The organism is Bacillus sp. Marseille-Q3570 (assembly GCF_946151055.1).
In the GTDB taxonomy this organism is placed as follows: Bacteria; Bacillota; Bacilli; order Bacillales; family Fictibacillaceae; genus Pseudalkalibacillus.
Window position 1 is genome coordinate 57672 of sequence record NZ_CAMGYZ010000003.1, and the last position, 57671, is coordinate 115342.

Sequence of the window (57671 nt, forward strand, 5' to 3'; positions counted from 1 at the left end):
AATCAAAGTTGAGAACCTGCCCTCGATTTTTGATGATGGTACTCATTTGCCGGAAAGGATCGAGTGGAAGACATGGGAAGAAACGGATGCGATTTTTCCGAAAAATAGTATATTTGAAATTGTTGACATGGAAACAGGATTGTTTTTTACAGTGCAAAGAAGAGCGGGGAAACACCATGCCGATGTCCAACCGCTTACTACAACAGATACCGCAATCATGAAGCAGATTTATGATGGAAAATGGAGCTGGAAAAGAAGAGCGATATTCATTCGAAATGGTTCCGATATGATTCCAGCATCCATGCATGGGATGCCTCATGGTGCAGGCGCATTGGCAAATAATTTTCCAGGTCACTTCTGCATTCATCTCCCGAACAGTACGACCCATAAATCGAGGAAAGAAGATCCATCACACCAACTGATGATTTTGAAAGCTTCAGGAAAACTGGACAGTTACATTGAAAAAGCGACAAGTGATGAATTGGCAACCATTTTCATCCATGCTATCAATCAAGAGGATTTTAAGATCATCAACAAAACAGTTAGCCATCCTGTTAAAAAGAAAAAATTGAAAAAGTTATTCTTTGTACATCCAAATAAACCATTATCAGAAAAAGAACCCTCCACTTTACTTGTAACTGAATACTCCGTTGAAGTATTGACAAGCGGTAGAAGAGGACTGGATAAACATTATGCTGTCATGAGGTTGGAAAGAGATAGTTTGACCAGTCGCTGGACCGTGGATATTGATACGCTGCTTAAAGATCATGAGTAGTCCGTGGTCTACCAGGTTAAGACGAAACTTAATGCGATGAAACCGAATGTGAAAAGGAAAACCGCCAAAATAGAACAGATCAATGTAAAATACCACCAAGGAATTGAGCTGATCAGCTTTTCTTCCACGGTGAAAAATACGGAAGCTAAATGATCACTAAACCTCGTTTCTTCTGCTTCTTCTCGTAAAATTTCTTTTTCCTTCTCCACTAATCGAAAAAGAACACCAGGGCTTGCTGCAACAAGCGTACCGATCACCCAAAAACCAATTGGAAAAATCCATCCCATAGCCAAACATCCTCCAATACAATCATCTTTCGATTAGTATGTACGGAATGGATTTTTTCATAATAACTGGTTTTTACTCTCTATTATCTACTTGCTCGAGTGTCCCGAAACAGCTCTTTTCTGGACACGCCAACACCGGACACAATCGCCTTAATAAATCAACCCATAAAAAAGGCCGACTCTAAAGTCAGCCTGATATTTAAAGAACCGGAGAGAACAATCTGGAGAAAGATTCTTTCGTCCTGAGGAACAGTCCTCGGTTTTTATGTGTTTCCATATTCACTTCCAAACTGTCATTCAGATCCTCTTCATACTGTGAAACGAGTGTTGCAATTGTCGGGGTTCGGAACATGAACACATTGACTTCAAAATTAAGATGGAAGCTACGCAAATCTACATTCGCTGTTCCGAGAGTAGCATAATTCCCATCGACAATGATTGTTTTTTGGTGATGGAACCCCTTCTGATACAAATAAACCTTAACCCCGTATCGCAAAAGCTCACTGAAATAGGAACGCGTTGCATATTGTGTCAAAAAGCTATCGTTCGTCTCAGGAACCATCAATCTGACATCGATCCCTTTAATAGCAGCGATGAGGAGGGCGGTACGAATCTCCTTACTCGGTATGAAGTATGGTGTAGTGATCCATACTGATTTTTGCGCAAAAGTGATCATGCTGTAGTATAAATAGCTCATTACGCCCTGGGAAGTATCAGGTCCACTCGGAACGACCTGGACTCCGCCACTTTCTTCACTTGAGTCCATCGCCAAATATCGTTCTACAAATAACGATTCATCATTGACATAGCTCCAATCCAGAAGGAAGACACGTTGCAAATCCCGTAACGCTTCCCCTTTTACAATGAGATGTGTATCACGCCAGTATCCGAATTTCTCGTCTTTCCCCAGATATTCATTCCCTACATTCAACCCTCCCACAAAACCAATATGATTATCGATGACGACGATTTTCCGGTGGTTCCTGAAATTGAATTTTTGATTGAAAAACCCCTTCCTGATCGGAAGAAAGCTATGAACCTGTACCCCAGCCTCTTTCAATCGGGAGACATCACGATCTGAAATCTTGAGGCTTCCGATCCCGTCATAAATGAAGCGGACCTCAACCCCATCAGCAGCTTTCTCACACAAAACATCTATGATCTGTCTTCCGATATCATCCGATCGAAAAATATAATATTCCATATGGATGTAGTCTTTCGCATTCCTCAGTTCAGCTAACAATCGGGGGAATTTTTCATCACCATTACGAAGTACTTCCGTATTGGAATGAAAACTGATGGTCTGATCACTTAGAGTAGTGATCAGTTTGGAGAATTCCCTTTCTGATTCATGCAGGTGTGTCCATCTCTCAGAGGTTTTGTTTTCAATCTGCATTTTTTGAGCTTGTTTGTAGTTATCCAACCGTTTTTCTTTGAATAAATGTCCTTTTACTTCAAGCTGACCTGAATAAATGAAAAAAATGTACCCAATGATCGGGATGAACAGAATCGCATACATCCACAAAAGGGTTTTATAGGGAGAACGGTTTTCAAGCATCAACACATAACAGACCGATAATGCGATACTCAGATAAACGATTCCTGCCATTAGTTTAATGTCTGCCGGTTGCTTTACCGATATGAAGATTCCGACACAAATGATCATGATTAGGCATAAAAAAAATTGTCTGATCCGTTTCATCAAAACTTTCCTCTCAAAGTGAATATTCTTTATAGTACCCTTAAAAATACGTGTAGAAACGATGAGGTTAAAAGAAGATAGAAGATGACCGATATTAATTGTATAATAAAAACATAATTTACATTTAAAAGAAACACTTTTTCCTAAATGATAGTTGCTTTTGAGCTATTTTTAAAAAATCACCTTGTGCAAGTTGATTGGAGAGCAAGGTGCGAGACTCCTCGAAAATGAAAATCGCATTTTCTTCGTGCGATGTAACGCTGACGAACCTTTCCTTGTCCTGCGGGATCAGCGTGCCTACTACCTGAATGATCTCCTCGCAAGGCATGCGACGAGGAAGCTCGCTTTGACAGGACTTTCTTGTAGACGCAGGAGCACAAATGCTTCCTTGAAAAGGGTCGCAAGGCGACGAGTTGGCTCACCGCACGCCCCGCGGAAAGCGAGCATCCTGGAGCGGAAATCAACGACTTTTATAGAAAACTTGGCGAGACCAAGCCTTTTGTAGGTCGAGCCTTAGTTGCCCTTATACTGAAGAAAGTATTTTTACTTTCTTTAAGTGCAAGAGCAACAAAGTTTTCGATAACAGCTAAAAGAAATTATTGATATGTATTTGGGTCAGAATAGATTTTAGACATGGGGGATGTCTAATGAATCAAAAAAGCCTTGAAGTAGGTACACGATTAAAAGCGGACATCTATTCACAAAAAGGGGTTCTTCTTTTGAAAGAAGGGACTCTTTTGAAGCATGGCCAAATCGATATGTTGAAAAAATATGATTGGTGCTTTGATGGAGATCGGGTATCTGCCTTAAATGTTCCGGTGCCGCCTGAACATTTAATCAGCTCTAACAACACGTATATTCATGAATTGTATAATCAAACGGTAAAGAGAATACGGGACTTCTTCTCTGATGTGCTCGTAGGGAAGAACACGAATGCGAAGAAGATGTTCGATCAGTTTTCCGTTATATTGGAAGAAGTTTTGAAAGATGAAGAACATGCTGTGTCCCTTATTTATGAAGTCAAGAATTATGATGAAGTTACATATCGTCATAGTGTGAATGTCGGACTGGTTGCAGGCTTGATTGGTAAGATACTGAATTTGACTCATGAAGAAATTTTGCTTCTAGGTAAAATGGGTGTCCTCCATGATATCGGAAAGATGAAAGTGCACCAATCAATCGTGCAAAAACCAGAACGTCTCAATAATGAAGAATATGAAGCAATCAAATTACATACAACATACGGATATGAACTATTGTGCGGCATTCCTCAATTAGAAAAGATGGTCCCAATCGGCGCATTGGTCCATCATGAACGTTTGAATGGGACGGGCTATCCTGATGGCCGTATGGCAGATGAAATACCGTTCTTGGTCCAGGTACTATCGATTGCGGATATCTATGATGCGATTTGTACAGAACGGAGTTACCATAAAGGAAGATCCACTTTCATCGCGATCGAACAATTGAGTAAAGAAGCTGAGGCAGGAAAAATAAACCGAACAGTCGTTAAAGAATTTATACGGTTTTTGATGAAGCTTTATGTAGGGAAGAGGGTCGTCCTTAACACAGGTGAAGAAGGGATCGTCGCTTTCATTCCCTTTGGAGAACCACAACGGCCGCTTCTCAAAGCAAGTTCTGGATATCTTGATCTTCAGAAAGTGACGACCTTATCGATCGTAGACTTTGCTGCTGAAAGGATATAAAAATGGCTGACACATTTGTGTCAGCCTGTTTTGTACTTGAAGAAAGCATAAAATATGGGTCCGTTGAAGTAATGTCCAGCTCCATCGCCCAAACACTTGGATCACTTCAATCCTGCTGCGGCGGAGAGAGCCTCCTCGCCTGGACTTCAAGTGACTTTCGGTGCTGAACGTGCGATTACGCTTTGCTTTATGCTTCGTTTTTCTCCCATATTACACTTGCACAATACTTGATGATATCCCTGCGCCGGATGATCCCGATGAAATGCCCATCGTCATCCGTAATTGGAATGAAGTTCTGATCAGTAGCCAGCGTAATCAGATCTTCCATATTCGCATTGATGGAAATCGGAATGTTTTTGACTCGCATAGGTACATCTTTCAATTTGATCTTTTGTAATTCATCATAATCTTCTTCTGCATCAAGATCTTCTTTCAACTTCCATAGAAGATCTCCTTCTGTCAAAGTGCCTGTATATTTACCTTCATCATCTACAAGCGGGACAGAAGTATATTTGTGATAAGACATCTTTTCTAAGGCTTGCCGAATGGTCGACTCAGGGTTCAAATATTTCACTTCACTTTTCGGCAGTAAGTAAAAGCCAATATTCATATGACTCTTCCTTTCAAACAGAACTCCATATACAGTATAGTATAAATTCGTCTGAATTGATAATGTGAAGCTATGAATAATTAAAATAATGCGTACACGATTATCTGAGAGTTTAAATTTGTGACTTTATTTGATATACTTAATAAGGTTAACTAAACGTATAGATTGTTAGGTGTAGTTTAATGGATAAGCGACAGCAATTGATAGGGGAACTGGAGAAAAGTTTCCGCACGACATTCCGGATGTTCCGGAAAGAAATTAACGATCTCTTCGGTGATGAATGCACATCCACTGAATTTACTTACTTGAAATTCATCATGGGAAAAAATGAGGTCATGAGCTCAATGCTTTCTCAAGAATTCAATGTGGCTACAAGTCATATAACGGCGGTCACGGATCGTCTTGTAAAACGGGATTTGGTCAGAAGGAAACGAGCCGAAAATGATCGTAGAGTGATCTACCTCAGTCTTACTGAAAAAGGAGAAGAACTGGTCAATTCCCTTGAAAAGAAAAAGCATACGTATATGGAAGAAAAGTTCAAAAACCTATCAGATGATGAAATGAAAACCCTGGTAGAGCTCTTCTCGAAATTAACAGCGTCTTCTTGAAAAATTGTTGTGACGAAAAATTTATTATGTGTTCGCATACAATTGTATCAGCCTATATGGATAGTGTATTCAAAAATGATGAAAACATGGGTGAACACCAGGTTTTCTTTTTCGGACAATAATTCATGAAGTGAACTATTCATATAATGAAAGTTAGGGGAAACGAAATATGGAACATTTACCAATCAAACAAAAAATAACGATCATGGTAGCGGTCTTAGCCTCGATGTTATTTGCTGCGCTGAACCAGACGATCGTAGGAACTGCATTGCCGATCATTGTTTCTGACCTGGGTGGTATGAACTATTTCAGTTGGATTTTTACGATTTACATGCTTGCCTCAAGTGTAACAGCGATCCTGGTGGGAAGATTATCGGATATGTATGGTCGGAAACCGTTCATACTGATCGGTCTTGGTTTGTTCATTGTGGCTAGTTTCTTTTGTGGAACAGCCGATACGATGGTGGAACTCATCCTTTATAGAGGCTTCCAGGGTTTAGCCGGCGGAATGATCTTTTCCACAGCCTTCGCTTCGATCGGTGACTTGTTTTCACCACGAGAGCGTGGTCGCTGGCAGGGATTGATGGCTGCAGTTTTCGGACTCTCAAGCGTATTCGGCCCAACACTTGGTGGCTACATCGTCGATCATTTTGCGTGGAAGTGGATTTTCTGGATCTTCCTCCCTGTTGGGTTTGTCGCGTTCGTCTTGATTATGCGATTATTTCCGAGTGTGCCGCGTAAAGACCATGGAAGAATCGATTATTTCGGATCAGTCTTTCTTGCGGCAACGATTATTCCGATGTTGCTGGCATTCTCATGGGCCGGCAATCAGTATGCCTGGGGTTCCTTCCAGGTGAACGGGTTATTTGCGCTTTCCATCGTGGCTTTACTGGCATTTTTGTATACAGAACGGAAGGTATCGAATCCAGTCTTGCCATTGAGTCTCTTCGGCAATAGCGTCTTTACGATATCCAATATCATTGGTCTTTTGATTGGAATGGCGATGTTCGGGGCGATCATGTATATGCCATTTTTCATTCAAGGCGTGATCGGTACATCAGCGACGAAAACCGGATTCATCATGATGTCGATGATGCTCAGTATGGTCCTGTCCAGTACAATCGTAGGTCAATTGATCACCAAAACTGGTAAGTATAAAAAAATGGCTATATTCGGGCTTACAATGATGGGAATTGGAATCTTCTCGCTGACAACGTTGAACACCAATAGTACGAATATCGATGTGATTTATCGCCTGGTGATCATCGGTCTTGGACTGGGCTGCAGTTTTCCGATTTTCAACATTACAATCCAGAATGCAGTCGCTTATAAATATCTTGGTGTCGCAACCTCTTCTGTACAATTGTTCCGACAGCTTGGAGGTACCATTGGTGTATCTGTAATGGGCGCCATCATGAATATGATCATGAGTGCCAAGATGGATACAACCACAAGTAAAGCTGGACTTCAAGGTGGCATGGAAAAAGCAGCCGACCCCAAAGTACTTATGGATCCTGAACAACTTGAGGCATTCAAAGCACAGGTGCCGGCTGAACAGGCAGACATGTTGAACCAGGTTATAAGTGCAATGCGCAACACTTTAAGTGATGCTTTGGGCGGTGCATTCCTATTCGGCGTTTTCACAATGGTTCTGGCAGTAATCCTCGTTTTGTTTTTGAAAGAAGTGAGATTGAAGACATCCAACCAGGAAGATGACGAAGAAGAAAATATCATTCAAGTAGAAGAGAATAAACGTTCAACGGTATAAATCGTGAGGGCTGCTCCAAAACATCGATGAGAATTGATGTTAAGGGGGAGCCCAAATTTAATTTAAGGATTCTTTTTACCTACCAGAGCCGTTGATTGTGAACATCATACAGCTGTGTCCGTTAAAGATTAGATGCAACTTAGTTTCTGCGAGGAACAGGAAACCTGACTTGCGGATAAACATTCAGATGCCAGAGAGAGTGTCCAGAAATTAAACGATCATTTTATAATTCGAATCTCCCTGTTTTTTCTCCAAAAACAAAGGAAAGTTGACGATAGTAACAGTAGAGCGGGTATCGTATAGAAATAACTGACGCTAAGTAATCCCCAAATCGAGCAAATGGCTATACAGATTGCGAATTTCCGGGTTTGATAATCAACAAGGTTCAAGCAAAAATAAGCGGCTGATGACGCGAGGACACCAGAGAAACTCCCGATGATCGCACTATCCATCTCTTGGACGGATTCGAAGATATACTCGAACAATACGAAATAGAGGCAAGAGGAGAAGAATCCAATCAAGCTGCCAATGAACACAAGTTTATACTCGACATCTCTAGTTGGTTTGCTCAAAATACGTTTGCGCGGCTTTTCCAAAAACCTCTTCAAATAACCACCCCAAATGTTAGGAACAAGAATTTGTTTTTCTGTGATATTGTTATTTCTTGATGCCAATTTGAAATTCCTTCTTGAAAACCAGAAATGGAAATCTTTTCTGTATTTGGCTTTTCTCTTAAAGAATGTTGCTTTTGGGTTATTTTTGTAATAAACACCATGTGCAAGTTGATTGGAGAGCAAGGTGTGAGACTCCTCGAAAATGAAAATCGCATTTTCTTCGTGCGATGTAACGCTGCTGAAGCTTTCCTTATCCTGCGGGCTCACCGCACCCCCGCGGAAAGCGAGTATCCTGGAGCGGAAATCAACGACTTGCAAGAGCAACAAAGTTTGCGAAAACAGCCTAACTTGAAAACACTTTTCGTTTTTATTTCCATAATTGATTTTCATGATAAAATACTAATATTTAGGAATGTGGTGTCTTATGCAAAATTACAATTAAATAAGTAATTGGGTGGAGGAAAGGGATGATGGGATGATTGATCTGAATACAACAAAAACGAAAAAAGCATTAGAGAAAATAAGTCTAGAATTGATTATCGGCATTATTACTGCTTTGGCATTATTAGGGGTTTTTGCGAAACTGACCGATGAACTTCTGGAAAATGAGTTGCAGGGATTCGACACGTTCATTTCGAATATTGTCTATAGCCTTCAAACACCATGGCTGACCAATATCATGATTTTCATGACCCATGCAGGGGATACGTATACATATGTGTTTGTAGTGATAATCGTCCTTGTTATTCTTTTGAAAAAAAGTCTTAAATGGGAGGCTTTTGTTCTCCTCATCACCATTCTTGGTTCGTGGGGAATGAATACGTTTCTAAAAGGTTCCTTTGAACGGGAAAGGCCGGATTTAGAACACCTGGTAGAAGTAGGCGGCTACAGCTTTCCTAGTGGTCATGCGATGGTTTCGATCGCTGCTTATGGGATTATGGCGTATTTATTGATTCAGTATTTTCGCAAGAGTGGGAAGCCATATTGGCCTATCGTTCTGTTAGCAGGATTATGGATTTTTCTGATTGGTTTTTCTCGAATCTATTTACATGTCCACTATCCTAGTGATGTAATTGCTGGTTTTTCAGCAGGTGGTGTCTGGCTTTTGACTTGCATTTATGCCCTATCAATATTGAATCGATCGGGTGGACACAGAAAGGTGAATTGATGACAATGGAAGCATTTCCGGAATTGAGTACAGATCGATTGCATTTGAAAGAAATTAAAGACGAACACGCAGGAATTTTATTTGAGCTTTTTACAAATAAAGATGTCTTGAAATATTATGGTTCGGATCCGATGGGGGATATTTCTGAAGCACAGGAATTGATTCAAAAATTCCGTGTCGGCTTGAAGCATAATACAGTCATTCGCTGGGGGATATTCTTGAAATCGGAGAATAAACTCATTGGGACATGTGGTTTTCATAATTGGAACCATCGCTATTACAGAGCCGAAGTCGGTTATGAGCTATCTCCGGAATATTGGGGACAAGCCTATATGAGAGAGGCGCTTGAAGCCATTACCGAGTATGGCTTCAACGAACTTGACCTCCATCGGGTAGGTGCACTCATCTCTCCCCATAATAATGCTTCCTTAAGTTTGATCGAGAAATTAGGCTTCGAAAGGGAAGGAATTTTGAAGGATTATGCATATAGTGGCAAAGGCTTCATCGATCTGACGATGTATGCGAAAATCAAATCTTAATTAGGACAAATAGGACTGGTCTGACCTGCTACTGATGGGAGGCCAGTTTTTTATGTCATTTTTTCTTGAGGAAAGCGAGTATACTTTCAAACTCAAAAACAGCAATCTATGCTTACCACAGCATTTTATTATACGTTCAATAGATTGGTTGAAATTTCATGGAATGATCTAAAATCAAAGGTTTTGGATCATCAAAAAAGGGAAATTTCTTCCTAGTAGGAAATTTGAATCAGGGGAGTGATGAGTTGAGTACATGGAAAACACAATTAATTCAAACTGACCGTGGAACATTTGAAATTTTTACTAAGGGTGATGGGATCCCGGTATGTATTACACATCTTTATTCAGAATTCAATGAAACCGGGGACCATTTTGCAAATATATACTCAAGACGAAATCAGGCTATTTTAGTAAACCTGCGCGGTACTGGCCGTTCGACCGGATATAATAACATTGATGAACTTTCGATGTTCGAGACGGTCAAGGACCTCGAGGCTGTGAAGGAGGCACTTGGATTTGAAAAGTGGTCTTTTGCAGGCCACTCGACTGGCGGTATGCTCGGTCTCCTGTACGCATTGGAATTTCCAGATTCAATAGACCGGTTGATTGTTGTCGGAAGTGCAGCGAGCGGTGATTATGCCTTGATAAAGAGAAGTATCTACAACTCAGAACATCCAAAGTTTAATAAAATGCAAGACTTGATAAGTCGATTGAAATCCAATTGCTTACACCCTGATGAACGCAAGTTGCTTTCACGTGAACGGACGAAGCTTTCATTGAATGAACCAGAAAAGTATGAAAGTTATTTTTCAGCAGATGTATTTAAAAAGATGGCCGCAAACCGGCTAGACTACTTCGGGGAGTATGATTTCCCGAATTTTGATTTGAGAGATAAGTTGAAGGATATCAAGGTTCCTACCTTGATTATTTGTGGGGAACACGATGTGCAATGCCCGATCGAATGCTCAGAAGAAATAGACGAAGGACTGAACAATTCTACATTTTTACGATTTCAGTATAGTAACCATTATCCTTTCTTAGAAGAACAAGAGAGGTTCCAGCTTGCTATCCGGGCGTTTTTAGCATGACACGATAGAAATAGAAGGCTGTTTTCGCAAACTTTGTTGCTCTTGCACTGCACTTAAAGAAAGTATAAAATCCTTTCTTCAGTATAAGGGCAACTAAGGCTCGACCTACAAAAGGCTTGGTCTCGCCAAGTTTTCTTTAAAAGTCGTTGATTTCCGCTGCTCCAGGATGCTCGCTTTCCACAGGGCGTGCGGTGAGCCCCCTCGTCGCTTTGCGACCCTTTTCAAGGAAGCATTTGCTCCTGCGTCTACAAGAAAGTCCTGTCGAAGAGAGCTTCCTCGTCGCATGCCTTGCGAGGAGATTATTCAGGTAGTAGGCACGCTGATCCCGCAGGACAAGGAAAGCTTCAGCAGCGTTACATCGCACCAAGAAAATGCGATTTTCATTTTCTCGCAACTTGTTCTCCAATCAACTTGGAAAAGTGATTCTTTACAAAAATGACTCAAAAGCGACAATCTTTAAGAAAAGAGCCAAATAGAAAAAGGTAACGAAGTGTGAACAGAGTAGAAACAGAAGTGCACAGGTGGTAAGATGGATTCGATAGTTGAAAAGAAAGGATCGAACCTCTTATGCGTAAATATATGATTATCTGTTTCGTGATCTTGTTCACATTATTGAACAACCCATCATTTTCTTATGCCCATTCTTCTCTTCAAGGGACTTCTCCTGAAGAGGGAGAAACTGTGACGCATCCGCTGGACATCATTACATTCAAGTTTAGTTCTGAAATAAAAGAAGGTAGTAAATTCACACTTACTGACCAGGATGGAAAATCCATTGAAATACAATCCATCGATCTAAAGGATAATGTCATGCTCGGTCAGCTTTCCAAGACTCTTCCAACTGGAACGTATACCGTTTCTTATAAGATCATTTCGCAAGATTCACACGTTGTGGAGGACGATTTCACTTTTTCAGTAGAATCAGAAGAATCGACTGAAAACACGGATGAAAATCCATCAACAGGTGAAGACAAGGAGCCGTCTGACAAGGGTCAGCCAGATGAAAAGGCAGCTGATAGTAGCGAAACGCCTAAAGGTAAAGTGGAAAATGGTCTGTCACCAGTCGTCATTGGAATTGCTGCTATCACGATCGTCTGTGGTGTTGGGGTCATTTGGTGGATCTTAAGGAAGAAGGCAGTAAAATGATCGAATTTTTCAAAGGTATCTTGTATGTAGCATTTTCACTGCTCATAGGCGGTATGCTGCTAGAGTCGATACCAAAAAACCACAAACCGAAAGTGGTTGTCTCAAAAGAGCTGTTACTATGGGTGATTGGATCCATTCCAGTCCTTATGTTCGTACAGCTCTTACAAATTATCCAGTACCTTTCTGAAAGTATTGGGTATCTGGAGACATTCACTTCTGTTTTATTTACCTTCAGTATCGGAAAAGCGTGGCTAGCAAGCCTTTTGATAGCAGGAGTGCTATTCTTACTAGTCTATAAGAACAACCTCAAAGATACGACGTTTTATGCGAGACTTGGTTTGTTCTTAAGTATTGTGCTGGCTAGTTCATATTCATTTGCAAGTCATGCGGCCTCCCTTTACCCTGTTATCGGATTCATTGCGCACTTTTTACATGTGGCAGCAATTGCTGGGTGGATCGGCGTGCTTCTTTATGTTGCTTGGAGCTCTGAGCGCGATTCTGAGTGGCTCCCATTTTTGAACTGGTTCACACCGTTTTCTATTGGCGCTGTGCTGATTTTGACCGGAGGCGGGCTTTTGATGAATGAAATCGTAGCCCCGCAATATGTAGATTCATGGATTTTACCATATGGGCAAGCCTTACTGATCAAACATTTGTTGTTGATCCCTGTACTCATATATGCATGTGTGCACGGGTTTTATCTGAAAAAAATGATTCAACGGAAAGGCAGTCATCACGTAAAACGATCGCTCCAGGGTGAAACGATTCTTGTGATTTTCGTATTTTCTGTGACTGCATATTTGTCCCAGCAGGTTCCTCCCCATGAGGTCTGGAGAACGATGCTTCAAGAGCAGCCTTCTCCGTTATTCTTGTATTTTTTCGATGGTACGATCGATCCGCAGTCAGTGATTTCTTTCTCCATGACGAATGGAGTGTTGCTATGGGCTTTAGGTGGAATTGTCTTGCTGCTGGTAACTTTGTTCAGCATCATCAGGCAATTTCCAGTGATCATAAGTGTTCTACTTGGTCTAGGCACTTCTGGCTTATTTTACCTTGCCCTCATGTCTGGGGTTGTTTAAAGTACAACTATAGTCGTAGAAGTTGTAAAAAATTCATACAACCAATTGATGAGATGGAATTCATTCCTTAATCGGACGTTGTAACATGGCGCTTCGGTTATACTTGAGATGAATACTACTATAAAGGCGTGGTTTTTAATGAATATCTTAGTAATCAATGGCAGTCCAATGGAAAAATCGAGGACACGTGGAATCGCAAATATTGTAAAAGAATTGCTAGAGGAAAAGGGAGTCACAGTAAGCTACTATGACCTAGGAAGGGATAAGCTCCCACTGTTTCCAGGTGATCAAGACAATGATGAAAATGAACCTTTACAAAAGCTTTACCGATCAGCTCATGAGGCGGACGGCTTCTTTATCACATCTCCTGAATATCATAATGGAATGAGCGGGGTATTGAAAAACGCATTGGATTTCCTCGGCGGAAGCCATTTTAAACATAAACCTGCAGCTATTGCTACGGCTTCTGGTGGAAGCAAGGGCGGCATCAACGCATTGAACAATATGAGGACTGTCTTAAGAGGACTGTACGCAATCGTGCTCCCGGACCAATTCGTTTCAGATCCTTATTGTTATGATGCAGATTATTCACTGGTTGATCGAGAAGCAGTAGAGCGCCTGCAACTAATTACCGACCTCCTTGTCGAGTTGACAGAAAAACTTGATGTTAAGCAGGAACAAAACATCCAATAGCAAAATATATAAGTGTGGTTCAAATTGCAAACAAATCCGTCTTTTTATGGTAGGCATAAATCGGCGGATTTTCATATGTCTGATGGAAGAATGGAGAGGGGACCATGTCGAGAGTCCATACACTGAAAGTAATCGCAGAAACGTTGAATCAATCCAATGACTTGAAGGAAATGCTTCAATCCGTTTTGGAAAAACTCCTTGAAGTGACAGGGTTATCCACGGGTTGGATTTTTTTAACCAGCAAAGAACCGACTTATACATTCGTCGCAGATGTCAACTTGCCGCCAGCTCTGTCCTGGGAAGGGAAAAAGCCGATGTGTGAGGGTGGATGTTGGTGTTTGGATAAGGTTTGGGATGGCCGTTTACAGAAGGCGGTCAATATCATCAATTGTAAACGTATTGAAGATGCGATCGAATACGATTGGGGAGATACGAAAGGGATTACACATCATGCAACAGTCCCGCTCATTGCTGGCGGTGAGAAATTCGGGTTATTGAATGTAGCTGAACCAGGGAAAAACGAGTTTACAGAAGACGAGTTGGACCTGCTGCAGTCTGTATCATTTCAAATCGGTACAGCGATCAAAAGGACCAAATTGTACGAAGCTCAACAGAAAAAGGCGGAGCAATATACGAAACTTGATGAAATCAGCCGTGCGATATGGAAAATGAATGATATCCACCACCTCCCTCAATGTACGGTTGAAAATATCGGTCGATTGTTTAACCTGGATACACTTGCTTTCTTCATTAGGGAGGAAAATATCCTTGCTTTACGAGGGACTTATTTTCAAAATGAATCTCAAAAAGTACATAAGCGTTTTCCGATTGCTTCTGATGGTGATCTAACAAACACACTTTCCAATGAGACCATCCAACAGGAACTTAGTCACTACGGATTATCAATGGAAAAGTCTTTTCTCATACCGTTATTGATAGGGGAAGAGTGGATTGGTTGTCTGATCGGTCATCAAAATGTAGAACAATCAGAAGAGATTGATGAGGATGTACTGCGTGCCCTGGGAGACCACCTTTCACTTGTGCTGGAAAAAGCGCGTCTGTTCGAGAAAAGCCGTGAATTGGCATTGATTGAAGAACGGAATCGGTTAGCCCGTGATTTACATGACTCTGTTAACCAAAAACTGTTTTCCTTAAGTTTGACTGCGCGGGGATTGAAAGAATATGTAAAACAGATATCTGATAATGAAATGGTTATAGAGTCGTTGAGTGAATTGCAGGTTTTGTCCCAAGAAGTTGTAGGAGAAATGAGAGCGATGATCTGGCAGTTGAAGCCCGCTGGTTTGGAAGAAGGGGTGATTATTTCCCTGAAAAAATACGGTGAATCATTAGGACTGGATGTGACCGAAGAAATCAGAGGAGTCGGGAATATACCTAGAATGATTGAAGAAACACTGTGGCGTGTCGGTCAGGAAGCGTTGAATAATGTCCATAAGCATGCGAGAACTCAGGACATCCATCTGTTTTTAAGCAGGAAAAAGAATGAAGTCACCCTTCGCATTCAAGACGAAGGCTGCGGGTTTAGAATACGTGATGATCACGAAAGCTGGTCCTTCGGCCTCTCAAGTATGAAAGAGAGGACGGAGATCATGGGTGGTACACTGAAAATCAAAAGCCAGCCTGAAGATGGGACGACAGTCGAAGTACGTTTTCAAATCAAGCAAGAAAGAGGGGGTTACGATGGGGATTAAAGTATTGTTGGTGGATGATCATCTCATGGTATTGAAAGGTTTAAGGTTCTTTCTCGGAACCCAATCTGAAATCGACCTGGTAGGGGAGGCATCGAACGGTGAGGAGGCGATCCGTCAAGTTAAAGCATTCCATCCTGATGTCGTATTGATGGATTTGACCATGCCCGTCATGGATGGGATTGAAGCGACAAAAAGAATTAAAGACGAGCACCCGAACATGAAAATCATCGTCTTGACGAGTTTTTCAGATCAGGATCATGTCGTTCCGGCACTACAGGCTGGAGCAGATGGATACCAGCTAAAGGATATTGAGCCTGATGAACTCGTAAAATCGATCAAAGCGGTATATGCTGGTGAAACCCACCTGCATCCAACAGCGACCTCGCAACTGCTGAGTCATGTTTCAAATGGAACCAAAACGAACGAAGCAGAAAAGAGCTTCAATCAGTTGACTGCCAGAGAAAAAGATGTGCTTCGTCAGATCACACTTGGACGTAACAACAAAGAAATATCCACTGAGCTGTTCATAACGGAAAAAACAGTGAAAACACATGTGAGCAATATCCTCGGCAAGTTAGGATTGCATGATCGGACCCAAGCTGCCATCTTATCGATGAAGAACAAGTGGTTCGATGCTTGAGGCATTTTTAACATTAGGGTAGCTCTATGATAGAATAGCACCAAACGCTGAGAGGACGGTGATTTCTTAATGGAACAAAAGCTAAGGGAACAGTTTGATGGACTGCTTACTAAATATACTGATTTGTTATTAGGTGAAACGGATGATGAACTGAAAGAGAAGGTGCAGATGTGGGCATTGTATACGTATATGTCAAAATCGATGCCCCCTCTGGTAAAACACTGGAATGAACAATATCCAGATGCAAAAGAAGGCATGAAAGAACTTATCAAGGAAATTCGGGAACGGAACGAACAATATCGGAATGAGCAGAATAAGTAGTTAAAGGAAGGCTTGGTTTATGGACCAAGCCTCTTTCAGGTAATTTAAGTTGATTATTCCGCGAAATCCACTCGTATCCCGGGGAGCGCAACATCCTAGCTCGTTCCTTGCTGTGTGTCTAGCCTGAACCGCTATTTCCACAGGAGTGTCGTAAAGCCACCAACTTAGGCAAGTTTTTTTACCTTATTGCATTGTCGCTCCCCCGTTAGGGAGCTGGTTTTTGTATCCTGAAAACTTTTGATAATCCTGCTGCAGCTGCTGAGTCTGTGCCTGGTCAAATGAATACCAGCCTTTTTGGAACATTACATTGAACAACTTGCGCTGGCAATCTTGCGTTTCTTTTGCGATCGAAGAAACGTCTTGATACAGCGCCTGGTGACTTGCTTCGTTCATAGCGTGTGAGTACGAATCTGTCAAATATTTTTCGGTTCCTAACACGTCATTCATGAAATCACGGTCATTCATTTCTGGTATATTAGGGACATTTTTTTCTGGATTTTGAATTTTCATCTTTAACCCTCCTTATTGCATCATGTTCTGGTTTTGAGCTTGATCATTCAAATGACTTTGAAGATGCTGCAAGAGCTGGTCATAGTGACGAGTATGCATTTGTGCAGCCTGTTGGATTGCAGCTTTGACTTCCTGGTCCTGACACTGCTTAGCAAAAAAATTGCATTTCTTTGCAGCAACCAGGTTCCAGCTCATCATGTCTGTAAGATATAGCTGGTCTTTTCCAGTCATGACACGCGGTGGTTGTGGCATATACCCTTGCTGGTTCTGTGGATTTGGTTGTTGTGGTTGTTGTTGTGGCATTGGGTTCCCTCCTCATTTCTTCATTATGTCGAGGTTAGGTTTCCACAATGACCGATACTTATACAAACTGGGGTATTAAGAATTAACGAGTTCATCCAGACGTTCATAAGCTTCATCAACATCAAATGAACTATACCAGCGGTGATTATCAGCATCCAAAATCCTGTAATGTTTGCTGATCAAATTTTGCTGCAACTTGAAACCATTCTCCTGCTTTACATCTTTCCACCATACTTTACCGCCCAGTGTCTGTTCTTTCGGTCGATCAATCCCCTGGTGAGCGAGAATTTCCACGATTTCAACCGGGTCTCCGCCTAATGATGTTTTCAATATTTCACTGTTACGGAACAGAGCCGCCACAGCTGCTACCGTTGTCCAGTTCGCTTGTGTCCTTTGCTTTTCAATTTGTAAAAGGGTCTTTTTGGAAATTCCTAATGTGGATGCCATTTTATCCTGGGTGTATCCATGCTCGATACGGATGAGCTTCAATTTGGAAGACACGATTTCAATCATCTGATCCATATTCATTTGGTATTTTTCTCTCCTAAAATAGTTTTGTGTAATTTTACACTTTTTCAAGAATAATTACAATTTTAAAGTAGAAAAAATTAAATTTTGAAAAAAGTAAAAATGTTGTCGAAAAAATGTTAAAATACTGTTGGGTTTAGTCAAATCAGATTTAGTTCATATATAGTGTACAACCTTTTGTTACCGTTTTCAGTATAGGGGGATTTTTTATGGAAAAGATTTTGAAAAATTTCTTTTTGTTCATGGCTAAAAATAAAATGGCGACAAAGATGGCGAAGAAATACGGCCTCCGATTCGGTGCAGGACGTTTTGTCGCTGGTGCTTCATTGCAAAGTTCCTTGAATGTCATCCAAAAGCTTAATGAGGAAGGGCTATACGTAACCATCGATCACCTTGGTGAATTTGTCGATAATGAGAATGAAGCGAAAGAGATGACAGATCACTGTATCGAAGCGATCGAATCGATAGCGAAAGAGAATCTGAACTCACAGCTTTCATTGAAATTGACTTCAATGGGATTGGACATCAGCCGGGAATTGGTATTAGAAAACATGAAGCGGATTATGGAAGCCGCGGATAAGAATGATGTCTTCGTAACGATCGATATGGAAGACGAAGCGCGCTGCCAGGCGACAATTGATATTTTTAAAGAATTGAAAGCACAATATGAAAATATAGGCACTGTATTACAGTCTTATTTATATAGAACAGTCGAGGACATTCAGGATCTCGATTCACTCAGCCCTAACTTGAGGCTGGTAAAAGGTGCTTATAAGGAATCTCCTTCAGTCGCTTTTCCAGAGAAAAAAGATGTGGATGAGAACTTCAAGAAAATCATCAAAATGCATCTTTTGAACGGAAACTATACTGCAATCGCCACTCATGACGATGAAATCATCTCTTATACGAAAGAAATTGTAAAAGAGCATAACATTCCGAATGATCAATTTGAGTTCCAAATGCTTTTCGGAATCCGGATTGATGCTCAACGACAACTGCGGGATGAAGGGTATAAAATGCGTGTCTATGTACCGTACGGAAATGACTGGTATGGCTACTTCATGCGACGCCTTGCTGAACGACCAGCAAACGTGGCATTCGTACTGAAAGGTGTCTTCGGAAAATAAAAGAAATTAGTGGAAACAGCCGTTTAACGTCTGTTTCTTTTTTGTTTTGGCTTTATAGTGATTTAGTACAATTTCAGACACGGAGAGAAGGAAACAGCAGGATACTTGTCCGAACATGGGCGAACTTAGGACAATAGCCAACAAAAAAGCGATGCCCTTGTGCAAAAAAAGAGGCGATACGGGACAGCAGCGAGCAAAAAAGCGGTTTACCTGTCCCGAAAAGAGGCGATACGAGACAGCAGCGAGTAAAAAAGCGTTGCGCCTGTCCCAAAAAGAGGCGATACGGGACAGCAGCGAGCAAAAAAGCGGTTTACCTGTCCCGAAAAGAGGCGATACGAGACAGCAGCGAGTAAAAAAGCGTTGCGCCTGTCCCAAAAAGAGGCGATACGGGACAGCAGCAAGCAAAAAAGCGGTGTACCTGTCCCGAAAAGAGGCGATACGGGACAGCAGCGAGCAAAAAAGCGGTGCGGCTGTCTCGAAACGATCGGATACGGGACAGCAACGAGCAAAAAAACGGTTTACCTGTCCCGAAAAGAGGCGATACGGGACAACAGAAGGCAAAAAAGCGGTGTACCTGTCCCAATAAGAGAATAAAACGCAATACTGTCCTAAAAACCGTAATCCCGAGCAGATTGATCCCTTCTGTTGTAAAAAATAAATAACACAATCTCCCCCCAAACGAGCATATTATGAAAAAATAAAGGGAATTCACAATGGGTTTGTCGAACAAGGATTAAGAAGAGTCATTTTTATAGTTTTCGAGGAGGGATGAACGTGTCCGTTTTTGAGGAAGGCAGAAAAGAATTGATGGCAACAATTGATGAAATTCCAGAAGAACAAGGTCAATCCCGTATTTCAATCGATTCATGGTCCGTTTTGGAGGTGTTGGAACACTTAGTTTTGATTGAACGCGTCATTACCAAGCAATGTGAATACTTGATCTGTCATGGAGAAGACACAGAAACGCCCGATCATCCGGTCTATCGTTCGGCTAAAAGGTATCCCGTTGTGGATGCACCTGAGTATGTACGGCCCATCGGACGTTACAAATCAAAGGATGAAGCCAAGATTGCCCTACAACAATCTAGAAATAAACTCATTCAGGTGTTAGAAGAAGTAGAAGATCCTTCATTGCTTGAGAAACGAGCTTTTTCACACCCGATTTTCGGCCCCATGAAGTTATTGCAGTGGATCGATTTCATTGGATATCACGAAAGACGGCACATCGATCAAATAAAAGAAATCCTGAAAATGCATCGTCCATCGGCTTGAATAACTTGTAAAATAAAAATAAGACGCAATCATAAAAATTTTCTGAAATTTGTGTTGCGTATTGGGTTGAAATTTCTTATAGTATTTATAGAGGAGGTTCAAAAAGTCACCAAATAATGATCGGCGAATTTCGGCGTTACTCGGATTTACCGCTCTACTAATTCCGGCTTTTTGAACATATATTTGGTTTAGGCTCTATTTTTTGTTTAAAAAATGAATGAGTATTCATTCATATAAAGGAGGTTCATCATGTCATATCAGATTCGCAAGGTGGCTGTTATCGGCTCAGGTGTAATGGGTTCAGGTATTGCTGCTCATTTAGCTAACGTAGGTATTCCGAGTATTTTACTGGATATCGTACCGAGAGAGCTTACCGAAAAGGAAGAAGCAAAGGGGCTTACTTTAAAGCACCCGCAAGTAAGGAACAAGCTGGCAGAAACGGCCAGACAAAAATTGTTGAAGCACAAGCCGGCACCACTTAGCTCAAAGGATCACCTTGAGATGATCGAGGTGGGGAATTTAGAGGATGATCTTGAAAAGCTGGGTGAAGTGGATTGGATCATTGAGGTCGTTGTAGAAAACTTGACTATCAAAAAGAAGGTTTTTGAACAAATCGAGCAGCATCGGAAGCCTGGAACGATTGTAAGTTCCAATACATCAGGAATCTCGATCAATGCAATGGCAGAAGGAAGAAGTGAAGATTTCAAAGCACACTTCCTCGGCACGCACTTTTTCAACCCGCCGCGTTACTTGAAGCTTTTAGAAGTGATTCCGACAAGTGATACGAAACCTGAAGTGCTTGAATTCATCAACCATTTCGGAGAAGAGGTGCTAGGTAAGGGAGTAGTGGAAGCGAAGGACACTCCGAACTTCATCGCAAACCGGATCGGAACATATGGATTGTTGGTTACCGTACAAGAAATGCTGAAAAACGGCTACTCAGTAGGTGAAGTCGATTCGGTGACAGGACCAGCATTCGGTCGTCCGAAGAGTGCTACATTCCGTACATTGGATGTCGTCGGGCTTGACACTTTCATCCACGTAGCTAAGAACGTATATGATCAGGTGGAAGGGGAAGAAAAAGCTGTTTTTGAAGTTCCGGAGTTCATGAAGAAGATGAATGAAAAAGGCTGGATCGGTAGCAAGAGCGGGCAAGGATTTTACTTGAAGAAGAAAGTCGAAGGGAAGAGCGAGATTCTTGAGTTGGATCCAGATACACTTGAATATGGTCCGCGAAAAAAGTTGAAAACCGCATCCACTGAGACTAGTAAACAGGCAAAGACTTTACCGGATAAAATGAAAGCGCTTGTATATGCAGACGATCGTGCTGGAAAGCTGATCTGGTCGATTTTAAAACCAGTCTTGCTCTATTCTGCGGAAAAAGCTTATGAGATTGCGGATGATATCAAAGCAATCGATGATGCAATGAAATGGGGATTTGGCTGGGAACTGGGTCCATTCGAAACATGGGATGCGATCGGTGTTGAAAAGTCGGTAGAACGCATGAAAGCAGAAGGGGAAACCGTCCCGGCATGGGTTACTGACATGCTTGAATCAGGCAAAAAAGATTTTTATCAGCAAAAAGGAACGGATCTTGAATTTTACAATAAGGGCGAGTACAAACAGGCCAATGAAAATAGTAAAATCATCCGTTTGAGCCGCCTTAAGAATGAAAATCGCGTCATCAAGAAAAACTCAGGTGCTAGTCTCATTGATTTGGGTGACGGAGTTGCTTTATTGGAATTCCACTCACAAAACAATTCGATCGGTCCAGATATCATCCAGATGATCCATCACGCGATTGATGAAGTGGAAAAGAACTACAAAGGACTTGTCATCGGAAACCAGGGAAAGAACTTCTGTGTCGGGGCTAACTTGATGCTGATCATGATGGAAGCGCAGGATGATAATTTCTTTGAACTTGATTTTATGGTCCGACAATTCCAACAAACGATGGCTCGAGTGCGTTATAGTGCCAAACCAGTTGTCGTTGCTCCTTTCAACATGACACTTGGAGGCGGAACAGAGGTTTCACTGCCTGCAGCAGGTCTTCAAGCATCCTTTGAAACTTATATGGGTCTTGTTGAAGTGGGAGTCGGGATCATACCTGGCGGCGGTGGAAACAAGGAGTTGTACACTCGCTTGTTAGAGCAAGTTCCGAAAGATATCAAACCTGACCTTCAAAAACTGGCGATCCAAACATTCGAGTCGATTGCGATGGCAAAGGTCTCAACCTCTGCCCATGAAGCGAAGGAAGCAGGATTTTTACGACCGCAGGACGGGATCAGTGTCAACGCGGATCATCTTATCTATGACGCGAAACAACAAGTCCTTTCTTTATATAACAGAGGATACCGCCCGCCTCAACGTAAAAAGATCCCAGTAGCTGGGGAAGCCGGATATGCAACGATGCTCCTTGGTGCGCAGACGATGAAATTCGGCAATATGATTTCGGATCATGATTTGAAAATCGCTAAAAAATTAGCCTATGTCATTGCTGGTGGTAAAGTACCTGAGGGCACACTCGTTGATGAACAATACTTATTGGACCTTGAGCGTGAAGCATTCTTGAGTCTTGCAGGGGAACCGCTGACACAACAACGTATGCAGCATATGCTCGTAAAAGGAAAACCATTACGCAACTAAGGAGGGGTGAAGATGCAAGAAGCAGTAATAGTGGCAGGTGCAAGAACACCTGTCGGAAAAGCAAAAAAAGGGACACTTGCCAATGTAAGGCCGGATGATCTAGGTGCATTGACAGTGAAAGAGACATTGAAACGGGCCGGTGGCTATGATGGAGCGATCGATGATTTGATCATCGGATGTTCGATACCAGAGGCAGAGCAAGGGATGAACATGGCTCGTTTGATCGGTGGTCTCGCAGGGTTACCAGATAATGTACCGGCAATCACGATCAATCGATATTGCTCCTCCGGATTGCAAAGTATCGCATATGGAGCTGAGAGGATCATGCTCGGTCATGCTGAAGCGATCATTGCCGGCGGGGCTGAATCAATGAGTCTTGTCCCAGTTCCAGGTCATGTCGTTAAGCCGAATGCAGCGCTTCTCGATTCAAGGCCAGAATATTATATGGGAATGGGTTATACAGCAGAAGAGGTGGCAAACCGGTTCGGCATCACTAGAGAAGACCAGGATCAATTTGCATTACGAAGTCATCAGAAGGCTGCAAAAGCCATCCAGGAAGGTAAATTTGAAGATGAAACCGTATCAGTGGAAGTGACGAAACGTTGGGTCGATGAAAACAATAAATTGCAAGAAAAAATAGCAACCTTTTCCACTGATGAAGGAGTACGGGCGGATACCACGCTTGAAGTGCTCGGGAAACTCAGGCCTGCCTTCTCTGCAAAGGGTAGCGTTACAGCAGGGAACTCCTCCCAGATGAGTGATGGTGCAGCTTCTGTCCTTGTCATGGATCGTGAAAAAGCTGAAGCGGAAGGATTGAAACCGATTTTGAAGTTCCGATCATTCGCAGTTGCTGGTGTCGCACCTGAAATCATGGGTGTCGGGCCAGTTGAAGCTATTCCAAAAGCATTGAAGATTGCAGGACTTGAGCAATCCGACATTGGATTGTTCGAGCTGAATGAAGCATTTGCATCGCAATCATTGCAGGTCATCCGCCAGTTAGGGCTTGATGAAGAAAAAGTGAACGTCAACGGCGGAGCGATCGCATTAGGCCATCCTCTTGGTTGTAGTGGTGCAAAACTGACATTGACGCTAATGCACGAGATGATACGAAGAAACGAGCAATTCGGAGTAGTCACAATGTGTATCGGCGGAGGTATGGGAGCCGCAGGAGTATTCGAGTTGATCCAATCATAAAAGGAGGTAGAAGGTATGTCCAGCAGTGTAGAAAAAGCAGCAAAAGGTGGAAGCTTCCTAATAGAAGAAGTAGAAGCGCAGAGTGTATTTACACCGGAGGATTTCAACGAAGAACAGATTTTGATGGGGAAGACAACAGAAGATTTTGTCGTAAAAGAAGTCGTTCCACAACTTGAAAAGATTGAAAACCATCAGTTCGATATTTCGAGAGACTTACTGACAAAAGCAGGAGAGTTAGGGCTTCTAGGGGCAGATGTTCCAGAGGAATACGGCGGGCTAGCTCTCGATAAAATCAGTTCCTCTCTTATTACTGAGAAGTTTTCAAGAGCACGATCATTTTCATTAAGCTATGGTGCACACGTCGGCATCGGTTCCTTACCGATCGTCTTGTTCGGGAATGAAGAACAGAAGCAGCAGTATTTACCTGACCTTGCCACAGGCAAACGGATCGCAGCATATGCGTTGACTGAGCCAGGTTCTGGTTCAGATGCGCTAGGTGCAAAAACGGTCGCAAAGCTGAATGATGATGGAACACACTACGTTTTAAATGGGGAGAAACAATGGATTACAAACTCAGCGTTTGCAGATGTTTTCGTGGTTTATGCCAAAATCGATGGTGAACATTTTTCAGCATTCATCGTAGAGCGTGAGTATGAAGGTGTATCTACGGGGCCAGAGGAAAAGAAGATGGGAATCAAAGGATCATCTACACGTACGCTCATTCTTGATGATGCATTAGTACCGAAAGAAAATCTGCTCGGTGAAGCTGGCAGAGGACATGTGATCGCGTTCAATATTTTGAATATCGGTCGGTATAAACTTGCGGTTGGCTGTGTAGGGGCAGCTAAACGCGCGCTTGAAGTATCGATCAAATATGCAAATGAACGCCAACAGTTCAAACAGCCGATTTCACGCTTCACGCTCATCCAGGAGAAACTTGCGACAATGGCTGCAAAAACGTATGCCTCAGAAAGTTCTGTCTATCGGACAGTCGGAATGTATGAGGACCGTTTAGGTGTCTTATCTCCTGAAGAGCAAAAAGATGGCTCTCTGCTTGCTAAAGGAATTGCGGAATATGCAATCGAGTGTTCACTGAATAAAGTGTTCGCTTCAGAAGTATTGGACCATTTAGTCGATGAAGCAGTACAAATCCATGGTGGATATGGTTTCATGTCCGAGTATGAAGTTGAAAACATGTACCGGGATTCAAGGATCAACCGTATCTTTGAAGGAACGAATGAAATCAACCGTCTATTGGTGCCTGGTACACTTCTTCGTAAAGCGATGAAAGGTGAATTGCCACTCCTGCAAAAAGCAACAGAGCTTCAAAATGAACTGATGATGCTAATGCCGGAAGAAATTGGTGATGAACCGCTCGCTCAAGAAAAACAATTCGTGAAAAATGCGAAGAAGATTTTCTTGATGGTCGCTGGTCTAGCTGTCCAAAAATATGGAGAAAAGCTGGAACATGAGCAAGAAATCCTTTCGAATGTCGCGGATATCGTAAGTGAGGCATATGCAATCGAATCCATCGTGCTGAGGACGGAAAAAGCGATCCAAAAACTCGGGGCAGAAAAAGCGGCACAAAAGATTCGTCTCACAGAAATCTATTGCCAGGAAGCTTTTGAGCGGATCGAATCCCACGCAAAAGAATCCATCGTTGCAATTGAAGATGGGGATCAGCTGCGGATGATGCTTTCTGCACTTAAGAAATTGGCCCGTTACACACCAATCAATGTAGTTAAGAAGAAGCGCGAGGTTGCTGGGGTTTTGTTAAATGATGAAAAGTATGTCGTTTAATTAAATTGAAGTTCAAAACGTCACCGAATGATAAACGGCGAATTTCGGCGTTACTTGGTTTCTCCGGTCCTCATGTAGGAGATAGAAGCTACGATACTATGAAAAATAAACATTGTGCACCTGCGTCTGCATGGTAATCCTACCGAAGAAAGTTTCCTCGGTGCAAGGCAGCAATGATGTTAATCAAGTTAGTAGCCTTCCTCGAAACCTTCATGCCTAGAACTTCCGACGCAAAGGATGTGCTAGTACTGCCGTTGTCACAGGACGTGACGGTTTTAGGCAGTGTTGTTTCTTATTCGTCGTTTTGAACCATATATTTAAACTGAAGTTCAAAACGTCACCGATTTGTTTATTAAAATTTAAAACTCTCTTTTCCAGATAAAAACACACTCTCTTAAAGGAGGTCCTCAATGCTGATGGGGATCTCTTTTACATTCTGGCAAATTAAATGGAGGAGATCATGTCCGGCTTCAAGAAATGATTAAATACAGTAGTTCGCTAAGTCCTATATAGCCGAACTTCAGGCCATATCCGATCAATACGATACTGGCCAGGATATTGATACCCCTCATAACACGGGTGCTCATTAAGAATCTCCCGAAGTGCACTGTAAATGCGAGGTTCAGGTTCCATAAACCGATACCGAGAAAAACGAGACTGCACAAAAAGAAGGATTGTATATGATTGTTCTGATGCAGCGCACTATTCAGGACGGAGCCATAAATCCCCAGCCAGAAAAGTAAATTCATCGGATTGGAAGCGGCGATGGTTACCCCCGTAAAATAGGATCGGGTGCAGATACCAGCCGGCATGAAAGCCGATGTTTTTGAAGGTTCTATTGCTTGTGAGGTAACTCGGAGGTTTGTCCATCCTGAATATAATAAGATGAAACAGCCTAAGAATGTCAGTATGATTTTCACCCAAGCAAGTGACATGATTTTGGAAAGTCCAAAAAACATAAGTGCCATAAGGGTAAGATCGGAGGAGATTCCGCCAGCTCCAACAAGAAAAGCTGGCCAAAACCCATACTGAAGTCCTCTCTTTATGATTTCGATGTTGATAGGACCAATTGGAGCTGCGATAGAAAGACCTAATAGGATGTATCCAGAAACAGTGGCGAGCATCTGCATTCTCCTTCAACAAGCTTGTCTTATACTATTAAATGAAGGTGAGAAAGCACATAGAACTCGAAATATGAAACAAGCTATGCAAAGCTTCAATCTTTCAAAAGGGTATTGCGGAATGTCCAGCCTTAAATTGCCATTAAATTAAATTTCGGCAATAAGCCTTTATACGTTTGTCAGACAATATGTTGTGATAAAATAGAATGGAAGCTCTTCAGAAAATACAGAAATTGTCGAGTAAGGAGTGTCCTAATTGTCGTTAACAGTTTATGAGTATCCAAGCTGTTCAACCTGTAAGAAGGCAAAGAAATGGCTGGATGAAAATGGTGTTGCATACGAGGATGTACATATTGTCGAAAACACCCCATCAAAAGAAGAGTTAACTTCTTTTTATCAAAAGAGCGGGCTGGAGCTGAAGAAGTTCTTCAATACGAGTGGGAAGAAATATCGTGAACTCGGCATGAAGGATCGATTGAAAGATTCTTCAGAAGAAGAACTATTGGAACTGCTTGCATCAGATGGCATGTTGGTCAAGCGTCCGATTGTAACAGATGGAAAAACTGTAACAGTTGGCTTCAAAGAGGACCAGTTCGCACAAACATGGAAATAGAACAGATTGCGAAAGCATACTGTTTTATATTACTATTACATTAGAATCATTTTAAGAAACTAAACTTTAATGAGAAACTTATGGAGGGATAAGAATGGAATATCCAAAGGAATTACGTTATTCAGAAGAACATGAATGGGTAAGAGTTGAAGGTAACAAAGCTTATATTGGAATCACTGCTTTTGCACAAGATGAGCTTGGAGATATCGTATTCGTTGAACTTCCAGAAGTAGACGATGATATCGAAGTGGACGAGCCATTCGGAAGCGTCGAATCCGTTAAGACTGTATCTGAATTATACGCTCCAGTAAGCGGAAAAGTATTAGAAGTAAATGAAGATCTTGAAGATAATCCTGAGTTTGTCAATGAATCACCATATGAAAAAGCATGGATGATCGTTGTAGAGCTTTCTAATGAGTCAGAGCTAGAGAAGTTGATGTCTGCGGATGATTATCAAAAGATGGTAAGTGAAGAGTAAGATTTGCAATAAGCACATTGACAGGACATAAAAACAGAACGTTAAAGTGATTCATCTGCTTCTAAGTTGGTTATTCTATTACTACCATGAAAAAGGTTGTTCAAAATGATCATAAATACATTGTTGCTCATTTGTCATTTGAACACTAATCTTTAGAAGGGTGTGATCTTGATGGACCAAGATATTCGTAAAACTGATATTACGAATAAGGTTTATGGCAAGATGGACCAGGGTTCTATGTCTCTGTACTTGAACAAAGATAAGATAGGCCAAATCACGTTCACTAATCAGGGTAATCTGTATGAGATGGGGGAAGGTTTTGAGTTTGATTCGGACAAGATTTATCGTCATGAATCAAACCCGCCTGCTCAAAATCAACAGCTTGTAGATGATTGTGAATTTGGTTGGTGCTAGCAGCGGTCCATTGTGATCCGCTGCTTTTTTCTTTAGGCTGTGTTAGTCGAAGATCATTAATTCGCTTTGGGGTCTCGCTTAGCTCGCTATATCCGCATGAGTGGCTTGAATATCATTTAGAAATGGCAAAGCCCTTTATCATACTAATTTCTAACGAAACGAAAACAGGTGGGAACGATAAATGGATACAGATAAGAAAATTTTGATCGTCGAGGGGAAAACAGACCGTGAAAAGGTACGTAAACTATTGGATGAACCTGTAGAGATCATTTGTACACATGGGACGATAAGCTTTACAAAACTCGAAGAACTGATTGAATCCATAGAGCATCGAGACATTTATATCCTCGTTGATGAAGATGACGCTGGACATAAGCTAAGGAAAATTTTAAAAAGGGAACTTCCGAATGCAAGACATTTGTACACCCAAAGCATTTATAAAGAAGTAGCGGAGACCCCCCATATGTACCTCGCTAAAATTCTTTTGAACGCTAATTTTGAAATCAACCGCAGCTATCTGTTGAACGGAGGTGCGACATGAAGCAATTACTTTTGCCTGTCCTGCTTGTTTTAATGATGACCGGCTGTTCTGATGATGAAAAGACTTCACCTGGTGAAAAGGATTCCAAATTTCAACCCGTCAATCAAAATCAAGATATTCAAACGTTAGCAACAGAACTAGAGGTTCCATGGCAGATCAATATTGTGGAAGACACCGTTTATTATCTATCAGGGCGTCCTGGTGAAATCATGAGCATTTCAGATGGTATGAAACAAAATCAAACCGTAGCCGTTTCAAAAGAAATCGTTTCGCGTACGGAAAGTGGATTGCTTGGATTTCATATTGTAAAGGGAAGTCAGCCTTTAGAGGCCTATCTATATCATACATATCAAGAAGATGGGCGCCTTCTGAATCGTGTTGTGAAGGTCCAAAAAGATGAAGATATTTGGGAAGAGACCGATATTCTTATTGAGGGGATTCCTGGTGGACCGATCCATGACGGTGGACGTTTAGCAGTAGGACCTGACGAAAAACTTTATATAACAACAGGTGACGCAGGTGAACCGGATCTTGCCCAGGATCAGGAAAGTTTAGCAGGTAAGATTCTACGTCTGAATTTGGATGGCACCATCCCATACGACAACCCGTTCAATGATTCACCTGTATATTCATATGGACATAGGAATCCTCAAGGGATTGGTTGGACAAAAGACGGTAAGATGTACAGTTCTGAACATGGCTCAACCGATCGTGATGAAATCAATGAAATTGTGGCTGGTGGGAATTATGGATGGCCGATCATCAGAGGGGATGAAGAACGCGAAGGAATGATCAAGCCGATTTTTCATTCTAGAGATGATACATGGGCTCCTTCTGGTCTAGCCATATCTGATACTAAGATTTATGTGGCGTTTTTAGCTGGTAAGCAGATCAGGGAGTTTGATTTGGATAATAACACTAGCCGGACATTCGCTGAAGGATATGGAAGAATGAGAGATATCGCAATCGTGGACGGATCCCTTTATGCGATTACCAACAATACGGATGGAAGAGGTAATCCTGAACCAGAAGATGACCGTCTATTAAAATTCCCGCTTGAGGATCAGTAAGTACAAAGGAAGGAACTTGGATTTACATGATACAAGAAGTGAATCAACAGCAATTGATCCAACGAATATTCAAAAGGGAAAGGGCAGTGATCTTTTTCCACACACCGTTGTGTGGCACTTGTAAACTTGCGAATCAAATGTTGGAGATAGCGTTAGCAGTGTTTACCGATCAAGAAAAACCAGAGGTCCTCTCCGGAAATATCAATCAAATGCCAACGACAGCAAAGCAATGGAAGGTCAAAAGTGTTCCATGTCTCGCGTTTTTAGAGGGTGGAAAACTGGTCAAAATGCTTTATTCGTTCCGTTCTGTCGATCATATTTATGGAGAAATAAAAAAATTTTATAAATAAAAGCGATTTTCGGTGGATATTTTTTCCTAATATATTTCAAAATGGCACTTTTCGCTAAAATCTTTCTTTATGGTAAAAAAATCTTAGAAAACGCTTTCCCGCTAATAATGCAAACATTTGTCGAATTAAGACAAAGGAACTTGTAAAAGTTTGAAAATTTAGTCAAGTCAGTCAGAATAAAATTATGTTACAATTGTTAAAGTGCTTGTAACATTGTTATCAAATTGTATCCTCCAAACGTCAAAAATAATGATATAAATGAGTTATGGATTCTTTATCCTTTGCATAAAAAATTCTAACTTTTGATATATATTCCGTTTGGATATCCTCAATAATTTTAAGTTTAAAAACTTGTCCGTAGTGAGGTGGATACAATAATGACATCTATGAACATGAATTTAGTAATGAAACCAAAATTCAATAAGCCAGTGGCAAACAAAGCAGTTACTATAGAAGATAAGGTGAAAAGAATTGCACGCGGAGATGAGGACCTCCGTAATGAACTGCTTGAAGATTATCAACCATTCATCAAAAAAGTAACGTCTAAAGTTTGTAACCAGTATATTGACCAATCTCGTGACGAATATAGTATTGGATTGACAGCATTCAACGAAGCTATCAATCAATATCAAGAAGGACAAGGGAGCCGTTTCTTGACATTTGCGGACATGGTCATACGTAGACGTGTGATCGATTTTATCCGTAAAGAAGCACGACAGAACAGGTATGTCTTCCTAGAGCCTGAAGAAACAGATGAAGAAGGCCGTGTTGAAGATAGCTTTGCTGAACAGCAAGCTGCAATCAGCCACTATGATCAACAACTGCAAGTCGAAAACCGTGTATATGAGATTGAAGAATATCAACAATTACTCAAAGGGTACGGCATTACGTTCAAAGTGTTGAGCAAAAACTGCCCTAAGCATATCGATGCGCGTGAAAACGCGAAACAAATCGCGCAGCTATTAGCTGAAAACGAGAAATTGGCAGGGTATTTGACGGATAAGAAACAACTGCCGATAAAAGATTTATTAAATATGGTCTCTTGCAGTCGTAAAACGATTGAGCGTAATCGAAAGTATATAATAGCGATTGCATTGATTTACATTGGAGGGTATACATCGCTTAGATCGTACATTGAGCCCTCCTGATATCCTATGGAAGGGAGGGACCAATGAGTGAAACGCGGCTTGATTATGGAAGTATCGAAGCGGAAAGCTGTGATTTTGACTAAAGATGGCAGTTTTGAACGTGTTCGGTTGAAAAAAGGGGAACAACCTGAGGTTGGACAGGAGTATATATGTCCACCCGAAATTTCTGATGCCTTTTTTCAGCCTAGAAAAACATTGTTGCCTTCATTTTCACTTTCCCTTGTAGCAATCATTGTTTTCGTATTGGTTGCCGGCGGAATGCCATTTGGTACGAACAAGGCTTCTGCTGCTGCATATGTTAGTTTTGATATCAATCCGAGCATTGAAGTAGCAGTGGATAATGAAATGAATGTCATCAAAGTCCGTGCTTTGAACGAAGATGCAAAAAACCTGCTTGAAGGTTCAGAAGAATATAAAGACTCATCTTTATTGGTATTTTCCGATTCATTATTCAAAACCTTGAAAGAATCAGGTTATTTCGATACGTATGAAGACCTGTTGATCACGTCAACGATTGACGATGATTTTGTATCCGATGAAATGCGTAAACGCTTAAATAAGTCAATTGAAAGACTTAAAGCGAGTAAATATATTGAAAACACTGGAATCGTTCTATCACTAAGAGAAACAACTGAAGCGACCAGAAAGCTTGCAGAAGAAAATGGGTTGTCAATGGGTAAATATCTGGTATTTGAAGACATTTCGAATATTGATGATACATTCACACTCGACCAGGCAAGTGTACTTTCTCTTTCTGAGATGAATAAATACTTGACAAATGCGCAAATAAGTCCAGAAGATTCAGGTGAACAACAGACTGAAGAACCTTTAAAAATTCCTAAACGGAATAATAGTCTAGAACATATTAAACATACAAAAGATGAAAACGATATTAAAGACACTTCAGATCCAGAGGTGCCTGATACAAATGGAACAGGAACAGCAGCGAGCGGTGATGTCAAAGATGATGTCAAAGATACAGCAAAGACAGCAGTTGAAAATCCTGATGAAAAAGAGGAAGAAAAGGCAGCTGCAAGTGAACCTGTTTCCGAACCAGTAGAAAAAGCAAAAAATGCAACTACAGCGCCTGCTAAGGATCAAACAGATAAAGAAGATAAGGCCCGAAGCGAGTCGGATCAAGATAAAACTTCAAAAAAGAATGAAGAAAAAAATGATTTGCAGGTTAAGATCAAATTGGATCTGCATGGATTAGATGCGGATGAATTGACTCCTCAGGAATTGAAACTACTTGAGAACCTGCAAATCAACATTTTCCATGCTCAAAACAATGGAAAATCAAAAATGAAAAAACACTCACACCCTCACCAAGATAAACAAGGAAAAGGAAGTCATGGTAAAAATCCATGACGATTTGTGGTGTTTTTATACATAATTGATTGACTACTACAGCGCCAGACAAACTCAGATTCAGTGAGTTTCTGGCGCTTTTTGTATTGTATCGGATATTGTCTACTGGAAATATCGAATTCTGAAGGAGAAACTGTCGAAGGATTATAAAAGGACAATCGCTTAACCCCATAGAAATTTATCAATAGATCCAATCTCTATGTATAAGTGAGGAGAGGAATATGCATATAAACGGTATGGTTGATTTGTTTTCAAAAAGATTTGAGGAACAATCTTATTTGTCACCGTTTTTCAGATTGAATGAGTATGTCGTTTCTCTTGCTGATGGGGAAGAGTGTGTCTCGCTGCATTTACGTAAGCGTTCGTGTAAAGTGATCATGGGGGAAGAGGTCGATCAGCATACCATAAGGATCAATGGCCGGATGATCGCACTGCAGTCCCTGGTGGAAGGCAGACAGAAACTGACAGAGCTGATCGCTCAAGGAGAGATTGAAACAAATGCGTCCTATCGTACGATCCTGAAACTTGAATCCATCTTCTACTTACTACGAAAGCAAACGAGAGACGCCGTATAAGATGTTCTGAAAAGAGTCTTGATCGGAATACCGTGCTTGTTCCTCATGATTTTTATCTAGAAGAATCGTTGTGGGAACGGATGTACATTCGAATTGGTCATAAACTTCAGTCCCTTCATCGAGCAGAATGGGGACGGTAAGATTATTTTTATGGATAAATTGGTCCCTCTTTTCTAATGAACCCTCTCTGCCGGTGACGTTGACCGTCAGTACGGTGATCTCATCGCTATTCATCGATTTATGGAATTGTTCAAGAAGAGGTAGCTCCCTCATACAATCAGGACACCATGCTACCCAAAATTGAATGATGACAGGTCCCCCCGCAAAGTCTGATAGGTTGACGTTCTGCTTCGTTTTGTATTCCTTAAGAGTGAATGAAACAATATTGTTCATATATTCCTAAACTCCTTTTCCGACCAAATTCAAACTACTATATTGAAATTAACACATGTGGACATCAAGTGCGAACTGACACGATTTCGTCACAAAAATCCAGTGAGAAAGAAGAAGAGAATAATATTTTGTTGACACTTAAAAATAACCCATGCTACAATGCATTCATGCTTGAATAAAGTAAAGCGATAAAACTGATCGGATATATATCGAATCTTATCGAGAGCGGCGGAGGGACTGGCCCTGTGAAGCCCGGCAACCAGCAAACCTGACATGGTTTGAGAAGGTGCCAAATCCTGCAAAGTGTAATGCTTTGGAAGATGAGATGGAGAGACTGAACATTCAGCCTTTCTGCTCATTTTCAGAGCGGGAAGGTTTTTTTGCATCTAAAGAAAGCAATACTTAATTAAAGGTCAAGTAAGACTAGCCTACGCTAAGGCTTGGTTTGCCAGGTTTTCTTTATATGTAAAGGACAGCACTTTTGCAGAGGATAAGAGAAAGAAAGGGCTGAACATCATGATTTCTTTGAAAGATATCAAGAAAGTTTTCTATACAAAAGATGGAGTCGTCAATGCCGTGGACGGCGTCAATCTGAATATTGAAAAAGGTGAAATATTCGGCGTTATTGGATACAGCGGTGCAGGGAAGAGTACGCTGATCCGTATGCTCAATATGCTGGAGAAACCGACTGATGGTTCAGTCGATATAAACGGCAAGTCATTGACCCATTTCAATAACAAGCAGCTGAGGATCGCGAGACAGAATATCGGAATGATTTTTCAGCATTTCAATCTTCTCTGGTCACGCACTGTCCGTGAAAATATTGCCTTTCCCTTGGAAATTGCTGGTGTAAGCAAGGGGCAACGTGGGGAACGAGTCGATGAATTGATCGATCTTGTCGGATTGTCCGGGAGGGGAGATTCCTATCCTTCTCAGCTAAGTGGTGGACAAAAACAGCGTGTAGGGATTGCAAGAGCATTGGCGAACAATCCGGATGTTTTACTTTGTGACGAAGCGACATCTGCACTGGATCCGAAAACGACGGACTCGATTTTGAACCTCCTTGTCGATATCAACCAAAAACTTGGTCTGACGATCGTACTGATTACGCACGAGATGCATGTCATCCGGAAGATTTGTAACCGTGTGGCAGTAATGGAAGACGGTCGAGTGGTAGAAGAAGGCAACGTCCTGGATGTCTTCAAGACGCCGAAGAGGACAATAACACAGGATTTCGTTAAACAGGTGACAGAGCCTGAAGAAACGGATGAAACAATTCAGCATCTGATTCAAAAAGGAGACCGTTCTAAGATCGTTAAACTCACTTTCGTAGGGGGGACGGCTGAACGCCCGCTCATAAGTGATCTGATCAGAAAGTTTGAAGTCGATGTCAACATCCTTCAAGGCAAGATTTCACAAACAAGAGACGGGGCATATGGAACGTTATTCATCAAAATCGATGGAGAGCCTGACACCGTGAAGGAAGCCATCTATTTTATTCAACAACAGGAAGTGGAAGTCGAGGTGATCACAGATGTTGACAACAATGTTTCCTAACGTAGATTGGGAGGATATGTGGGAAGCTACCGTTGAGACCCTTTATATGACGGCAATTTCAGTAGGTGCCACATTCATTCTCGGAATCATATTAGGCTTATTATTGTTTCTGACTGGCAAGGGGAACCTTTGGCAGAACAAAGCGATACATTCAGTCATAGCTGGATTTGTGAATATATTCAGATCCATCCCGTTCATTATTTTGATCATCCTTTTAGTACCTTTTACAACATGGTTGATTGGTACAATGCTTGGTGCAAATGCCGCATTACCTGCCCTGATCATCGGGGCTGCCCCATTCTATGCAAGGATGGTGGAAATCGCATTACGGGAAATCGATAAAGGCGTCATCGAAGCTGCAAAATCGATGGGAGCTACTGATGGGCAAATCATATACAAGGTGCTTTTGCCTGAATCATTGCCCGCATTGATTTCAGGTATCACTGTAACAGCAATTGCCTTGATTTCGTATATCGCGATGGCTGGTGTAGTCGGTGCAGGCGGTTTAGGGACGCTTGCATATTTGGATGGGTTCCAGCGTTATCAGAACGACGTGACATTCGTTTCAACAGTAATCATTTTAATCATCGTATTCATCATTCAGTGGATAGGCGATATCTTAACGCAACAAACAGATAAACGATAATTTGGAGGGATAACAACATGAAAAAACGTATAACACTTTTAGCAACTGTACTTATCATTTCCGTATTGGCGGCTTGTGGTAAAGGTGGTTCCGGCGGAGATGAGCAAGAACTTGTCGTCGGTGCATCGAACGTACCACATGCTGAAATTCTTGAGGAAGCACAGCCGATCCTTGAGGAGAAAGGCATAAAGCTTGAAATTGAAAAGCTTCAAGACTATGTGACACCGAACCAAATGCTAGCTGCTGGAGAATTGGATGCAAACTTCTTCCAACACGTACCGTATATGGAATCGCAAATGAAAGATAACAAAAGCTATGATTTTGAAAATGCAGGTGGGGTGCACATCGAGCCAATGGGTGTATACTCGCAGGAATATAAAAGCTTAGATGAACTTCCTAAAGAAGGAACAGTCATCATGAGCAACTCTGTCGGGGAGCACGGCCGTATTCTCAGCTTGCTTGAAAAAGAAGGTCTGATCAAGCTGAAAGAAGGCGTTGATGTAGATAAAGCAACAGTCAAAGACATCGCTGAAAATCCGAAAGACATCAACTTCAAGACTGATGTTGAAGCAGGATTACTACCGAAGATTTATAAAAACGGTGAAGGGGACGCTGTCGTCATCAACACGAACTATGCAATCGATGCAGGACTCGATCCGCAAAAAGATGCCATTGCTCTGGAAGGATCCGACTCTGAGTATGTAAACATCGTCGCAGTGAACAAAGGCGATAAAGACGACAAAAAGATCAGAACACTTGTAGAAGTACTGCAATCTAAAGAAATCCAGGACTTCATCAAAAAAGAATATAAAGGAGCAGTCGTTCCTGTAAACGAATAATCGTAATTAGAGTGCTGACATAGTTCGGCACTCTTTTTTACATTTAAAGAAAGTATAAATACTTTCTTCAATATTAGAGCAACTAAGGCTTGGCTTTACCAAGTTTTCTTTATGAGTTACTATCTTTGGTTACTCCAGACCTTTTTAAGGTTTGTAGGTTTGGTGACCATTAAATGACGAAAATTGGACTGATGTACTCAGCGAGGGTTTCTAAGTACATGAAACCACGGACAAATTGGATTGATGTACTCAGCGAGGGTTTCTAAGTACATGAAACCACGGACAAATTGGATTGATGTACTCAGCGAGGGTTTCTGAGTACATGAAACCACGGACAAATTGGATTGATGTACTCAGCAAGGGTTTCTGAGTACATGAAACCACGGACAAATTGGATTGATGTACTCAGCGAGGGCTTCTGAATACATCAGTGAAAATCGAATGAGAGTGGTGTTAACTGGACCCTGCATCGAACTATTTCTGACGGATATCTTTTTACGAGAAGAATCATACTAACTAATGATGATTTTATCGTATGAGGAGTGATCGAATTGAATCATAATGGAAACCAACAAGAACAACAACCAGGCAGTCCTACAGAAGCTGCTTTAATGGATTACAAAGAAGGCTTAGGGATCTTCACTGAAAAAATGCCGGATCTTGCAAGAAAGTACAATGCGTTTACGGAATCCTGTTTTAAAGCCGGTAAGCTGAGCAAAAAAGAAAAACAATTGATTGCACTGGGCATCAGTATTTACTCACAGGATGAGTATTGCATCATCTACCATACAAAAGGGTGTTTAGATCAAGGTTGTAGTGAACAGGAAATTTTAGAAACGGTAGGTGTTTGTGCAGCATTCGGCGGTGGAGCTGCTATGAGTCAGTCTGTAACCCTTGTACAAGAAGCGATTACGGATTTGAATCAGATGAAACACTAAGAACGAAGCCCGAGGAATATCGAGGAAATCGGATGTATGAGGGGCAATTATAGAAATTGGGACCCTAATATGACACCACTCCTTCTTAAGGTTTCTTAAGAGAAATAATCATTCTATATCATATTTGGAGTTTTAGCTTCATATTGGTAGGGTATAGAGTGTAGTGAAAAAAATAATTCAAAAACTTGAAAGGATTGATTCATTATCCACCCTATTGACACTAACCATACTGGTGAAATGGAAAAAGCCATGCATCAGGCACATGGTATAGGTTATGCAGAGTATGATCGCAACCTAGAAGAACGATTGAAAATCGAACGTAAGAGAGAGCAGGAGTACAAAGAAAGTCAACAAATGCTCAACGAATTTACGGGTAAAGTCAATAAGTCTTAATGATCAACAATCAAGAAACACTGCAATAACAAGTAAAAAAAGCGTATATATCAAGGACCTTATCGGATACTGATAAGGTCCTTTCGTTATTTTTCAATACCTAAAAAGAAAGCGTTGATTTCAATAAGAATACCTTATTCTCAATTAGATTGTAAAAAAACTTATATTTTCTATATCTGTATTGAGAATTATTTTAATTTGTTATAAAATTAGAATGATGATAAAGTAAACTTGGCAAGGCCGAACAGAGAAGGTTGCGGAAGAGCCATAGTTGACCTTATACAGAAGAAAATTGCAGTTTTTCTTCAAGAGAAAATAGAAAAAATCACGATTATTTCATTTTTATGTTGTTTTTCGTTACAATGTAGAATGGAGTAGTGATTAGAAATATGAAATTGGAGGGTTATAGTCATGACTGCACCAAATCTTAAGATTGAAAATCTACACGTTTCCATTGAAGGAAAAGAGATCATCAAAGGCTTGAGCCTTGAAATAAACGGTGGAGAAATCCATGCAGTAATGGGACCGAACGGGACAGGTAAATCAACATTAGCATCTGCTCTGATGGGGCACCCGAAGTATGAAATCACAGAAGGAACTGTCACATTAGACGGTGAAGATGTCCTAGAAATGGAAGTTGACGAACGAGCAAAAGCAGGTCTTTTCCTCGCGATGCAATATCCAAGTGAAATCAGCGGTGTAACGAACGCGGACTTCCTACGTTCTTCAATCAACGCTCGTCGTGAAGAAGGTAAAGAAATTTCATTGATGAAGTTCATCCGTAAAATGGACAGCAAAATGGAACTCCTTGATATGGATGAGTCTTTCTCACAGCGTTACTTGAACGAAGGTTTCTCTGGCGGTGAGAAAAAACGTAATGAAATTCTTCAATTATTGATGCTCGAACCGAAGATCGCCATTCTTGACGAAATCGACTCTGGTCTTGATATCGATGCATTGAAAGTAGTTTCTAAGGGTGTCAATGATATGCGCAACCCTGAATTCGGCGGTTTGATCATTACGCACTATCAACGTCTATTGAACTACATTACACCAGATAAAGTTCACGTCATCATGCAAGGACGTATTGTGAAATCTGGTGGACCTGAGCTTGCTCAACGTCTTGAAGCAGAAGGTTATGACTGGATTAAAGATGAACTAGGAATTGAAGACGAAACTGTCGAAACAGAACAAGCGTAGGCTTTGAAGGAGGATTTATATGTCAGTGGAAACGAACGAAACGAAGATTGCCTTCGATCAATCATATGTAACCGACTTTTCCAAACAACGAAATGAACCAGAATGGCTGAAGAACCTTCGTCTTCGTGGATTGGAACTGGCTGAAAGCCTACCGATGCCGAAGCCGGAGAAAACGAAAATCGATAACTGGAACTTCACAACGTTCCAACACGAAGTGAAGGCAGCGAAATTCGATAAGGCAGACGACTTGCCTGAGCATATTTTGGACCTCATCGGGAAAGAAGATCGTACGGATAATTTCATTGTCCAACGAAACTCGACTCCTGCATTTCAACAGTTCTCACAAGAACTGAAAGACAAAGGGGTCATTTTTACGGATATCGCTACAGCAGTACGTGAGCACAGCGATCTTGTGGAAAAATACTTTATGAACAGAGTAGTGAAGAGCGATGAACATCGTTTGACCGCTTTACACGCTGCACTTCTTAACGGAGGTGTTTTCGTATACGTCCCGAAAAATGTTGAAGTCGATGTACCGTTGCAGTCCGTCTTCTGGCAAGAGGATGCAGAAGCGTCATTGTTCAATCATGTTTTAGTCGTAGCTGAAGATAACAGTTCAGTCACGTATGTTGAAAACTACCTTTCTCATGGAACAGATGAAGAGTCTGTCGCCAACATCGTAGCAGAAGTATACGCTGGGCCGAATGCACGTGTTCAATTCGGAGCGGTTGATAACTTTTCTAAAGGAATGACAACCTATGTGAACCGTCGAGGACATGTTGAACGTGACGGGAAAATCGAATGGGCACTAGGTCAGATGAATGATGGCAACACGATTTCTGATAACACGACCAACCTAGTTGGAGATGGTTCTGTAGCAGACACGAAAACCGTTTCCATCGGTCGTGGAGATCAAAAGCAGAACTTCGTCATCCGCGTCAATCAGTGGGGGAAACAATCAGATGCACAACTGCTTGCGCACGCGGTCATGAAGGATAATGCAAGTTCCATCTTTAACGGAATTGCAAAAATCGAGCATGGAGCGACAAAAGCGAACAGCGAACAGACTGAACGTGTCCTGATGCTAAGTGAAAAAGCACGTGGAGATGCGAACCCGATCCTTCTCATCGACGAAGATGATGTTACAGCTGGCCATGCTGCATCAGTTGGACGCATGGATCCGATCCAAATGTTCTACTTGATGAGCCGTGGGATTTCCAGGCAGGAAGCAGAACGTCTTGTCATCCACGGATTCCTTGCACCAGTCGTCAACCAACTTCCTATCGAAGGTGTAAAAAAGATGTTAACTGGTGTAATAGAAGGGAAAGTCACTAAATGATTTCAAAAGAGATTCGCAAACAGTTCCCCATCCTTGATCAAGAAGTGAATGGGAAGCCACTCGTCTACCTGGATAGCGCAGCGACATCTCAAAAACCGATTTCGGTGATTGAAACACTTGACCATTATTATAAAAACGATAATTCCAACGTCCACCGTGGTGTGCATACGTTAGGGACACGGGCTACTGATGGCTATGAAGGTGCTCGTGAAAAAGTCCGACGTTTCATAAATGCTTCCTCAACTGAAGAAATCGTGTTTGTCCGTGGTACAACGACAACCATCAATACGATTGCCTCAAGCTATGGGAAAGCGAACGTCAGCGAAGGGGATGAAATCGTCATTACGCCAATGGAACATCACAGCAACATCATTCCGTGGCAGCAGCTGGCGAAAGCAACAGGCGCAACATTAAAATATATCCCTTTACAAGAGGATGGAACAATTGATTTAAGTGATGTTGAAAATACAATTACAGAACATACTAAGATTGTATCGATCATGCATGTTTCTAATGTTCTAGGTACGATCAATCCGATCAAGGAAATTACAAAGATCGCTCATAAAAATGGAGCAGTCATGGTAGTGGACGGTGCTCAAGCAGCACCTCACATGCATGTTGATGTCCGTGACTTGGGTTGTGATTTCTACGCTTTCTCTGCTCATAAAATGTGCGGTCCGACCGGTATCGGTGTCATGTATGGCAAGAAAAAGCTTTTAGAAAATATGGAGCCTGTCGAATTCGGTGGAGAGATGATTGACTTTGTCGGTTTATATGACTCTACATGGAAGGATCTGCCCTGGAAGTTTGAAGGGGGGACGCCAATCATCGCAGGAGCCATCGGACTTGGTGCAGCAATTGATTTCTTAGAGCAAATCGGACGTAATGAGATTGAGAAAATGGAGCATGAACTCGTAGACTATGCGATGGAACGTATGTCAGCTGTTGAAGGATTGAAGATTTTCGGACCTCAACATCGAGCAGGACTGGTGACATTCAACATTGATGATGTGCATCCCCATGATGTAGCTACAGTATTGGATGCTGAAGGAATTGCTGTACGTGCAGGTCACCATTGTGCACAACCGTTGATGAAATGGTTGGATGTGACAGCAACTGCCAGAGCAAGCTTTTACATTTACAATACGAAAGAGGATGTTGATGCACTGGTTGATGGATTAAAGACTACAAAGGAGTATTTTGGTCATGTCTTCTAATTTGGATCAACTATATCGTCAGGTCATCATGGATCATTACAAGAACCCGCGCAACAAGGGAGAACTTGATGATGGTGCATTGACCTTCAACTTGAATAACCCGACATGTGGCGACCGGATCAAAGTGTCAATGGAAGTGGAAGATGGGAAAATCAAGGATGCCAAGTTTGAAGGTGAAGGTTGTTCAATCAGCCTTGCTTCAGCATCAATGATGACCGAAACCATCAAAGGTCTTCCAGTAGAAGATGCCCTTAAGCTGTCAAACATCTTCTCAGAAATGATGCTTGGAAAAGATTATGATGAAGGCGATTTGGATCTTGGAGATCTAGAAGCCCTTCAAGGCGTTTCAAAGTTTCCTGCACGAATCAAATGTGCAACACTTGCTTGGAAAGCTTTAGAAAAGGGAGTCAACCAAAAAGGAGAAGAGTAATTCTCTTGCTTGGTTGTCAGAAGCACTCATCCGATTTACAATAGAAGTATGGAATGAATGACACAGGTTTCGGTTTTTGTGTATGTATCCTTTAAGGAGGGATTGAACGATGGCTAAGAAAATGCCAGAGATCGGTGAATATAAATACGGTTTTAGAGATAAGGACGTCTCGATCTTCAGATCCAAGCGTGGATTGACGAAAGAAATCGTCGAAGAAATTTCGCGTATGAAAGACGAACCTAAATGGATGCTGGATTTCCGTTTAAAATCACTAGAACATTTCTATAGTATGCCAATGCCTCAATGGGGCGGTAATTTGAAAGAATTGAACTTCGATGACATTACGTATTACGTAAAACCGTCTGAGAAGTCTGAGCGTTCATGGGATGAAGTACCTGAAGAAATCAAACGTACGTTTGATAAACTCGGTATCCCTGAAGCAGAACAAAAATATCTAGCGGGTGTATCTGCCCAATATGAATCTGAAGTTGTCTATCACAACATGCAGGAAGATCTCGAAGACATGGGGATCATCTTCAAGGACACAGATACAGCGCTTAAAGAAAACGAAGACATCTTCAAAGAGCATTTTGGTAAAACAATACCACCTACAGACAACAAATTCGCAGCGTTGAACTCTGCGGTATGGTCTGGTGGCTCGTTCATCTATGTACCAAAAGGAATCAAATGCGATACGCCATTACAAGCGTATTTCCGTATCAACTCTGAAAACATGGGGCAATTTGAGCGTACGTTGATCATTGCTGACGAAGATTCATCTGTACACTATGTTGAAGGTTGTACGGCACCTGTTTATACAACTAACTCACTACACAGTGCGGTTGTTGAAATCGTCGTCAAGAAAAACGCGTATTGCCGTTATACGACGATCCAAAACTGGGCGAACAACGTATTCAACCTGGTAACGAAGCGTGCAGTAGCAGAAGAAAATGCAACGATGGAATGGATCGATGGTAACATTGGATCCAAGCTGACGATGAAATATCCAGCTGTCATCTTGAAAGGTGAGGGCGCTCGTGGAATGACATTATCGATCGCACTTGCTGGTAAAGGGCAGCACCAGGATGCAGGAGCGAAAATGATCCACATGGCTCCGAACACATCTTCAACGATCGTTTCCAAGTCCATTTCTAAAGGTGGAGGTAAGGTAACGTATCGTGGGATCGTACACTTCGGGCGTAAAGCATCTGGCGCACGTGCGAATGTCGAGTGTGACACGTTGATCATGGATAACGAATCGACTTCTGACACAATCCCATACAACGAGATCCTGAACGAAAACATTTCTCTCGAACACGAGGCGAAAGTTTCGAAGGTATCCGAAGAGCAGCTCTTCTATCTCATGAGCCGCGGAATTTCAGAAGAAGAAGCGACTGAGATGATCGTAATGGGCTTCATCGAGCCATTCACGAAAGAACTTCCAATGGAATATGCAGTCGAAATGAACCGCCTGATCAAGTTCGAAATGGAAGGTTCAATCGGATAACACCCAATAACCCTTGGTATAACAGCGATTATACCGAGGGTTATTTTTTTGTTTTTTGTCTCGTGCCGATTTTGTGCCAAGTCAGATTGATCTATAATGTAGACGTGTTCACCATTTTCATGAGGTCCAAAAGCCATAATGTTCTTTTAAAGTATGCCAAAGATGTTATTTGAAAAAATGGGTGTAAAATACGGATATTGAATTCCTCAGTATTCCATTATGGGGCAGTTTGGTCAAAGAAGGAATGCAGATGGAGCTTAACGGACATGAGAGACGTTATCTGTGACAAAAACGCCAATTTTTTCGGGGTGCTAACGGACACCAGAGACGTTATTCGTAAAAAAGTCTTTTTTTTGATGATTTTGGAACAAATAAGGTCTACTATGTCCGTTAGATTTTGTAAGTACATGTATTTCATAAAAATAAGGTCTCCTGTGTCACTAGCCTTGCAAATATGTCCACAGAGTAAAATGACCATAATTTTCCTGGACGGACATAAAAAAATCTCCTATTGTAGAAGTTGAACCCACGTTATCCGTGACTTCTACAAAAAGGAGATCTTTATGGATAACATTAGTGTATCAAATCAATCCGTCTTTCGTAAATGTTTAGCTTTATTACCGTTCGAATCTTTTACCTCTGCCTATCTGGATTGGGGAGTGAAAAAATTGACGACCCCCAATCTGATGCGGATCTGTGTAGCTACGCAGCTCGGAAATTGGTCATCTTATACCGAAATCGAGGAACAAATCCGGGCAAGGGAAGACTCTGTTGAGCTATTTGGGGTTTCCAGTATCAGTGGCTCTCAAATTTCACGTCGTCTGAATGCCTTACCTTCTACATTTGCCCAGAAACTCTTTTTGATGGCAGTCGAGATGCTTCAAGAGGTTTCCGATCAAAAACATGGCTACAAAATGTTTGGAAAGCTTCATATTGTGGATTCCTCCAGTCTTCACCTTGGGGCAATCCTCGGGCAATGGGCTTACGTGACACACAACCGGAGCCAAGTGAAACTCCATACCCGTTTGTCCGTTGCATCACCGGATGAAGGCTATCCAGACCGAGTCATTCCCTCGACTGGAAATGTGGATGATCGGGAAGCCGTGATGGAACTGGTGACTGATCCTGATGCGACCTATTTGTTGGACCGGGCTATGTGGATTACACCAAAATGGATAAGTGGATCGAGGAGAAGCTTCGCTTCGCCATTCGGATTAATGACAAACATAAGACCACCATCCTTGAAACCTATGAGGTGCTTAGCGAGAAGGTACTCACTGACGCTAAAGTCGTGATGGGTAGTGTCCATAATCGAATGAAGAACGCTCTCCGTCTGGTTGAGTTCAAAGATGAAAAAGGCCGATTTTATCGCGTGGTGACAAATCGTTGGGACTTGAGTGCTGAAGAGATTACAGAATTGTACAAATGCCGTTGGCTTATCGAGCTATTTTTCAAATGGCTAAAACAACATGTACGACTGGTCAAGCTTCAAAGCACGAAGCCACAAGGCATTTGGAACCAAATCTTTTTCGTCATGACAGCCTATTGTCTCGCTTTATATGTGCGGATCATGGAAAAAACGAAAAAATCGGCATGGCGCGTCTTAGAGCTTCTTCGAATTTATGCGGGCCGGTCATGGGACGCCTTTTGGTCTGTCTTACATCGGAAACCGCAACATTCATCGAAGGGCCGACAGAAAACGAATTCACCCCGCAGTCCGGTAAAACAGGATTCCGCTGGCGTAGCACTTGTAAAACCAATTGGAGAAAAACGTTCGAAAACAGCTAAATACTTCAAATGAGCTTACAATATATGGATGACGAGGGTTAACTTATAGACCCCCCTCGCGTTTTTGGTTTTAAGCAAGAAAAACGGATGTAATATTTAAACATATTAGTGTATTTATGTTTTTTAAGTGTTTAAACATTTGCCTGTTGATATGATGTTAGCTTTTTTGCAAGGCTAGTGCTCCTGTGTCCGTTAGGTTTTATAAATAAGTCATTCTTCCTCAATCGGGGGCGATTGCCGTATAAGGTGATCGCCATTTTTGATAATAGTGAGTACTTTCTATTGTGTGGACATATAACTCTTATAATAATATCAATTTGAATTTACGATTCTTGCTTTTGAAACAAAAAATCAACCTCCGTATATAATTCTGGGTACCAAAAATACGCAAGCGGCTGCCTATCCATAAGGGTCATTTGATGTCCGACGAAGAGGCTAGAGGGCTGAAGTTATATAATGACTGGGTGCTGGTGCTTTTAGCCGGCTATATTGTCTATTTTAAATCCGACTTTTTCATGTGTGGGTTATTCCAGAAAAGGGCACAATTCCGTAGCAAGAGTTGGGTCCTTCTTTATGAAAAGGTCAGATTATTGAACAAGGAAATTTTTAGAAAATACGAAGGCATTTTACTTGTAAAAGAAGATATTCGCTTTTGTCATCAATAGAAAAAATGAAGTTTTGATTTCCTTAGGCCTTTTTTCCAACTGAATCATTTGACGTAATCGGCAAGTAAAATGTCGCTTTTTACTAGTGACGGAGTAACATTGGAAAGATAATATATTAACTGAGCAGCAAACAAAACCATGTATAATTACACAACCAAAACTAGTGAATATATAGGTAAATGAAGGAGGTTCTATTTGTATGACGCCAAATCGTGTTAAAGTCCCAGCAGGATTTTGGATAGGATTACAAAGATTGGGGATAGCGGCCAATGATGTGGTTCGAAAAGCACGATTACCGCTTTCTATTATTACTGAACCGTATGTTACTATCACCCAATATTTTGCGATTTGGCAGGCTTATTCTGATCTTGTTGACGACACTGCCAAAGGAATCATCAAGCTTGCGACCGGCATTGAAACAGCACTTTATCCACCGACTGTCTTAGCGACTTACCACGCTCGTGACTACCGTGACGCTCTAAAGAGAATGGCTCGGTACAAACAACTGTGTCCTCCCGAAAGCTTAAATATCACTGAGAAAGGGGATAACTGCACAATTGAACTGGAATGGATGAACTCTGAGGAACCTGGTCCATCGATGCTGATTGGTATTACACTTGCGTTTCTTCTGGAGTTAGGGCGACGGGGGACAGGAAATCATTTGACAGCTAAGTTTGTCGAATTATCGCATTCAATGGGCGATGTACAGGAACTTGAAGCTTACTTTGGTTGCCGTATCCGAGTCGGGGCAAATTGTAACCGGTTAACGTTACATAGAGAAGATTTGGACCACCCTTTTGCCTCGTACAACGCAGAACTGCTGGAAATTCTGACTCCAGTACTGGACCAATCGCTGGATGAGCTACAACGCAACCGATCAATCACTGAGATGGTTAAGTGGATCATGAAACGTAGTTTATCAGGAGGACGCCCTGACATTCAGAACATCGCGAGCGAGTTGGGAATAAGTAGTCGTACCTTGCAGCGAAGGCTTACTGATGAAGGTACGAGCTTTAATCATCTGTTGACAGAAGTTCGACATGAACAGGCAATAAAGTACCTGGCGAACCCTTCACTCGATATTAAAGAAGTTGCTTTTCTGGTTGGATATGAAGACCAAAACTCGTTTTACCGTGCCTTTCACCTCTGGGAAGGAGTTACTCCTTTAAATAGGCGTTCTCAAAATGCAGGTATAAACACGATCAATTGATATTTTCTTAAAACAATATAAAGGAGTTATAAATCATGGAGATGGGATTAAAAAATAAAACCGCTTTAGTTACAGGGTCCACGAAAGGTATAGGCAAAGCAATTGCCATTGAACTTGCAAAAGAAGGTGTTCATGTACTCATTAACGGACGAAATTCAGAAGAGGTAGAACGGGTTGTAAATGAAATTAAATCAGAATTCCCGGCAACCTCTCCTCAAAATGCGGCAGCCGATATTGTGGATTCTCAACAAAGAGAGTCTTTATTTGTGAGATACCCTGATATAGATATTTTAGTTAATAATATGGGGGTATATGAAATGATGCCATATGAGGACGTTGATGATGAAATATGGGAAAAATATTTTCGTACGAATGTACTTGCCGCAAATGGATTATCTAAATTGTATTTACCAAAAATGTTGAACAATGATGATGGCCGCATTATCTTTATTGCCAGTGAAGAAGCCATTATGCCTTCAGGACAAATGCCTCAGTATTGTATGACAAAATCAATGCTATTGTCATTATCAAAAAGCCTGTCCAAATTAACAAAAGGAAAAGAAGTTACTATTAATACGATCATGCCAGGTCCCACCCTTTCTGAGAATGTGTATCAAATCATTGAGGGGATGTATCCTGATGACAATCTGGATTTTATAGAAAAAGAGAAACAATTCATGACTACAAATCTACCTCACTCTGAGATACAACGGTTTATCAGACCTGCTGAAATCGGCAGACTCGCTACATTTTTATGTAGTCCTTACGCATCCGCATTTAAAGGTTCTCCAGTACGGATGGATGGTGGAATGGTTCCTACTATTTTTTGATTTTTTTCTACCGAGATTATTAGAAGTGTCTTTCTTAAAATGTGAAATAGTCGCCATCTTGATTACAATAACGGGTTTGATTGAAGCGAAGTAGCTGGGTTCGCAACCAAAAAGTAGAACTAGTGTAGACTGGGCTGACCTTATAATACGAAAGGGCGCTTTTCTGTACCAGGAAAAGTGCCTTTCTTAATGTAAAGGGCCATTATCTTGAATAACCTACCAAGATTGTGAACGGGTAAAGTAAAGCATTGGTTGTAGTTATCAATCAACAATTGAAACATAAGTTTTCCTTGCACAAAGAAAAAACCTCTCTAAATTCCTGTTATTTAGGAATTACATGATAGGTTTGTTTTATATGTTGCTCTTCGAAAAATATTTCCGAGTATCTTCACGTATTTGTTTAGGTAAGACACGATCAATTTCTTAAAAATACTATCATTCGATTTTGAAGCCGGCAGTTTGTATAGGTCCTTGGGTGATGAGTTTGGAGAGCTGGTTGGCCATCTCTTCAGGTGTAGGCTTCTCATCTTGGTTTAACCACCATTGGATGACACCTACGAAGGCAGCGCTGATGAAATGGAGAAGGAGATCTTTCGGGATTTGGAATTGGGTCGGATCCTGCACGACTTCTTTTATATGCCTGTCGAACTTATCACGAATCACTTCTTCTAAATTGTTCCTGAAACCATTGATTCCATTTTTACCGAACATGACTAGATAGAACATCTGATGTTTTTGTATACATTGGTAAACATTGGTGACACTGCCTTTTAACCTCTCAATGTCCAGTTCTTGACCTGCCTGGTCGAAAGGCGGATTGATGACGCTGATCAATTCCTGGATGACATCAGAACTCATTTTTTCCAGAAGGTCATACTTGTCATCATAGTGAAGATAGAAAGTTGCGCGGTTGATTAACGCTTCATCTGCGATGTCTTGAATGGTCATTGCGTCAAAGCCCTTTTTTTGGATAAACTTCAAGAATGCTTCGTTAATGAGTTTCCTCGTCCTTTTTACTCGTAGGTCTGTTTTCTTAGCCATTTTTTCATCCCTCTTTTATCAAATATACAACAAATTTAAATCAGGTGTCGTTTATCAGACATATCGTTAAACATTGGTTATTGTATGTTTCTTGTATTCTTCTATAATGGCATTGTAAACAACATGGTGTTAATTAATCAAAAACTTGTCTATTAAGGGTGGATTGGATGAATTTCTTTAAGCAGAAGCTATTCTGGGGCGGGGTTGCTGGAATCCTGATTGCTGCCACCATTTTAACATTTTCATTCATGGGTTCCACCGTCAATCCAACACCAAAAGACATGCCGTTAGCACTTGTCGTGGAAGATGAAGGTGTGACACTCCCAACAGGAGAGCAGTTGAACTTCGGTAAAATGTTAGAAGAGCAAATCAAGCAGAATGACAATGAGAGTGTGAAATGGACCATTCTGGAAAGTCGCGAAAAGGCAATCAATGAGATGAATGACAAGAACTTTTATGCGTCTATCATCATTCCGAACGATCTATCTCAAAAGATTCCTACTCTATTAAGTCCAAGTCCACAAAATCCTGAAGTCGAGATTCTGATCAATGAGGGGCTGAACAAGCCAGCTGCCACAATCGGAGAGCAAGTGGCTAATGGAATCATCGCAAAGTTGAACCAACGAGTCCAAACCAATTTATATACGCAAGTGTCGGAGCGTCAGATGTCGTTAAGTGTAGAGCAAGCCCAACAGCTCGCCCAACCCATCTCTGTAAAAACGGAGAAGCTGAACCCTGTCCCGAGTTATACCGCAAACGGTAACGCGCCAGCCGTATTCACCCAGATTATATGGCTGACGACGTTCATCAGTTCCATGATCCTTTTTACAGTGGTTAAAAAGATCGGCTTACGATGGACGTCTCTTGTCAATCAACTGCTTGGCGGATTCATTTTCGTGAGCGGAATTACGGGTCTCGTATTCTGGTTGGCGAACAACGTGCTGGAGGTTGCGATCCCTGACAAAGGCGGCATGTTGATCCTAATGCTTTTCGTCGGTCTCATGTTCTATTTCATTCAGGGAGCGTTCTTGAACTGGTTTGGATATGCAGCAGCGCCGATTTTCATACTCTTGTTCTTCTTCTCGATGCCGGTCTTGACCCTGCCACCTGAAATGTTGCCAGACATCACAAAGAGCTGGCTGTATGATTGGATTCCATTCCGTTTCAGCGTAGAGGCGTTCAAGGATATCCTGTTTTTCGATAAAAACCCTTTGAATGACGGCATTGGCATATTAGGCTATACAGGTCTCATCTCCCTGCTCGTAATGAGCTTGTCTGTTTTGAAACCTACTGCTAAAAAGTTAGAACAACCGAAAGTAAAAGAACCTGCTAGAAGGGTCAATTAAAGAAATATCAAGGAGGATTTCTACATGACAAATTCAGACAAAACCATTTTAGTGTTAGGTGCCACGGGAAAACAGGGAGGCGCAGTTGCCAGGAAGTTGTTAGCTGATGGATGGTCCGTGCGCGCGGTTTCGCGGCGCCCGGAACAACCGGCTGCACAAGAACTGCAAAAAAAGGGCGCTACAGTCGTGCAAGCGAACATGGATAATCAGCAATCTCTCTTGGAAGCTATGCGGGGAGTTTACGGTGTTTATAGTGTTCAACCTTTGTATTCAAAGGATCCCGAAAAAGAGATCCAACATGGGAAAACAGTAGCGGATGTTGCCAAACAGGTCGGTGTCTCACATTTTGTATATGGCTCGGCCGGCGGCGCTGAAAGAGATAGTGGGGTTCCCCATTTTGAAACAAAGTGGCAAGTTGAGAAATATGTACGTGCTATTGGTTTACCTTTTACGATTCTCCGTCCAACTGGTTTCATGGAAAACTTTATAGGATTTAGTCAAGCTCATGAACAAAAATTGATGGTACAGGGATTTATGGATGTGAATACGAAATTACAAATCATCGCAGTGCAAGATATTGGGGCGTTTGCTGCAATTGCCTTTAACAACCCGGAAAAATACAAGGGAATGGCCATTGAAATTGCCGGGGACGAAGTGACGCTTTCAGAAGTGGCAAAAGTGTTTAGTCAAGTATTTGATACGCCATGTGAAGTTTTGGAGTCTGCCAGGGATCAATTTCAGAAAAATAAAATGTTTGAATGGTTAGAAACTGATGGGTATCAAGCTGACATTCCTTCACTACGTAAAATTCATCCCGATTTGCTTGATTTATCAACCTGGGTAAAGAATTCAGGATGGAATCCATTTGTTGAAGATGAAAAAGGTTCTAATGTATGATTTTATTAAGCAACAGAAGGTCAGACCAAGTTTAAAAAGAGAGGGTTCATTATTCAATAATGAACGAGTAGATAATTCAAGAAGCATTACGCCTCTTTTTCACTTGATATCTAATTATTGGGGAGTAATTTTGTGCTGACTTAGATTTACTTTTATCTTTAATTGCTCCCCTATACTCCTATTGGGGAGTTTTTTGTCTAGAATTAAGTGGATTATAGACAAAATTTCTGGAATTATTCTATACTAGGTAATAAATTCCACGTCGTGTCATGATGAGGTGCTTATACTGAACTCTAATCTATCTTACAGATTTTGTGATTATATGCGATTACTATAATACGAAGTGAATTTTGTAAACGATAATCGAAAATAAGCTCTGAAGGATTTGACTATCAAAAACATAATGAAGGTTTCCGTCAGTAGAAAGGGGAAATGTAAATTGGCTGCTCGAATCAAAGTCATCGAATATGATGAAGCAGAAGGAAAAATGAAGGAACTGTACGAAAGATTTAACGGTCAAATGGCCAATATTTTAAGGGTCCATTCACTGAATCCTAAATCATTAGAGGCTCATCTGGAATATTATAAAGTGATCATGTTTGGCAAATCCCCTTTACCACGAAGGTTCCGCGAAATGATTGCGACTGTGGTCTCGTCAACAAATGAATGTTTTTACTGAATGGAACATCATGGGGCGGCGCTCCATTTGTTGGTGAAAGACGAAAGTTTTGTTGAACAGTTGAAGCAAGACTATAAAGATGCAAACATAACAGAAAAGGAAGAAGCTATTTTAGATTATGCTGTAAAGTTGACTAGGAAACCAAACAGTGTTCATGACAACGATATACAGAACTTGAGAGACAAAGGTTGTACCGATCAGGAAATCCTTGATGTATGCCAGATAACCTCCTATTTTAATTTTGTAAATCGTATGGCGGAAGGGCTTGGCGTACAACTTGAAAAATAAATACTAAAAACGCCTGACATATATTGTGATATTTTGGAGTTTGTCGAGAAAGTAACAGCCTGTGGCACCACCCAGAATGAAGTTTAACTTGTCTCCATCGAAGACCTCTTTCCTCAAGATCATCATCTTCAAAAGATTAATCAGTACATCGATTTTACCTTAATCAGTAAGATTGCTACATACCTAGCCCGAATTGGCTAGATACGTGGGAGTCATTTCCTTATAAAAATATCTTATTTTCTAATCAGATTACACAAAGAAAAAAGCTTGTAGAGAAAGTATCTATAGTTTCTCTACAAAGAAGAGGACAGGGCTTCCAGGTCCTCTTCTTCCTTAACTACAAATTTTGAGTCTAATTTTTTTATTTGTTATATGAGGCACGTGTTTTATAAATAATTTTGCGGATGCTTTCAATGGATAAGTTGAACTTTTGTTCTAATTCTTCAAAAGACCAACCATCTTTATAAAATTGATAGATCTCCTGGTTTCGTCGAGCAAGTAATTGACGTGAACCGTTCATTTCTCCCCACCCAGCCCGCTGATTGTTCTTCTTGGGGATATATATCAACTCGCCTTGAATATGTTCTTGCACTTCTTGTAGCAAGCTAGGAGGGAACACCTCTTTCCCGTTCTTGTATTCCAAAATTGACATCCTCCTTATAGATAAGGTCTACGTGAATATACAATTTCACAATTTTCATCGTTTTGTACATCTCCTTTCATTAATATTGAATATAGGTATTACAAAATTGAAACGTAATTACAGTTATTTCTAGTATAAGGGGGTTTTAAGTTTTTTTAAAGTCGCAATTTTCAAAATATTAAAGGGCCGCTAATAGCGACCCTGTACTATGAGGTTTCCGACTAAGCGGAAACCACCTCAAATTTTGTGATCAACTTCAATCAGCCTCCTTTCGCATTATTTTCGGATCCGATACTTCTATTTACGCATACAACCAGCTATATAAACAAGTTACGAAATAATTATAATCGTTTTTTACCTAAATGAGTTTTCTTATTGTTTGATGGGAAATCAGCTAATAGGCTAGGCGGTTTATCCAAGTTATTCCTCACCAAATATCCATTCTTTTTTGAGGCGGTCGAATTCACCGTGCAGCTCCATTTCTTCCATCCAGAGGTTTACCCAGTTTTGAAAGGTCGGATCGTTCCGGTGCATAAGATAGCCTTTTTGGCTTTTGGTAAATGTGTTATCAGTCAAGGCAGCATATAGTCTCTCGTCTTTACTTGCATAGTAAATCGCTTCGACTCTGTCGGTGATCATGACATCCACTTCGCCTTCTGCGACCATTGGTGGTATATCTAGATTGTTTTCAATGACGACCACATTTGCTCGTTTGATATTAGCATCCACAAACTTTTGGTTCGTTCCTCCTGGGTTCACACCTATTGTAACTTCAGGTTGATCGATATCCTCTAAGCTTTGGAAACGATCTTTATCTTCCTCGCGGATCAATGGTGATTTCCCATCATCCAGATATGGGTGGCTCAAGTGAGCGGTTTTTTGACGATCTGTATTTCGACTGATTCCACCTACAGCGATATCAAACTTGTCGTCTAGAAGATCCTCCATTAATGTCGGCCAGGAGGTTCGCACAAACTCAACCTCTACTCCTAAATCTTCAGCCATAATTTTGGCAGCTTCGATATCTAGACCCTCATATTCGTTTGTTTCTTCGTTAAAAAAGGTGAATGGTTTATAATCACCAGTGGTTCCTACGCGTATGACTCCCTTTTTCTGAATCCGATCCAGTCTGGACTGCATGACAAATTTGTTTTTACTCTTATGTATGTCTGATCCTGATGCCTTCGCTGCCTGTTCTACTGGGATATAGGACTTACCATTTACATCCAATGTTGCGATCGTCTGACCATTCCATTCAAGCAGATCGCCTTTCTTCGCTTCTGCGAGCGAAAAATTCAATCCAGAAACTAAGAGGATACCCGTCAACACAACAATCAAAATTCTACTCCATGAATACTTCAAACTCATCCCTCCATTACAAATGATTGAAGCCTAGTATATGGAGATTTAAACCTTTAATCAAACTATTCGTCTGAAAATTCTAATAAACGGTTCTTTAGTAATAACATGATCGGAAAAGACTACAGATAAGAGAGGTAGATGGGCGCTCTTCTTTTGTTAGTGGTCAGATGTTGTTTTTAACTGGGGGACCAAAGAATTGATTAAAATATATAAAAAATTGAGTGTAAAATACATAAGTTATAAATGCCAATCCAAGACAGTTACCAGATTCTTAAGATACAGGAAATATTTCATTTAATCATAACCTGTAGCTGAGGTTAAATTAATAGGGAGTAATTGCGATTACTCAAATATTACGTGTGGAGTGATGGATCATGGCTCGAAATAAACTTTTGGTACCTGGTGCAAAAAATGCAATGGATCAACTGAAAGAAGAAACTGCCAATGAAATGGGGATTCAACCTGGTGCAGATACTACCTCACGTGAAAATGGTGCTGTCGGTGGTCAAATGACGAAACGTCTAGTCGGAATGGCTGAACAGCAAATAAGCAGCAATGAACAACAGCGATAGATTTATGAAAGAGGCCGTTTTATCGGTCTCTTTTAGGTTAATGCCGTTACAAAAAACGTTGCCATTACATAAACTGAATAAATACAAAAAAACTTGCTTTACTTAGTCATTTAAACGTGTTAAGATGATAATCAAAATAAAATGAATAATGAAAACTTCTTATCCAGAGAGGCGGAGGGACTGGCCCTTTGATGCCCGGCAACCATCGAATCAATCGCTTGATTGAGGAGAACGGTGCCAATTCCTGTAGGATGTTCAAACATCCTAGAAGATGAGAGGATCGTTACGAATAGATACGACCCTTTTCTTACTGGATGAGAAAAGGGTTTTTTCGTTGCAATGAATATCAGCGAAAAGCTCTCGATAGAAGTTTCGTTATTTTGAAAGGACAGATGAACAATGGAAACAGCTATTTTTGGAGCTGGATGCTTTTGGGGTGTCGAAGCATTCTTTGAAAAATTTGAAGGTGTTATTTCAACACGCGTAGGTTATATAGGAGGTACTGTCGAAAACCCGACATATGAACAAGTGAAGACTGGAGAAACAGGCCATGCAGAGGCGGTCAAGATTCAATACGATCCTGCCTTGATTTCATATTATGAACTGCTCAACACATTCTTTGAAGTACATGACCCGACTACTCGGAATAGGCAAGGAGTTGATGTTGGAGCTCAATATCGTTCAGTCATTTTTTATACTAATCACAATCAGAAACAAATAGCCGAAGAAAAGATCAAGGTATTAACGGAAAAAGCAGTATTCAAGCTTCCGATCGTGACTGAAGTTGAAAAAGCTCCTACCTTTTATGACGCTGAGGAGTATCACCAGAAGTACTTACAGAAGAATGGTGCAGTCGCTTGCGGGATGTAAGATTGGAGAAAAATGGCGTAAATATTAACCTTGTTTCACTATCCCCAACAATGGGTAGTCTAATGTCGAATAGTCTTTTCTAGGACAAGAATCGACATCACTAAGAAGGGCAAGGTTTTTATGTTACGTTTACAATACTTCATTCTTGCATTTGGAATCATCATTTTCCTTTCTCTATGTATTGCTGCGTTTGATGTTGACTCATCAAACGTAAGCAAGCAGGGTAAAGGAAATTGGGTTGGTGCTTGGACTGCAAGTATGCAACAACCTGGAAAAGACGGCGTGTCTCAACAAGGGTTTGAAGACCAAACAATCCGAATGATCATCCATCCTAATATGGATGGTAAAAAGTTAAGAATCCGAATGGCAAATACGTACGGTTCGGATTCACTGACGATTGAAGAGGTACGTGTTGCGCGTGTGAAAACGGGCGCAGAAACTGTATCTGGATCTGATAAGCAAATCACTTTTGACGGTGATCAGAAGGTAACGATTCCTTCAGGGAAAAGAACATTTAGCGACCCACTCCCGTTTAATGTAAAAAGTGATGAAAAGCTGGCTGTAAGTATTTATGTTAAAGAGAAGTCAGGTCCAGCAACATGGCATCCTCGTTCAATGCAGACGAACTATATTTCAGAACCTGGTAACCATAGTACTAATACGGATGATAATGCGTTTAAGGAAAAAGAAGATGCCTGGTTTTGGTTGGACGGCATCGACGTCATACCCAATGCAAAAGTTGATGGTTCCGTTGTTGTCTTAGGAAGTTCTATCGCGAATGGCAATCATTCTAAAATGGATGCAGACCATAGATGGCCAGATTTTTTAGCCAAGAGGTTCAAAGAAGAATCTGAAACGAAGATGTCTGTCCTGAATGCAGGCGTATCAGCAAATCATTTGATTAATAGTTCTTCTGATAAAGGAGAGAATGCGTTTGCGAGACTTGAGCAGGACGTGTTCAGCCAAACAGGAGTCAAGGCAGTGATTTTGAATCAGGGCCTGAATGACATAAGGCATCATCCAGAGTATGATTCAGAAAAAATCATCGAAAGAATGAAGGAAATCATTGATGCTTCTCATGAAAAAGGCTTGAAAATTTATGGCGGGACGTTGACACCTTTTAAGGGCTCAGGAATGTACACACCGGAAAAGGAAAACACTCGTCAGGAAGTAAATGAGTGGATCCGGAACAGTGGAGAGTTTGATGGCGTCATCGATTTTGATGAAGCACTAAGAGATCAAGACGATCCAGCACGCTATGATCCGAAATATGATGCTGGTGATCATCTCCATCCGAATGATGCCGGTTATGAAAGAATGGCAGAAATCGTAGACCTATCCAAATTCAAATAGGGGCTGAAGCAAAACATCTATGATTTGCTTCAGTCTCTTTTCTTTTATATAGAAGTTCTTTAATCTTAACGGACACCAGAGCCGTTATATGTGCCAAAATGCTGTGTTTTAGAAATTTAACGGACACCAAAGCCGTTATTTGTGAACAAATGGGCTG

61 protein-coding genes and 2 riboswitches (1 of these 63 only partly in view) are annotated in these 57671 nt (G+C 41.2%); of the genes, 49 read left to right on the forward strand and 12 right to left on the reverse strand.

The window, feature by feature from the left end; translation table 11 throughout:
- Positions 1-775: the 3' portion of a hypothetical protein gene (locus tag N8M93_RS06070; protein ID WP_261130361.1), read on the forward strand. It extends 80 nt beyond the left edge of the window; 775 of the gene's 855 nt are visible here — the last part of the coding sequence; its start codon lies off the left edge, out of view; its stop codon occupies positions 773-775.
- Between the two features lie 8 nt (positions 776-783).
- On the opposite strand, the gene N8M93_RS06075 is transcribed toward N8M93_RS06070, so the two are convergent.
- Together N8M93_RS06075 and cls are read right to left on the reverse strand one after the other, a co-directional pair.
- Positions 784-1062, reverse strand: a complete 279-nt coding sequence (locus tag N8M93_RS06075) for a hypothetical protein (protein ID WP_261130362.1) — start codon at positions 1060-1062, stop codon at positions 784-786.
- A gap of 199 nt (positions 1063-1261) precedes the next feature.
- The gene (gene cls, locus N8M93_RS06080; protein ID WP_261130363.1) at positions 1262-2764 is read right to left on the reverse strand and encodes a cardiolipin synthase; all 1503 of its coding nucleotides are present in this window, start codon (positions 2762-2764) and stop codon (positions 1262-1264) included.
- 647 nt (positions 2765-3411) lie between these two features.
- Between cls and N8M93_RS06085 the strand changes: the two genes are divergently transcribed.
- Complete coding sequence (locus N8M93_RS06085) at positions 3412-4470, forward strand: HD-GYP domain-containing protein (protein WP_261130365.1); 1059 nt, start codon at positions 3412-3414, stop codon at positions 4468-4470.
- 187 nt (positions 4471-4657) lie between these two features.
- On the opposite strand, the gene N8M93_RS06090 is transcribed toward N8M93_RS06085, so the two are convergent.
- On the reverse strand, positions 4658-5080 hold the full coding sequence (locus tag N8M93_RS06090; RefSeq protein ID WP_261130367.1) for a CBS domain-containing protein: 423 nt from the start codon (positions 5078-5080) through the stop codon (positions 4658-4660).
- Between the two features lie 182 nt (positions 5081-5262).
- Between N8M93_RS06090 and N8M93_RS06095 the strand changes: the two genes are divergently transcribed.
- On the forward strand, positions 5263-5688 hold the full coding sequence (locus N8M93_RS06095) for a MarR family winged helix-turn-helix transcriptional regulator (protein WP_261130368.1): 426 nt from the start codon (positions 5263-5265) through the stop codon (positions 5686-5688).
- Positions 5689-5857: 169 nt separating this feature from the next.
- The gene (locus N8M93_RS06100; RefSeq protein ID WP_261130369.1) at positions 5858-7456 is read left to right on the forward strand and encodes an MDR family MFS transporter; all 1599 of its coding nucleotides are present in this window, start codon (positions 5858-5860) and stop codon (positions 7454-7456) included.
- A 218-nt stretch (positions 7457-7674) separates the two neighbouring features.
- On the opposite strand, the gene N8M93_RS06105 is transcribed toward N8M93_RS06100, so the two are convergent.
- Positions 7675-8130 carry a hypothetical protein gene (locus N8M93_RS06105; protein WP_261130370.1) on the reverse strand — a complete coding sequence of 152 codons (456 nt, stop codon included), beginning with the start codon at positions 8128-8130 and terminating at the stop codon, positions 7675-7677.
- A gap of 415 nt (positions 8131-8545) precedes the next feature.
- On the opposite strand from N8M93_RS06105, the gene N8M93_RS06110 reads away from it, so the two are divergent.
- The 9 genes from N8M93_RS06110 to N8M93_RS06150 all read left to right on the forward strand — a co-directional run bounded on the left by N8M93_RS06110 (position 8546) and on the right by N8M93_RS06150 (position 16453).
- Positions 8546-9238, forward strand: a complete 693-nt coding sequence (locus N8M93_RS06110; RefSeq protein WP_261130371.1) for a phosphatase PAP2 family protein — start codon at positions 8546-8548, stop codon at positions 9236-9238.
- 5 nt (positions 9239-9243) lie between these two features.
- Positions 9244-9777 (forward strand): GNAT family N-acetyltransferase, encoded by a 534-nt coding sequence (locus N8M93_RS06115; protein ID WP_261130372.1) that lies wholly within the window; start codon positions 9244-9246, stop codon positions 9775-9777.
- A 245-nt stretch (positions 9778-10022) separates the two neighbouring features.
- Positions 10023-10865 (forward strand): alpha/beta fold hydrolase, encoded by an 843-nt coding sequence (locus tag N8M93_RS06120; protein ID WP_261130373.1) that lies wholly within the window; start codon positions 10023-10025, stop codon positions 10863-10865.
- 567 nt (positions 10866-11432) lie between these two features.
- Positions 11433-12011 (forward strand): copper resistance CopC family protein, encoded by a 579-nt coding sequence (locus N8M93_RS06125; protein WP_261130375.1) that lies wholly within the window; start codon positions 11433-11435, stop codon positions 12009-12011.
- Positions 11981-13090, forward strand: coding sequence for a copper resistance D family protein (locus tag N8M93_RS06130; RefSeq protein ID WP_261130376.1), 1110 nt, complete (start codon positions 11981-11983; stop codon positions 13088-13090). The genes N8M93_RS06125 and N8M93_RS06130 overlap by 31 nt, the downstream gene beginning before the upstream one ends.
- Positions 13091-13228: 138 nt before the next feature.
- On the forward strand, positions 13229-13783 hold the full coding sequence (locus N8M93_RS06135) for an NADPH-dependent FMN reductase (protein WP_261130377.1): 555 nt from the start codon (positions 13229-13231) through the stop codon (positions 13781-13783).
- Positions 13784-13887: 104 nt separating this feature from the next.
- Complete coding sequence (locus N8M93_RS06140) at positions 13888-15492, forward strand: GAF domain-containing sensor histidine kinase (RefSeq protein WP_261130378.1); 1605 nt, start codon at positions 13888-13890, stop codon at positions 15490-15492.
- The gene (locus tag N8M93_RS06145; protein WP_261130380.1) at positions 15482-16132 is read left to right on the forward strand and encodes a response regulator transcription factor; all 651 of its coding nucleotides are present in this window, start codon (positions 15482-15484) and stop codon (positions 16130-16132) included. The genes N8M93_RS06140 and N8M93_RS06145 overlap by 11 nt, the downstream gene beginning before the upstream one ends.
- Before the next feature lie 69 nt (positions 16133-16201).
- On the forward strand, positions 16202-16453 hold the full coding sequence (locus N8M93_RS06150; protein WP_261130382.1) for a YusU family protein: 252 nt from the start codon (positions 16202-16204) through the stop codon (positions 16451-16453).
- A gap of 183 nt (positions 16454-16636) precedes the next feature.
- Here N8M93_RS06150 and N8M93_RS06155 read toward each other — a convergent pair whose 3' ends face one another.
- The 3 genes from N8M93_RS06155 to N8M93_RS06165 form a co-directional block, all read right to left on the reverse strand.
- Positions 16637-16963: a spore coat protein gene (locus N8M93_RS06155; protein ID WP_261130383.1), complete on the reverse strand. Its 327-nt coding sequence runs from the start codon at positions 16961-16963 to the stop codon at positions 16637-16639.
- Positions 16964-16975: 12 nt separating this feature from the next.
- On the reverse strand, positions 16976-17266 hold the full coding sequence (locus N8M93_RS06160; RefSeq protein ID WP_261130384.1) for a hypothetical protein: 291 nt from the start codon (positions 17264-17266) through the stop codon (positions 16976-16978).
- 75 nt (positions 17267-17341) lie between these two features.
- Positions 17342-17794 carry a helix-turn-helix transcriptional regulator gene (locus tag N8M93_RS06165; RefSeq protein ID WP_261130385.1) on the reverse strand — a complete coding sequence of 151 codons (453 nt, stop codon included), beginning with the start codon at positions 17792-17794 and terminating at the stop codon, positions 17342-17344.
- Positions 17795-18003: 209 nt separating this feature from the next.
- On the opposite strand from N8M93_RS06165, the gene N8M93_RS06170 reads away from it, so the two are divergent.
- The 6 genes from N8M93_RS06170 to N8M93_RS06195 all read left to right on the forward strand — a co-directional run bounded on the left by N8M93_RS06170 (position 18004) and on the right by N8M93_RS06195 (position 25833).
- A complete protein-coding gene (locus tag N8M93_RS06170) occupies positions 18004-18921 on the forward strand; it encodes a proline dehydrogenase (protein WP_261130386.1) in 918 nt (305 codons plus the stop codon).
- Positions 18922-19036: 115 nt separating this feature from the next.
- Positions 19037-19507 carry a hypothetical protein gene (locus tag N8M93_RS06175; protein WP_261130387.1) on the forward strand — a complete coding sequence of 157 codons (471 nt, stop codon included), beginning with the start codon at positions 19037-19039 and terminating at the stop codon, positions 19505-19507.
- A gap of 188 nt (positions 19508-19695) precedes the next feature.
- Positions 19696-20193 (forward strand): DinB family protein, encoded by a 498-nt coding sequence (locus tag N8M93_RS06180; RefSeq protein WP_261130388.1) that lies wholly within the window; start codon positions 19696-19698, stop codon positions 20191-20193.
- A gap of 249 nt (positions 20194-20442) precedes the next feature.
- Positions 20443-22839: a 3-hydroxyacyl-CoA dehydrogenase/enoyl-CoA hydratase family protein gene (locus tag N8M93_RS06185; RefSeq protein ID WP_261130389.1), complete on the forward strand. Its 2397-nt coding sequence runs from the start codon at positions 20443-20445 to the stop codon at positions 22837-22839.
- A gap of 12 nt (positions 22840-22851) precedes the next feature.
- Positions 22852-24033: an acetyl-CoA C-acetyltransferase gene (locus N8M93_RS06190; RefSeq protein ID WP_261130390.1), complete on the forward strand. Its 1182-nt coding sequence runs from the start codon at positions 22852-22854 to the stop codon at positions 24031-24033.
- A 15-nt stretch (positions 24034-24048) separates the two neighbouring features.
- Positions 24049-25833 carry an acyl-CoA dehydrogenase family protein gene (locus N8M93_RS06195; protein ID WP_261130391.1) on the forward strand — a complete coding sequence of 595 codons (1785 nt, stop codon included), beginning with the start codon at positions 24049-24051 and terminating at the stop codon, positions 25831-25833.
- Between the two features lie 470 nt (positions 25834-26303).
- Here N8M93_RS06195 and N8M93_RS06200 read toward each other — a convergent pair whose 3' ends face one another.
- Positions 26304-26957 (reverse strand): LysE family translocator, encoded by a 654-nt coding sequence (locus N8M93_RS06200; RefSeq protein WP_261130392.1) that lies wholly within the window; start codon positions 26955-26957, stop codon positions 26304-26306.
- Positions 26958-27210: 253 nt separating this feature from the next.
- Here N8M93_RS06200 and N8M93_RS06205 point away from each other — a divergent pair, with 253 nt between their 5' ends.
- From N8M93_RS06205 to N8M93_RS06245, 9 genes are all read left to right on the forward strand, one after another.
- Positions 27211-27567, forward strand: a complete 357-nt coding sequence (locus N8M93_RS06205) for an arsenate reductase family protein (protein WP_261130394.1) — start codon at positions 27211-27213, stop codon at positions 27565-27567.
- A gap of 94 nt (positions 27568-27661) precedes the next feature.
- On the forward strand, positions 27662-28045 hold the full coding sequence (gene gcvH, locus N8M93_RS06210; RefSeq protein WP_261130395.1) for a glycine cleavage system protein GcvH: 384 nt from the start codon (positions 27662-27664) through the stop codon (positions 28043-28045).
- A gap of 171 nt (positions 28046-28216) precedes the next feature.
- Positions 28217-28459 carry a YusG family protein gene (locus tag N8M93_RS06215; RefSeq protein WP_261130397.1) on the forward strand — a complete coding sequence of 81 codons (243 nt, stop codon included), beginning with the start codon at positions 28217-28219 and terminating at the stop codon, positions 28457-28459.
- A 181-nt stretch (positions 28460-28640) separates the two neighbouring features.
- Positions 28641-29000 (forward strand): toprim domain-containing protein, encoded by a 360-nt coding sequence (locus tag N8M93_RS06220; protein WP_261130398.1) that lies wholly within the window; start codon positions 28641-28643, stop codon positions 28998-29000.
- Positions 28997-30070 carry a sorbosone dehydrogenase family protein gene (locus N8M93_RS06225; protein ID WP_261130400.1) on the forward strand — a complete coding sequence of 358 codons (1074 nt, stop codon included), beginning with the start codon at positions 28997-28999 and terminating at the stop codon, positions 30068-30070. Before N8M93_RS06220 ends, N8M93_RS06225 begins: the two co-directional genes overlap by 4 nt.
- A 26-nt stretch (positions 30071-30096) precedes the next feature.
- Positions 30097-30420, forward strand: coding sequence for a thioredoxin family protein (locus N8M93_RS06230; RefSeq protein ID WP_261130402.1), 324 nt, complete (start codon positions 30097-30099; stop codon positions 30418-30420).
- A gap of 377 nt (positions 30421-30797) precedes the next feature.
- Positions 30798-31568, forward strand: a complete 771-nt coding sequence (gene sigI / locus N8M93_RS06235; RefSeq protein ID WP_314728264.1) for an RNA polymerase sigma-I factor — start codon at positions 30798-30800, stop codon at positions 31566-31568.
- 27 nt (positions 31569-31595) lie between these two features.
- Entirely contained in the window at positions 31596-32936 is a 1341-nt protein-coding gene (locus tag N8M93_RS06240) for an anti-sigma factor domain-containing protein (protein ID WP_261130403.1), read from the forward strand.
- A 221-nt stretch (positions 32937-33157) separates the two neighbouring features.
- A complete protein-coding gene (locus N8M93_RS06245; protein WP_261130405.1) occupies positions 33158-33511 on the forward strand; it encodes a hypothetical protein in 354 nt (117 codons plus the stop codon).
- Here the strand turns inward: N8M93_RS06245 and N8M93_RS06250 are convergent.
- On the reverse strand, positions 33482-33904 hold the full coding sequence (locus tag N8M93_RS06250) for a TlpA disulfide reductase family protein (RefSeq protein ID WP_261130407.1): 423 nt from the start codon (positions 33902-33904) through the stop codon (positions 33482-33484). The two genes, N8M93_RS06245 and N8M93_RS06250, sit on opposite strands and share 30 nt — an antisense overlap.
- A gap of 213 nt (positions 33905-34117) precedes the next feature.
- Positions 34118-34231: riboswitch (SAM riboswitch) on the forward strand.
- A 189-nt stretch (positions 34232-34420) separates the two neighbouring features.
- On the opposite strand from N8M93_RS06250, the gene N8M93_RS06255 reads away from it, so the two are divergent.
- The 14 genes from N8M93_RS06255 to N8M93_RS06320 all read left to right on the forward strand — a co-directional run bounded on the left by N8M93_RS06255 (position 34421) and on the right by N8M93_RS06320 (position 48463).
- Positions 34421-35461: a methionine ABC transporter ATP-binding protein gene (locus N8M93_RS06255; protein ID WP_261130409.1), complete on the forward strand. Its 1041-nt coding sequence runs from the start codon at positions 34421-34423 to the stop codon at positions 35459-35461.
- The gene (locus N8M93_RS06260; protein WP_261130410.1) at positions 35439-36107 is read left to right on the forward strand and encodes a methionine ABC transporter permease; all 669 of its coding nucleotides are present in this window, start codon (positions 35439-35441) and stop codon (positions 36105-36107) included. Before N8M93_RS06255 ends, N8M93_RS06260 begins: the two co-directional genes overlap by 23 nt.
- A gap of 17 nt (positions 36108-36124) precedes the next feature.
- Positions 36125-36946 (forward strand): MetQ/NlpA family ABC transporter substrate-binding protein, encoded by an 822-nt coding sequence (locus N8M93_RS06265; protein ID WP_261130411.1) that lies wholly within the window; start codon positions 36125-36127, stop codon positions 36944-36946.
- Between the two features lie 611 nt (positions 36947-37557).
- A complete protein-coding gene (locus N8M93_RS06270; RefSeq protein WP_261130766.1) occupies positions 37558-37884 on the forward strand; it encodes a carboxymuconolactone decarboxylase family protein in 327 nt (108 codons plus the stop codon).
- Between the two features lie 249 nt (positions 37885-38133).
- Complete coding sequence (locus N8M93_RS06275; protein ID WP_221567767.1) at positions 38134-38277, forward strand: hypothetical protein; 144 nt, start codon at positions 38134-38136, stop codon at positions 38275-38277.
- A gap of 411 nt (positions 38278-38688) precedes the next feature.
- Positions 38689-39477: a Fe-S cluster assembly ATPase SufC gene (gene sufC / locus N8M93_RS06280; RefSeq protein ID WP_261130412.1), complete on the forward strand. Its 789-nt coding sequence runs from the start codon at positions 38689-38691 to the stop codon at positions 39475-39477.
- A gap of 19 nt (positions 39478-39496) precedes the next feature.
- The gene (gene sufD / locus N8M93_RS06285) at positions 39497-40816 is read left to right on the forward strand and encodes a Fe-S cluster assembly protein SufD (protein ID WP_261130413.1); all 1320 of its coding nucleotides are present in this window, start codon (positions 39497-39499) and stop codon (positions 40814-40816) included.
- Positions 40813-42033, forward strand: coding sequence for a cysteine desulfurase (locus N8M93_RS06290; RefSeq protein ID WP_261130414.1), 1221 nt, complete (start codon positions 40813-40815; stop codon positions 42031-42033). Before sufD ends, N8M93_RS06290 begins: the two co-directional genes overlap by 4 nt.
- On the forward strand, positions 42023-42463 hold the full coding sequence (gene sufU / locus N8M93_RS06295) for a Fe-S cluster assembly sulfur transfer protein SufU (RefSeq protein ID WP_261130415.1): 441 nt from the start codon (positions 42023-42025) through the stop codon (positions 42461-42463). The genes N8M93_RS06290 and sufU overlap by 11 nt, the downstream gene beginning before the upstream one ends.
- Positions 42464-42572: 109 nt before the next feature.
- A complete protein-coding gene (sufB, locus tag N8M93_RS06300) occupies positions 42573-43970 on the forward strand; it encodes a Fe-S cluster assembly protein SufB (RefSeq protein WP_261130416.1) in 1398 nt (465 codons plus the stop codon).
- A gap of 563 nt (positions 43971-44533) precedes the next feature.
- Complete coding sequence (locus tag N8M93_RS06305) at positions 44534-45265, forward strand: hypothetical protein (protein WP_261130418.1); 732 nt, start codon at positions 44534-44536, stop codon at positions 45263-45265.
- On the forward strand, positions 45178-45771 hold the full coding sequence (locus N8M93_RS06310; RefSeq protein WP_396125438.1) for a transposase: 594 nt from the start codon (positions 45178-45180) through the stop codon (positions 45769-45771). Before N8M93_RS06305 ends, N8M93_RS06310 begins: the two co-directional genes overlap by 88 nt.
- An 851-nt stretch (positions 45772-46622) precedes the next feature.
- Positions 46623-47633: an AraC family transcriptional regulator gene (locus N8M93_RS06315; protein ID WP_261130419.1), complete on the forward strand. Its 1011-nt coding sequence runs from the start codon at positions 46623-46625 to the stop codon at positions 47631-47633.
- Positions 47634-47668: 35 nt separating this feature from the next.
- Positions 47669-48463 carry an SDR family NAD(P)-dependent oxidoreductase gene (locus N8M93_RS06320; protein WP_261130420.1) on the forward strand — a complete coding sequence of 265 codons (795 nt, stop codon included), beginning with the start codon at positions 47669-47671 and terminating at the stop codon, positions 48461-48463.
- Between the two features lie 435 nt (positions 48464-48898).
- Here the strand turns inward: N8M93_RS06320 and N8M93_RS06325 are convergent, their stop codons facing one another.
- Positions 48899-49504, reverse strand: a complete 606-nt coding sequence (locus N8M93_RS06325) for a TetR/AcrR family transcriptional regulator (RefSeq protein WP_261130421.1) — start codon at positions 49502-49504, stop codon at positions 48899-48901.
- A gap of 167 nt (positions 49505-49671) precedes the next feature.
- Between N8M93_RS06325 and N8M93_RS06330 the strand changes: the two genes are divergently transcribed.
- The 4 genes from N8M93_RS06330 (at position 49672) to N8M93_RS06345 (ending at position 52714) form a co-directional block, all read left to right on the forward strand.
- Positions 49672-50850, forward strand: coding sequence for a YhgE/Pip domain-containing protein (locus tag N8M93_RS06330; protein WP_261130422.1), 1179 nt, complete (start codon positions 49672-49674; stop codon positions 50848-50850).
- Positions 50851-50874: 24 nt separating this feature from the next.
- Positions 50875-51747 (forward strand): NmrA/HSCARG family protein, encoded by an 873-nt coding sequence (locus tag N8M93_RS06335; protein ID WP_261130423.1) that lies wholly within the window; start codon positions 50875-50877, stop codon positions 51745-51747.
- 439 nt (positions 51748-52186) lie between these two features.
- Positions 52187-52426 (forward strand): carboxymuconolactone decarboxylase family protein, encoded by a 240-nt coding sequence (locus N8M93_RS06340; RefSeq protein ID WP_261130424.1) that lies wholly within the window; start codon positions 52187-52189, stop codon positions 52424-52426.
- On the forward strand, positions 52427-52714 hold the full coding sequence (locus tag N8M93_RS06345; protein WP_261130425.1) for a carboxymuconolactone decarboxylase family protein: 288 nt from the start codon (positions 52427-52429) through the stop codon (positions 52712-52714).
- 361 nt (positions 52715-53075) lie between these two features.
- Here the strand turns inward: N8M93_RS06345 and N8M93_RS06350 are convergent, their stop codons facing one another.
- Positions 53076-53366, reverse strand: a complete 291-nt coding sequence (locus tag N8M93_RS06350; RefSeq protein ID WP_396125390.1) for a CD3324 family protein — start codon at positions 53364-53366, stop codon at positions 53076-53078.
- A gap of 411 nt (positions 53367-53777) precedes the next feature.
- On the reverse strand, positions 53778-54719 hold the full coding sequence (locus N8M93_RS06355; protein ID WP_261130427.1) for a transporter substrate-binding domain-containing protein: 942 nt from the start codon (positions 54717-54719) through the stop codon (positions 53778-53780).
- A 374-nt stretch (positions 54720-55093) separates the two neighbouring features.
- Between N8M93_RS06355 and N8M93_RS06360 the strand changes: the two genes are divergently transcribed.
- The 3 genes from N8M93_RS06360 (at position 55094) to N8M93_RS06370 (ending at position 57514) form a co-directional block, all read left to right on the forward strand.
- Positions 55094-55291: an alpha/beta-type small acid-soluble spore protein gene (locus N8M93_RS06360; protein ID WP_261130428.1), complete on the forward strand. Its 198-nt coding sequence runs from the start codon at positions 55094-55096 to the stop codon at positions 55289-55291.
- A gap of 156 nt (positions 55292-55447) precedes the next feature.
- A riboswitch (SAM riboswitch) is annotated at positions 55448-55569 on the forward strand.
- 121 nt (positions 55570-55690) lie between these two features.
- The gene (gene msrA / locus N8M93_RS06365; protein ID WP_261130429.1) at positions 55691-56161 is read left to right on the forward strand and encodes a peptide-methionine (S)-S-oxide reductase MsrA; all 471 of its coding nucleotides are present in this window, start codon (positions 55691-55693) and stop codon (positions 56159-56161) included.
- A gap of 120 nt (positions 56162-56281) precedes the next feature.
- Complete coding sequence (locus N8M93_RS06370) at positions 56282-57514, forward strand: SGNH/GDSL hydrolase family protein (RefSeq protein ID WP_261130430.1); 1233 nt, start codon at positions 56282-56284, stop codon at positions 57512-57514.
- Positions 57515-57671: the final 157 nt, after the last annotated feature.

Coding starts and splice junctions, on each gene's coding strand:
- N8M93_RS06095 (WP_261130368.1), top strand. CDS start 5,263: ATGGATAAGCGACAGCAATTGATAGGGGAACTGGAGAAAAGTTTCCGC.
- N8M93_RS06165 (WP_261130385.1), bottom strand. CDS start 17,794: ATGAATATGGATCAGATGATTGAAATCGTGTCTTCCAAATTGAAGCTC.
- N8M93_RS06175 (WP_261130387.1), top strand. CDS start 19,037: ATGGGCGAACTTAGGACAATAGCCAACAAAAAAGCGATGCCCTTGTGC.
- N8M93_RS06115 (WP_261130372.1), top strand. CDS start 9,244: ATGGAAGCATTTCCGGAATTGAGTACAGATCGATTGCATTTGAAAGAA.
- N8M93_RS06090 (WP_261130367.1), bottom strand. CDS start 5,080: ATGAATATTGGCTTTTACTTACTGCCGAAAAGTGAAGTGAAATATTTG.
- sufC (WP_261130412.1), top strand. CDS start 38,689: ATGACTGCACCAAATCTTAAGATTGAAAATCTACACGTTTCCATTGAA.
- msrA (WP_261130429.1), top strand. CDS start 55,691: ATGGAAACAGCTATTTTTGGAGCTGGATGCTTTTGGGGTGTCGAAGCA.
- N8M93_RS06260 (WP_261130410.1), top strand. CDS start 35,439: ATGTTGACAACAATGTTTCCTAACGTAGATTGGGAGGATATGTGGGAA.
- N8M93_RS06075 (WP_261130362.1), bottom strand. CDS start 1,062: ATGGGATGGATTTTTCCAATTGGTTTTTGGGTGATCGGTACGCTTGTT.
- sigI (WP_314728264.1), top strand. CDS start 30,798: ATGACATCTATGAACATGAATTTAGTAATGAAACCAAAATTCAATAAG.
- N8M93_RS06360 (WP_261130428.1), top strand. CDS start 55,094: ATGGCTCGAAATAAACTTTTGGTACCTGGTGCAAAAAATGCAATGGAT.
- N8M93_RS06150 (WP_261130382.1), top strand. CDS start 16,202: ATGGAACAAAAGCTAAGGGAACAGTTTGATGGACTGCTTACTAAATAT.
- sufD (WP_261130413.1), top strand. CDS start 39,497: ATGTCAGTGGAAACGAACGAAACGAAGATTGCCTTCGATCAATCATAT.
- N8M93_RS06140 (WP_261130378.1), top strand. CDS start 13,888: ATGTCGAGAGTCCATACACTGAAAGTAATCGCAGAAACGTTGAATCAA.
- N8M93_RS06190 (WP_261130390.1), top strand. CDS start 22,852: ATGCAAGAAGCAGTAATAGTGGCAGGTGCAAGAACACCTGTCGGAAAA.
- N8M93_RS06145 (WP_261130380.1), top strand. CDS start 15,482: ATGGGGATTAAAGTATTGTTGGTGGATGATCATCTCATGGTATTGAAA.
- N8M93_RS06195 (WP_261130391.1), top strand. CDS start 24,049: ATGTCCAGCAGTGTAGAAAAAGCAGCAAAAGGTGGAAGCTTCCTAATA.
- cls (WP_261130363.1), bottom strand. CDS start 2,764: ATGAAACGGATCAGACAATTTTTTTTATGCCTAATCATGATCATTTGT.
- N8M93_RS06325 (WP_261130421.1), bottom strand. CDS start 49,504: ATGGCTAAGAAAACAGACCTACGAGTAAAAAGGACGAGGAAACTCATT.
- N8M93_RS06345 (WP_261130425.1), top strand. CDS start 52,427: ATGGAACATCATGGGGCGGCGCTCCATTTGTTGGTGAAAGACGAAAGT.
- N8M93_RS06225 (WP_261130400.1), top strand. CDS start 28,997: ATGAAGCAATTACTTTTGCCTGTCCTGCTTGTTTTAATGATGACCGGC.
- N8M93_RS06125 (WP_261130375.1), top strand. CDS start 11,433: ATGCGTAAATATATGATTATCTGTTTCGTGATCTTGTTCACATTATTG.
- sufU (WP_261130415.1), top strand. CDS start 42,023: ATGTCTTCTAATTTGGATCAACTATATCGTCAGGTCATCATGGATCAT.
- N8M93_RS06155 (WP_261130383.1), bottom strand. CDS start 16,963: ATGAAAATTCAAAATCCAGAAAAAAATGTCCCTAATATACCAGAAATG.
- sufB (WP_261130416.1), top strand. CDS start 42,573: ATGGCTAAGAAAATGCCAGAGATCGGTGAATATAAATACGGTTTTAGA.
- N8M93_RS06265 (WP_261130411.1), top strand. CDS start 36,125: ATGAAAAAACGTATAACACTTTTAGCAACTGTACTTATCATTTCCGTA.
- N8M93_RS06255 (WP_261130409.1), top strand. CDS start 34,421: ATGATTTCTTTGAAAGATATCAAGAAAGTTTTCTATACAAAAGATGGA.
- N8M93_RS06330 (WP_261130422.1), top strand. CDS start 49,672: ATGAATTTCTTTAAGCAGAAGCTATTCTGGGGCGGGGTTGCTGGAATC.
- N8M93_RS06200 (WP_261130392.1), bottom strand. CDS start 26,957: ATGCTCGCCACTGTTTCTGGATACATCCTATTAGGTCTTTCTATCGCA.
- N8M93_RS06170 (WP_261130386.1), top strand. CDS start 18,004: ATGGAAAAGATTTTGAAAAATTTCTTTTTGTTCATGGCTAAAAATAAA.
- N8M93_RS06245 (WP_261130405.1), top strand. CDS start 33,158: ATGCATATAAACGGTATGGTTGATTTGTTTTCAAAAAGATTTGAGGAA.
- N8M93_RS06160 (WP_261130384.1), bottom strand. CDS start 17,266: ATGCCACAACAACAACCACAACAACCAAATCCACAGAACCAGCAAGGG.
- N8M93_RS06220 (WP_261130398.1), top strand. CDS start 28,641: ATGGATACAGATAAGAAAATTTTGATCGTCGAGGGGAAAACAGACCGT.
- N8M93_RS06290 (WP_261130414.1), top strand. CDS start 40,813: ATGATTTCAAAAGAGATTCGCAAACAGTTCCCCATCCTTGATCAAGAA.
- N8M93_RS06275 (WP_221567767.1), top strand. CDS start 38,134: ATGCATCAGGCACATGGTATAGGTTATGCAGAGTATGATCGCAACCTA.
- N8M93_RS06085 (WP_261130365.1), top strand. CDS start 3,412: ATGAATCAAAAAAGCCTTGAAGTAGGTACACGATTAAAAGCGGACATC.
- N8M93_RS06215 (WP_261130397.1), top strand. CDS start 28,217: ATGGACCAAGATATTCGTAAAACTGATATTACGAATAAGGTTTATGGC.
- N8M93_RS06250 (WP_261130407.1), bottom strand. CDS start 33,904: ATGAACAATATTGTTTCATTCACTCTTAAGGAATACAAAACGAAGCAG.
- N8M93_RS06100 (WP_261130369.1), top strand. CDS start 5,858: ATGGAACATTTACCAATCAAACAAAAAATAACGATCATGGTAGCGGTC.
- N8M93_RS06270 (WP_261130766.1), top strand. CDS start 37,558: ATGGATTACAAAGAAGGCTTAGGGATCTTCACTGAAAAAATGCCGGAT.
- N8M93_RS06320 (WP_261130420.1), top strand. CDS start 47,669: ATGGAGATGGGATTAAAAAATAAAACCGCTTTAGTTACAGGGTCCACG.
- N8M93_RS06335 (WP_261130423.1), top strand. CDS start 50,875: ATGACAAATTCAGACAAAACCATTTTAGTGTTAGGTGCCACGGGAAAA.
- N8M93_RS06315 (WP_261130419.1), top strand. CDS start 46,623: ATGACGCCAAATCGTGTTAAAGTCCCAGCAGGATTTTGGATAGGATTA.
- N8M93_RS06185 (WP_261130389.1), top strand. CDS start 20,443: ATGTCATATCAGATTCGCAAGGTGGCTGTTATCGGCTCAGGTGTAATG.
- N8M93_RS06305 (WP_261130418.1), top strand. CDS start 44,534: ATGGATAACATTAGTGTATCAAATCAATCCGTCTTTCGTAAATGTTTA.
- N8M93_RS06350 (WP_396125390.1), bottom strand. CDS start 53,366: ATGTCAATTTTGGAATACAAGAACGGGAAAGAGGTGTTCCCTCCTAGC.
- N8M93_RS06370 (WP_261130430.1), top strand. CDS start 56,282: ATGTTACGTTTACAATACTTCATTCTTGCATTTGGAATCATCATTTTC.
- N8M93_RS06230 (WP_261130402.1), top strand. CDS start 30,097: ATGATACAAGAAGTGAATCAACAGCAATTGATCCAACGAATATTCAAA.
- N8M93_RS06110 (WP_261130371.1), top strand. CDS start 8,546: ATGATTGATCTGAATACAACAAAAACGAAAAAAGCATTAGAGAAAATA.
- gcvH (WP_261130395.1), top strand. CDS start 27,662: ATGGAATATCCAAAGGAATTACGTTATTCAGAAGAACATGAATGGGTA.
- N8M93_RS06135 (WP_261130377.1), top strand. CDS start 13,229: ATGAATATCTTAGTAATCAATGGCAGTCCAATGGAAAAATCGAGGACA.